The organism is Myxococcus qinghaiensis (assembly GCF_024198215.1).
GTDB classification, from domain to species: domain Bacteria; phylum Myxococcota; class Myxococcia; order Myxococcales; family Myxococcaceae; genus Myxococcus; species Myxococcus qinghaiensis.
This window is the reverse complement of sequence record NZ_JAKCFA010000012.1, coordinates 227,524-283,546: the sequence shown is the minus strand read 5'-3', so window position 1 is coordinate 283,546 and position 56,023 is coordinate 227,524. Positions and strand designations below refer to the sequence as shown.

Genomic DNA, 56,023 nt, shown 5'->3' with positions numbered 1-56,023 from the left:
GTCACGCGCGAAGTCGTCAACGTGGCGCACCGCTTCGGCGTGTCGGTGGAAGGTGAGCTGGGCGTGCTGGGCTCGCTGGAGCACGGCATGGGCGAGAAGGAAGACGGCCACGGCGCCGAGGGCAAGCTCACCCTGGACCAGCTCCTCACGGACCCGGACCAGGCGGTGGACTTCGTCAACCGCACGGGCATCGACGCGCTCGCCGTCGCCATGGGCACCAGCCACGGCGCCTACAAGTTCTCCCGCAAGCCCAGCGGCGACGTGCTCGCCATGAGCCGCATCGAGGAGATCCACAAGAAGATTCCCAACTGCCACCTGGTGATGCACGGCTCCAGCTCCGTGCCCAAGGAGCTGTGCGACATCATCAACGCCAACGGCGGTCGCATCAAGGAGACCTACGGCGTGCCGGTGGAGGAGATTCAGCGCGGCATCCGCGCGGGTGTGCGCAAAATCAACGTCGACACCGACAACCGGCTCGCCATCACCGGCGCCATCCGCAAGGCCTTCTTCGCCAAGCCGGAGGAGTTCGACCCGCGCTACTACCTGACGCCCGCGCGCGCGGCCATGCAGGCCATCTGCGAGGAGCGCATGAAGCAGTTCGGTCAGGCGGGCCACGCGAAGAAGGTGCCGCACGTCACGCTGGAGCAGATGGCGCGCGACTACACCGCGGGCAAGTTCGGCGACAACGCGCGCCCCGACACCGTCGTCGGCGCCAAGAAGAAGTAGCGCGTCGGGTCGGAGGTTTCGGGGGAGGCCCGCCGGGTGGCGGCTCCCCCGAGTCGTTTCAGGAGGCGGCGCCAGCTCACTTCTCTCCCGCCAGCGCGGTCGCCATGTTCTGCGTCTCGTTCTCCACCTGGAAGTCGGCCACCACGCGGCGGCCCTCCTTGGGCGTCTGCTTCAGCCTGAGCGCCTCCAGGCTCAGGGGCACCACCGCTCCCTCGTCGGGCTGGACGTAGAGCACGCTGCCCTCCAGCGCCACCACGTCGCCCTCTATCACCTGGGTGCGCTTGGGGTCCGGCGTCAGCTCCACGTCGGGCCCCTGGACGATGCGGACCATGCCCTGGGTGGGCGTGACGTCGGCGCCAATCATGCCGCCCAGGTTCAGCGGAGGCACGAAGCCGGCGAGGTTGCCGGTCGTGTCCAGGTCGCGCTCCAGGCGCTGCTGCTCCAGGGTGTTCCCGTTGGGGGGCTCCGCCAGGCCGACGGTGGGGGCCAGCAGCGCGGCCAGCGCCGGGGCCACCCAGGCGATTCGCTTCCATCCGCGGGACATCATTCTTCGTGTCATGACTCGTACTCCGGCTGGGGGTCCTTGGACCCGTCTCCTTCGAAGGTAGGCCACGACGTGACGCTCACGCCTGGACCGCGCCCCGGCCACCTCCCGGAAGGACAGGCCACCGCTGGCACCGAGTGTTCAGCCGACGAACGCCACCGCCCCAGGGCGTCTGGAACAGGCTAGGGTGCACCCGCAGGGCCCGGCGGGCGCCCTCCGGACGGAGGAAAAGCGCCAGGGCTCCATCCGCGCCGCACACCGGCGCCTTATCGCGCCGGACACCGGCGCCTATCGCAGAGGCCGCACGTGAACGGTCGCACCAACGAACACCGCATCGCCCTTTTTCTCGACTTCGAGAACCTCGTCACCAACACCGGCATCAGCGCCTCCAACTTCGACCTCCAGCCCTCGCTCGACCGGCTGCTGGAGAAGGGGAAGGTCGTCTTCCGCCGCGCCTACTGTGACTGGTCCCGCTTCAACGAAGCGAAGATGGGCCTCCACCGCTTCGGCGTGGAGCTCATCGACGTGCCCCCCTCCACGCGCGCGGGGAAGAACGGCGCGGACATGCGCCTGGTCATCGACTCCCTGGAGCTGTGCTACGCGCGGGAGAGCATCGACACCTTCGTCATCGCCTCCGGCGACAGCGACTTCTGTCCGCTCGCCTACAAGCTGCGTGAGAACGGCCGCACCGTCATCGGGCTGGCGGTGAAGGAGTCCACCTCTCCCCTCTTCGTCAACGCGTGCGACGAGTTCATCTACCTGCGCACCACGCGTCAGCGCTCGGAGAAGGGCGACAAGGACAAGGGTCGCCACGTCACCGAGGAAGTGGGGCACGGCAAGCGGGGCCGCCATGGCCGCGACGCGCCGGGCAAGGCCGGCAAGGCCGAGGCGAAGGAGGCCGCACCGTCGGGTGGCAAGCGCGACTCCAAGACGGAGGTTCCGGAGATTGCCCGCGAGGTGGTGCAGAACCTGATTGCCCGCGCCACCGGCCCGGTCAATCCCTCGCTCATCAAGGAGACCATCGTCCGCAAGGAGCCGGACTTCGACGAGCGCGAGCACGGCTTCCCCACGTTCGCCAAGCTGCTCGCCGCGCTGGAGACGGAAGGCGTACTGCGCCGCATCCAGCAGGGCCGCCAGTGGTACGTCGTGGGCCCGGATGCGGACCTCGCGGGTGGCAGCGAGGCCAAGTCCGAGGGCAAGGGCAAGAAGCAGGGCCGGGGCCGCAACACCGAAGAGTCTGAAGACGAGCTCGAGTCCTACCCGGACCCCGAAGAGGACGACGGGCTGTAGTCGTCAGTCGTCGCGGCTTGGCTCCCGCTTTCGCCTCCCCTGAGTCAGACCTCGGGGAGGCGAGAGCCCGTGGTGAGCGCTCAGAGCGCATCCCGGTAGAACACACGGGCGGACGATGTCTGGGGTTGTCCAGGCGTCGTCGTCTACCGCGTGTTGAAACACGGCGTGTCGCTGCTCCGGAAGCGCCTGGAGCAAATGCAGACCCAGACTGGGTCTTCCCCACCCTCACGCGGGATTGATTGATTTCAGTCGAGCAGGAGTTCTTCACGGGCATGAAGAATTCTGAGACATCGCGCTGAATGTCACAGAAGTGAGTTGTGACATGTATCGCCACGGGCGCCCTTCGAATGTAACGGGGGGCGCTACACTGTTTTCAAGTCTTGCCTGAAAGACATCGAGGACGCAGTTGGCACGTCCACTGCTCTGTGCGGGGCAGCCGGTTCTTCATCCCCCACCGGCCTCACCGCAGAGCAGGAGTCCAAATGTCACAGGGTCATTTCCGCCGCCGCCTCACCCAGGCGCTGGTGCTGATGGGAGCCTTGAGCGCTCCCACCGCCCTCGCCGCCACGCAGAACACGAGCGACGCGCGCAACCACGATGCCCGCATCTCCCACAACCTCGGCCTGAAGAAGGGCGTGAGCGCGCTGCAGCAGGACAAGGTGGCGGCGCTGCGCCGCAGCGTGCCGGAGCTCCGCGTTGAGCACGACGCCACCACGGGCCTGGTCCGTTCCATCGTCAACCCGGTGGGCGCGCTGTCCGGCCGCAGCAGCGGTGACGCCCTCGCCGTGGGCCTCTCCTTCGTCCAGGCGCAGCGGGAGCTGCTCGGCCTGGAGCTGACGGACCTGGCGAACCTGGAGGTCACCGACCGCGTCTACTCGCGGCAGAGCGGTGTCACCCACCTGTACCTGCGCCAGACGCACCAGGGCCTGCCGCTCTACAACGGCCAGCTCCAAATCAACGTGGACAGCGAAGGCCGCGTGCTCAGCGTGCACAGCGACTTCCTGCCCTCGCTGGCCCGCGCCGTCACCAGCACCCAGCCCCGCCTGGGCGCCGCCGCCGCCGTCTCCGGGGCCGCGCGCCACCTGGGCCTGAAGTCGCTCACCGCCCCCCGCGAGTTGGAGAAGGAGGCCGGCCCCCGCCAGCGCACCCGCGTGGAGCAGTCCGGCATCTCCTCCGCGCCCATCGACGCGCAGCTCGCGCTGCTCCCCGTCAACCAGGGCGACGCCCGGCTGGTGTGGAACTTCCAGGTCCACACGCCGGACCAGGAGCACGTCTATGACATGACGGTGGACGCGACGACGGGCGAGGTGTGGACGCGCTTCGACTGGGTCGCCTCGGATGCCTACTCCGTCTACATGCGCCCGGTGGAGAGCCCCAACCACGGCCTGCGGGTGAGCGTGCTCAACCCCGCCAACGCGACGGCCTCCCCCTTCGGCTGGCATGACACGGACGGCATCACCGGCCCCGAGTTCACCATCCACCGCGGCAACAACGTCCACGCCTACGATGACGCGGACGCCAACAACCTGCCGCCCCTCACGGAGCCTGACTGCGGCCCGTCCATCATCTGCAGCTTCCCGCTGAACCTGGCCAACGCCCCCGGCACGTACATCCCGGCGGCCGTCACCAACCTGTTCTACTGGAACAACATCATCCACGACATCCAGTACCAGTACGGCTTCGACGAGGCCGGCGGCAACTTCCAGGTCAACAACTACGGCAACGGCGGCCTGGGCAACGACGACGTGCGCGCCGAGGCGCAGGACGGCACCAGCACCAACAACGCCAACTTCCTCACGCCGCCGGACGGCCAGCGTCCGCGCATGCAGATGTACCGGTGGACCACCACCGTGCCCAACCGCGACGGTGACTTGGACAGCGGCATCATCGTCCACGAGGCCGGCCACGGCATCTCCAACCGCCTGGTCGGCGGCCCCAGCAACGTCTCCTGCCTCAACAACAACCAGGCGCCGGGCGAGGGCATCAGCGACTTCCTGTCGCTCGTCTACACCGCGCGCGCCACGGACACCGGCCCCCAGGGCCGGGGCATGGGCACGTACGCGCTGGGCCAGCCGACGACGGGCCTGGGCATCCGCGCGCAGCGCTACAGCACCAGCCAGTTGGTGAACAACTGGACGTACGCCAGCATCAACGGCATGGCCGTTCCCCACGGCGTGGGCTCCGTGTTCGCCCAGGCGGCGTGGGAGGCGTACTGGGCGCTGGTGGACCGCTGGGGGTTCAGCACCAACCTCTACAACGCCACGGGCACCGCCGGTAACCAGCGCATGATGCTGTACTTCACGGAGGGCCTGAAGAACACGCCCTGCAGCCCGACGTTCACCCAGGTGCGTGACGGCATCATCGCCGCGGCGACGACGCTGCACAGCGGTGAGGACGTCTGCCGGCTGTGGACGGCGTTCGCCGCCTTCGGCCTGGGCACCGACGCGGTGTCCGGCACCTCCAACAGCACCTCGCCCACCAACGGCTTCGCGGTGCCCACCGCCTGCCGCACGGACGTGTGGGGCAAGGACAAGCCGTGGGACACCGGCAACGAGCCGGACGCGGCCACCGCGGGCAACGGCATGTGGGAGAGCGAGGACATCTGGGTCCGCAACTCGCCCACCCCCGGCCCGCACGAGAACCCGGAGTTCGGCCAGACGAACTACGTGCACGTGAAGGTTCGCAACCGCAGCGCGGTGGACGCGCACAACGTCGTCGTGAAGCTGTACGGCACCAACGCGGCCACCAGCACCTCGTGGCCGGCGGGCTGGACGGAGATTGGCCAGACGACGCTGGTGTACCTGGCCGGCGGCGCGGATGACGAAATCGTCGTGCAGTGGAACCCGCCCTTCCAGGGCCACTACTGCCTGCTGGCGCGGCTCGTCACCCCGGCGGACCCGATGACGACGGTGGAGATTGGCAACCCGGACTACAACACCCGCCAGAACAACAACATCATCTGGCGCAACACCAACGTGGTGAACATGGTGCCGTTCGGCTTCTCCAACGCCACCTTCATCCTGCGCAACACGCTGCGCGAGGGACGCATGTTCAACGTGCGCTTCCGCGAGCTGACGTCGGACGCGCAGCGCCCGTTCACCTCGCGCGGCACCATCCTCGTGGACCTGGGCCAGGAGCTGACGGCGCTGTGGCAGGCCGCCGGCGGCAAGGCCGAGGGCATCGAGCGCGTGGGCGAGACGCAGTTCCGCGTCGCCGACCCGACCCGCGCGATGTTCCAGATTCCCCTGCAGCCGCTGCAGGAGTTCAACGTCGGCCTGGAGTTCAAGGACGACCAGTTCACCGGCAAGCAGACGGAGGCCTTCCAGCAGTACAACTTCGCGGCCGTGCTGGAGGACCCGTCCGCCGATGGGAAGACCCGCGATATCGGCGGCGTGACGTACTACCTGCGCGTGGCGAAGCAGTAAGCCGCTCGCCAGTCGCCTGAAATGAATGAGGCCGGGTGGAGCCGCTGGGGCCACCCGGCCTCTTCATGTCCGCTGGCCGCAGTCACGGCCAGCGGGTTCGTCGGCCCCCCAGCTCGGAGGGCTCGGAGGCGGCTCGCTCAGGACGCCGCGCGGGGCGTGGTCGCCTCGCACAGGTGCTCCAGGAACTCCGGCAGCAGCGCGGAGGAGATGACCCACAGCTTGCCCTCGCCCAGGTCGGCCAGGGCGGCGCGCTCGACGTACTCCACGCAGGTGGACTCCACGTAGTGGACGAAGACGCGGCGACCGCGCGGCCGGTACCACTCCGCCGCGTGCGCCAGCAGCGCCAGCATGGCCCGCTGCGCCTCCGGCAGCGCGTCATCCACCAGCGGGAACAGGCGCACGCCGTCCAGCACGTTGAAGAGGTTGAGGCCCGGCTGCGCCGACTCCAGCACCGCCAGCGCCACCGCGCGGCCGTCGACGCGGGCCACGCGCAGTTCGCGCTCACGGCCCAGGCCCGCCTCGCCCCACTTCGTCCTCGCGCGCGACAGGTCGAAGCGCTCCTCCACCAAATCGAGCGCCTCGCGGTAGGCGACAGGGCGGGTGCGCTCCACTTCCTGGAAGAAGCGCGCGCGCTCGGCCTCGGTGGGCACCCCGACTTCGACGTCCTCGGGCACCTCCCACTGGCGGTCCACCTCCGCCTCCATCAGCCGGAAGGGCGTGAGGGACGCCTGGCCGGTGTGCTCGTACCAGCTGGCGAAGTCGAACTTGGTGAAGCGCACCCAGCGCACGTTCGCCTCGCAGAAGGCGATGAACCACTTCACGTCCGGGTCCACCTGCGTGGGCTCGTAGCCGCGCAGGTAGATGTCGCGCAGCGCCTCGCGCGCCGAGGAGCGCTGACCGGGCACGGCCTGACGCGCCAGCTGGTGCGCCATCCACGTGCCCTCGTACGGCTTCACCACGGACAGCGTGGCCTCCAGCGAGTCACCCGACGGGCGCACCACCCGGTAGCCCAGCCGCGTGCGGCCCTCCAGTCGCTCCTGCGTGGCGTCGAACCAGGGGCGCTCGTCCGTGAAGTCATCCGCCGACTTGCCCGGCAGACCGAAGTAGCCGGAGCCCTGGAAGAGCTTCCACGTCGCGTCGCCCCAGTCGCCCTCCACGCGGGTGGACGGGTGCATCTGCGCCTCCACCAGCGCGCGCCACGCCCGGGCACCCTCCGCGTCCAGCGGACGCACGGACATGCCGCACCGACGCCCCGCCGCCGTGCCGGAGATGTTGCGCACCTCCGCGCGCAGCCGCACCGGCGCCAGTCCCTCCATGGCGACCTCGAGCACCGGCTGACGCAGGCCCGGGTACAGGAGGTCCTCGCCCGGCTCGGTCATGAAGGCCAGGCCCTCGTAGGACAAGTCCAGCACGGGCCGCTTCACGTGCACCTGCGGCCACATGGGGTGGTTGAAGGACAGCGTGCACGCGCTGCTCGGCGGCGCGCGACGCAGCCAGCGGTGGCGGTAGCGCACCAGCTCGGAGGGCACCGGTATCACCACCCAGCCGTCCTCCTCGCGCGCCTCCGTCACCTCCAGGTGCACCACGCTGCTGTAGCCGAAGGCCTCCACCACGAAGGGGCCGCGAGGCATGGGCCCGTCGAAGCGCCAGCCCATGCGGTCCTGGAGCGCGTCGAAGGAGACCGCCGTCACGGCGACCTTCTGGCCATCCAGCGTGCGCGCCATGCCGCGCGCCTGACGACCCGCGAGCGCCTCACAGATGCGCGCGACGCGCTCCTTGCGGTCGATGCGCTCCTTCCAGACGGGCCGCGTCTCCGGCGGCAGCAACAGGCCGTTGTCGCGCAGCGCCTCCAGCACCGTGACGATGCGACGGCCCGCGTCCAGCGGCGGCGACACGAAGCGGAGGCTGACCTCCGGCTTTCCGCCGCGCACCTCCATGACCTCCGCGTCCAGCGACGTCGCCCAGCGCTCGCCCTGGCCCAGCACCACCGAGGCGGCCTGTCCCGGACGCGGCATCGCGTTCGAATCCAGGCTCAGCGTCAGGTGCTCCAGCGAGAGCTGAATCAGCCGGCCCGCCGTGTCGCTGTTCCCGTGGCCGAACGAAGCCACCGCGGTCAGCTCCGTCCCCACCCGGTAGCCGAGCACCGACTCCCGGCCGCGCGTCCCGTCCCGTGTGTCCGCCTGCATGCCAGCTCCGTTGTGTGAATGGAGACGATTGTACGACGTCGGGCGAAAGGAAGCAGTCCCCCGGTATGCGTACCACCAGGGTGAACCGGGGTTCATATAGCCTGGGCACTCTCAAGAGTCTGGAAACTTGTTCTCAAGTACAGGCGTGGCGGAACCACATCCAACGCGCGACACCCCTGGGACTCAAGGGCACCGCGGCTCGATGAACCATGACAGACCGTCTGAACCGGCGTCGGGTCTGCTTCCACCCACGACATAAATCCGTCCGTCGACACCTCCCACCAGGGCATGTCCGCGTCGGGGTGTCGACAGAGAGGCGGCGGGAGTGAAGCGCTCCGAGGCCGGGTCGAACCATGCGGCAGCCGCCCCTTCCCTGTCCTCGACGTACACCCAACCGTTGACTGCTCGAACCGCGCGCGGCGCGCCGCGAGGTACGTCCATGGAAGTGAGCTCCCGCACCCGGACCACCCCGGCATTCCGCTCCAGGAGGAATGCGCGCGAGGACGGGACGATGCCGGCTTCTCGTCCGCCGAGAATCAGCGCCCGTCCCGACTTCAGCTCCACCACCGCGGGCGAGGTCAGTGAGGTGGGCAGGAGCGGCCCCGCGCCGAGCAGCCCCGGTGGCGCCACGACGTCCGTCCGCTCGGAGGAAGGGACGCTCGCGCAGCTCCCCGCGAGCACGAAGGCGTCTCCCAGCACCGCGCCTCCAGCGGGACATCTCAAGGACAGCCGGCCCAGCAGCTCCCAGGAGCCCGCGTCCTCACCGCGAAGCGTCATGCGGAGCGCGGTGTCCGTCGCGGGTCGGGTGACGCCCATGGAGATGGTTCCTCCGGCGATCACCCCCTCCGCTTCAAGCCGACCCGCGAGCGAGCCACGCAGGCCCAGCGGTGGAGTGAAGGGAATGCGAGTGGTACCGCCGTCGGCGTCGAGCCACTCGCCGCTCGACTCGAATGCGTCTTCCTCGCGCACGCCGCCGAGCACCACCACCTGACCATCTTCCAGCACCAGCGCGGAGGCCTCGGCGCGGGGGACGGTGAGGTCGCTCTCCAGGAAGCGGCCGTTGGCGGGGAAGAAGATCTCCACGGTGGAGACGGGTTTGCCCGAGTCATCGCGGCCGCCCACCATCACCAGCGCTCCGGCAAGGGGGCCGGTGGAGGGCGCGACGACCAGAGGGTCCGAGCGACGCGCGAAGCCTGGGCGCTCGGAGATGACGCCGGTGATTCCACCGGGACAGGCGCAGACGCTGTTCGCACAGACTAGCCCACCGGGCTGACAACTGGCGCCGACGCAGTCGGGGTCCGCGCAGTCGCCGAGCCCGTCACCGTCGTCGTCCACGCCGTTGTCGCAGGACTCCACGGGAGGGCCCGCGTCCGGCTGCTCGGGGATGGCGCGCAGGGTGAGGGAAAGCCTGGCGCCGGAGCCCGCGCTGAGAGCGGCTTCACCGGAGGCGGTGGATTGGATGACGCCGGCGCGCTCGGCGGTGGCACGCACGGAGACGCGGGTGCCCTCTGGTGTGGCGGGGCCGGACTCGAAGTTGAAGGTGGCGGGGAGGCGGAGCTCCGCGCCCTCCAGCGTGGACGCGGCGAGCGGGGTGCCGTCGGGGAGGGAGGCGATGACGGACAGGCGGTCGAAGTCCACGCCGGGCGTCAGCGGCCCATCTACCACTACGTGGACACCACCAGGCGTCTTCTCGCACGCGAGCAGCGTCGACAGCAGAGCGAGCGTCAGGACTCGAAACGCGGCACGCATGGGACGCACTGTAGTGCAGCCCGGCGCGCGAGCGAGGGCCCCCTCGCGAGAAGCGTGTCGCCCATGCAGGGAACGAGGGAGCGTGCGCGCCTTCCCCGGCTCGCCGTGATGGAACACCGGCGCGCGGCGGGTTAGTGGAGGGATTCCTTCCCGTTCCGAGGCCCCATGCCCCTGTCCACCCTCTGCCTGCGCTGCGGCATGTGCTGCGACGGAACCCTCTTCACCCACGTCTCGCTCCAGCCCGAGGAAGCCCAGGCCCTGGAGCGGCGCGGCGTGCCCGTCGACCGGCGCGAGGACGGCGTGCCCGCGCTCGCGCAGCACTGCTCCGCGCTGGATGGGCGCACGTGCACCGTCTACTCGGACCGCCCCGCGAGCTGCCGCCGTTACCACTGTCAGCTCTTCGCCGCGCTGTCGGAGAAGGAAGTCACGCTCGACGAGGCGCTCGGCATCGTGGACCAGGCCCACGCATGGGTGGACGCCATCGCCCGCGAGCTGCCTCCCCCGACTCCGGGCGAGCCTCGCGCGGTGATGCAGCGCGCCCGCCGCGCCGCGAAGGCCCATCCCGAACAACCCCTGTCCTCCAAGGCCCAGGACGCCTACGCGAGCGCCGAGTACTACCTCGACAAACACTTCCGGGGACGCTTCGGCCGACGCGGCTGACGTCCGTGGGAATCCAGGTACCTCACGGGTCCGCGTGGATACGATGCGACCTCCGTCCGCTTCCGCGCCCCCACGAGGTCTCCTTCCATGAAGACGCAGCTCCCCGCTCTCGCCGTGACGACCTTCGCGCTGCTGGGCGCTCCGCTGGCCCTGGCCGGTGACGAGCTCCCCACGCAGTCCGCCTCCGCCGACCTGAACGGCGACGGCAAGCCGGAGGCCATCGCGGTGAAGTGGAAGGACGGTGACGCGGAGTTCGTCCTCACCGCCGGCCCCGCCACGCTGCGAGGCAAGACGGACTCGGAGGTCCACGGCCTCTCCATCATCGACATCGACAGCGCGGACAAGCGCAAGGAGGTCGCCGTGCACATGGGCATGACGGACAGCGACCGGCTCACCCTCGTCTATGCCTTCGATGGAAAGAGCCTGAAGGAGCTGGGCCGCGTCCACGCCCTCACCGAGGTGAAGGGCAACGGCATCATCCTCTCCGACACCTGGGAGACATTCTGGAACCGGCGCGACAAGTTCGCCCTGGATGCCAAGGCCGGCAAGCTCGGCCCGGTGCCACAAGAACTGTTCTACGTGGGCCAGGAAGCCACCGTGCGCGAGAGCTTCCCAGTCACATACTCCCGCACCGACAAGAAGCCCGTCGCCACCCTCGCCGCGGCCTCGAAGATTCTCGTGCTCGCCGCCGCGCCCGTCCCCGTGCAGGGCGGACGCTTCATGTCCTACGTCTACCTGGTGAAGTCCTCCACCGGGCTGCTCGGCTGGGTGAGCCAGGACACGCTGCTGGCCAAGACAGAGGGCCTCACCGTCGCCGGGTAGTCGCGCCTATTCGACGAGGGCCAGCTCCACCCGGCCCAGCTGCTCGTCCGTGGAGGCCACCTTCACCTTCACCGGCATGCCCACGGTGAAGGTCCGCTCCTTGCCCACGAGCGACAGCTCGCGCGCATCCGGACGGAAGGGGCCTCCTCCCGGCAGTCCCTCCGCCGGCAACATCCCCTCCACCAGCATGCCGTCCAGCTGCGCCACCAGGCCGAAGGGCCGCACCCGGACGATGCGCGCGGAGAACTGCTTGCCCACGTGGCCCGCCAGCCACCGCGCCTCCAGCACGTGGTGCCGGTCCGCCTCGGCGCGACTCGCGGCGCGGGCTCGCGCGTTGATATGCACCGCCAGCGTCTCCATCGCCGGGTCCTCGTCCAGGTAGTCGCGGCGTCCCTGCAGGTAGCCCTTCAACGTGCGGTGCACCGCCAGGTCCGCGTACCGGCGGATGGGCGACGTGAAGTGCAGGTACAGCGGCGCCGCGAGTCCGAAGTGCGGCCCCGGCTTCACCGTGTAGCGCGACGGGCCCAGCGAGCGCCGCAACACCGAGCGCAGCGCGGGCTCCGCCGCCGCGCCCACGATTTGCCGGTCGAACGCCGACAGCGCCAGCGGCGTCAATTCGCGCCCGAAGCCCGCCGCGAAGCCCGAGTGCTCCGCGAAGGCATTCAGGTCCGCCACGCGCAGCGGGTCCGGCTGCTCGTGCACGCGGAACACGCCCGGCAGGCCGCGCACCAACATCCACGTGGCGATGGCCTCGTTCGCCGCCACCATGAAGCGCTCAATCATCCCGTGCGCGGACGTGGGCTGCTCGCTCACCAGGCCGGAGACTTCGCCCGTCGCCGCGTCGAAGGTGAACCGCGCTTCATCTCGCGCGAACTCCATGCCGCCGCGAGCGCCACGCGCCACCGCCAGTCGGGCCGCCGCCAGCCGGAACCACGGCATGACGTCCCGCACCGGCTCCATCGGCGCGGACACCTCGCCCTTGTCCAGGAAGGCCGCGACTTCGTCGTAGTTCAGCCGCGCCCAGGAGCGGATGACGCTCTCGTACACGTCCGCCGCCGTCACCCGTCCCTGCGGGTCGATGCGCAGCTCCACCGTGAGGCAGCGGCGCTCCTTGCCCGGCACCAGGCTCAGCCAGTCCGAGGACAGCGCCTCCGGCAGCATGGGAAGCACGCGCCCCGCCATGTACACACTGGTGGCGCGCTCACGCGCCTGCGCATCCAGCGCGGTGCCTTCCTTCACGAACTCGCTCACGTCGGCGATGGATACCAAGAGCCGCAGCGCTCCATCCGGCCCCGCGAGCAGCACGGAAATCGCGTCGTCGATGTCTCGCGTGGACGGCGCATCCACCGTCACCGTCGGCACCTCGCGCAAGTCCCGCCGCGCGCCCACCTCGTGCGGCACCTCGCGGGCGACTCGCGCGTCCTCCAGCGCCTCAGGGGAGAAGTCCTTGTTCAGCGCATGCCGGGCGATGATGCGCTCCAGCGAGCGGTCCTCCCCGGGCTCCACCTTGTAGAGCAGCGTGAGCTTGCCCTCGTGGATGCTCGCCACCACGGCGTCACCGTGCTGGACACGCGTGGTGCCCGGGTCGAGCGCCCAGTCCGCGTTGCCCACCTCGCGGTCGATGCGCAGGAAGAACGCTCCCTTGCGGGCGACGACTTCGCCGTAGACGCGGGTGCGGGGTCGCTCCACCAGCGTCAGCCCGCTGGCCGTCCAGCGCCCGTCCGAGCCCGCCGTCACGGTGCCGGTGACGATGTCGCCAGCCAGCAGCGGGTTGAGGTCCGGGGGAGGAATGAAGGCGGACAGCACCTCTTGGGTGCCGGGAGCCTGCACGGTGAGGAAGCCGAAGCCCCGGGGGTGGACGTCGATACGACCGGTGACAGCGCGGGGAGAAACAGAAGTGTCCATGGAATCTTGGGAACCTTGGGAGCGCGTCTTAGCCCAGGTCCACCGAGGGACGGGCAGGAGGGACGCGCGGAATGTGAAGTGAAAGGGGGCAGTCCCGGGGCCGACTCGAGTGAGTGGCCTGTGCTCGCCAGGGACCGCGTGAAGTCAGCGAACGCCCCGCTGGACGAAGCGCGCGAGGGGCTCCTGACGCCCCGGCCCGCATCCACGGCGTCACAGGTACACCTCCGTCACACATGCGTCACGCGAGACTCTCTTCACGGAGGGTGCGTCCCGAGACGAGCGCGGAGTAGGGTGGCCCTTTTTCCCGACGGGCACCGAATGAAGACCGAGCTTGGAGTCCACCTGGGCATGTCCGCGCGCACGGCCCGAAGGAGTCTGGGACTGACCCAGGCCGCCGTCGCCGAGCGGCTCGGCGTGGCCCGCGAGGTGTATGCCCGCCTGGAGCGCGGCCACATGCTCCCGAGCATCCACACCCTGCGGGGCCTGTGCACCGTGCTCCGCGTGCCCCCCCACGCGCTGCTCGCGCTGGACGCCACCATCGAGACGCCCCCCGGCCGCAAGCGCCCGCCCCAGCCCACCCGCGCCGAGCCCCCCGCCCTCGTCGACCTCCGCAAGAACCTCCGCGGCCTCTCCAGCGCGGACTTGCGCCTCCTCAATGCCCTCGCCGTCACCCTCCCCGCGGCTCCCGCACGGCGACGCACTTCTCCCGAGGACTGAGAATGTGAATTCACGGCAAAGTCAGAGATGTCGATATTCGTGGACTTTTCTTCGACCCTGACTTTCGCGTCCGTCCAGGTGAGGGTGTAGATTGAGCACCTTCCGATGAGTGGGACGACGCTGCCGCTCGCGCCGGATGCCTCCAAGGGCCGGTCGCTGGGCAAGTATGAGGTTCTCAGCCGCCTATCCACGGGCGGGATGGCGGAGATCTTCCTAGCGTCCCAGCGGGGCCTGGCTGGATTCCGCAAGTTGGTGGTTCTCAAGCAGATTCTGCCGGACATCCGCGGCGAGGAAGAGTTCATCCGGATGTTCCTGGACGAGGCCAAGGTGACGGCCGCGTTCAACCACCCGCACATCGCCCAGGTGTTCGACCTGGACATCGCGGAGGGGGAGCTGTTCCTGGCCATGGAGTTCGTGCCGGGGGCCACGCTGGTGGAGGTGGCGCGCGCGTGCCGGCAGGCCAGCCACCCCATCCCCATGGGCTTCAGCCTGATGGCGGTGCGGGACACGGCCGTGGCGCTGCACTACGCGCACACGTTCACGGACCCGCTCGGCCACCCTTCGCCCGTCATCCACCGTGACGTGGCGGAGAAGAACATCATGGTGACGTACGAGGGCGTCACCAAGCTGTTGGACTTCGGCATCGCCAAGAGCCTGGCGCGCGCCAGCCGCACCGCGGTGGGCATGGTGAAGGGCACCAGCGGCTACATGTCGCCCGAGCAGATCATGGGCGAGCCGCTGGACGCGCGAAGCGACCTGTTCAGCCTGGGCGTGGTGCTGCACGAGTTGCTCACCGGCATGCGGTTGTTCTACGCGAAGCAGGCCGAGGCGATGATGAACGCGGTGCTGAAGTGCGACGTCACGCCGCCTTCCCGCGCCAACAAGCAGATACCGCCGGAGCTGGACGCCATCGTCCTGCGCGCGCTGTCCAAGCGCCGAGAGGACCGCTACGCCTCCACGCTGGAGTTCGCCCGCGCCCTGGAGCGCGCGGTGGGCCCCCTCATCTGGCACCCCGAGCAGAGCAGCGAGGTGATGCGCCGCCTCTTCGCCGACCGCCGCGAGCAGACGCGCCAGCTGCTCATGGCGGGCCCCTCCGGCGACGTCACGGGCGAGACGAGCGTGGCGGCGATGCTCGCCATGGGCGGCTCGAACGCGGCCCCGGCCCCCGCCCCGGAGGCGCCCGAGCCGCCCACCGTCAACACGACGACCGGCCCTCCGGAGCCGCCGCCTCGCCGCGCCACGGTGACTTCGCCCGCCGCGAAGCCGCCCTCCCCGCCCTCGGCACGGCGCGCCACCAGCATGCAGCCGGCGTCGACGCCTCCCCCGCCGCCGCCTCCAGACTCGGAGCCGCGCAAGGCCGTGCTCCAGGCCCCGCCCCACAAGCGCCTGGCGGGACGAGGCGCCGCCTCGGAGTCCGCGCGTCCTCCCCCGCCGCCGTCGGAGTCCCCGCCGCCTCCTCCCCAGGATGCGCCGCACATGGCCCGCACCCAGCCGGGGCGGCCCGCGCTTCCTCCTTCCGAGAACACCGTCCGCGCGCAGATGCCCTCCGCGCGCCCCGCGCCGGTGTCCGAGGAGCCTCCTCCCCGCAGCGAGGTCCGTCCTACCCGCAGCCGCACCACGGACACCCCGCGCCCCGCGACAGCCGCGCCGCCGCCGCCCGCTCGCAACGAGGAGACGGCCATGGTCCGCGTGCCCGCGCTCTCCGCGGAGCCCGGCAGCCACGCGGGTGTCCCCTCCCGCCGCGGCGCACCAGCTCGACGCAGGCCGCAGCCCCAGCTCCCCGCCGCCTTCCCCGACGGCGAAGTCACCGCCAGGCCTTCCCGAGGCTTTCCCGACGGCGAAGCCACCACCAAGCCTTCCCGAGGCTTCCCCGACGGCGAAGTCACCACCAGGCCTTCCCGAGGCTTCCAGGAGAGCCGTCGTCCTCCCGAGCACCATGACGACGACGAGGACTCCCACGTCCACACCCTGCGCGGCGTCCCCGTCGTGCGCTCCAAGTCCCAGGTCTGGCGCAAGGTCCTCGCCGGGGTGCTCGTCCTCTTCGCGGTGGGCGCCGGAGTCGTCGGACTGGGACTCGATGGAGGCGTCGTGTCCGCCTGGGCCGCGCCCATGCTGGGGCTCGACAAGAAGGACCCGGAGGTGGCGCAGCCCACGCCGATTGTGCCTCCGAAGCCGCGCGCCACGCCTCCTCAGGAGCAGGCCAAGGCGCCTCCCACCGACGACACGGGGAGGGGCCCCGGCACTCCCCCCGTCGTCGTGGAGAAGAACGTCCCGCCCCAGGCGCCGGTGACGCCAGTGGTGGTCGACACGGTGGATGCCCTGCCGGAGCCGGAACCGGAGCCGGCCCCGTCCATCGACGAGGTGGAGGACAAGCCGGGGCGCACCACCGTCAAGCGCACCACCGTCAAGCGCACCACCAAGGAGTCGACCCGGAACAGCCGCCGCGTCACGCCCGACTCGAGCGAGAGCAGCCCGGTGGCCCCCACGGGAGAGCCGGGCTTCCTCACCCTCGTCACGGAGCCCTACGCCAAGGTGTACCTGGGGAGCCAGTCGCTGGGTGACACCCCGCTCTTCAAGGTGAGCCTTCCTTCGGGCAAGCACACGCTGAAGCTCGTGGACCACGACGGCAGGGCACTCAAGCTGTCGGTCGATATCAAGCCTGGCGACACCACCGCCGTGCGAGTTCCGCTGGAGATGCTGTCCCGGCAGTAGTTTGTCCCGAGGGGCGGCAATCGCTCGGAGCGCCGTGCGTAGCCCGCCATGACGGGGCCTCTTCCAGGCCCCCTGCCTTGGGAGCGCGCCATGAAGACCGCCCGGATGTCCCTGCTCGTCCCCCTGCTGATGTTCGCGGGGGTGTCTTACGCGGAGGACTCACACGCCCAGAAGGGCGAGACGCGCGAGGTCGATGACTTCGACAGCCTGGCGGTGGGCCACGGCATCAAGGCCAAGGTGAAGGTCGGCCCCAAGTCCGTCCGCGTCGAGGGCCCCGCGGAGCTGCTCTCCCGCCTGCGCCTGGTGGTGAAGGACGGGCAGCTCACCACCGAAGTCGAGCGCCAGGGCGTCTTCGGCAACAACTTCTCCGGCGGCAAGGTCCGCCTGTACGTCTCCAGCCCCCAGTTGGAGGGCGTGGAGGCCAGCGGCGGCAGTCACATCGAGGCGGAGGTCGCCGCCTCGGACGACTTCTCCGCGGAGGCCAGCGGCGGCGCGGCCCTCACCGTGCGCGGAATGGACACGGACAAGGTCGAAGTCGAGGCCAGCGGCGGCGCCGTCGTCAACCTGGAAGGCCGTGCCCGGGAGCTGAACGTCGAGGCCAGCGGCGGCGCCGTCGTCAAGGCCATGGAGCTCAAGGGCGTGAAGTCCCTGGACGTCGAGGCCAGCGGCGGAGTGCGCGTGGAGGCGGACCCCTCGGAGCGCCTGTCCGTGGACGCCACGGGCGGCACCACCGTCCAGTGCGTCTCCCGTCCGCCCCGCACCGAGGTGAAGGCGCGCGGCGGCACCCGCGTCGTCTACCTGAAGGACTGAGCACGCCGTGACGTGTCCGGGACATACCGGACGTGGAGGGAGCCCCCTGGGTAGGGACTGACACTACCCTTGTCGGTTCGGGCCACCTTGCTCCGGTGCGCGGGGGCGATTGGAATGCGGCTCCCCCCACCTCCGGAGACGCCGCACCATGACGGTCCCGATTCCTCCTCCTTCCTCGCAGGGCGCATCGGGACGCAACAGGGCAGCGCTGTGGAGTGGCGTGGGGCTGGCGGTGGCCCTCGCCGCCGGCGGCACCCTGTTCTTCCGGGCGGGCCGCGCGACGAGCCATGACGGGCACGAGGCCGGGGAACACGCCCACGCCGACGAGCCGTCGAAAGCGCCGCGCGCCGCGAAGCCCGCCGCCTCCATGGAGGTGCTGCGCCACACGGACCGCGCCGCGCGCGCCGCCGCCACGGGGGACTTGAAGAAGGCCCGCGAGTCGCTCGGTGAGGCGCTGATGCTGGCCCCCCAGCACGCGCCCGCCCTGCTGGTGCACGCGTGTCTGGCGCTCGAGGAAGGCAACGACGCCGAGGTCACCACGGTGCTGGGGCAGCTCAAGGCCGTGGAGCCGGGGAGCCTGGAGGTGAAGCTGTTGGAGACGCTGCGCGAGCTGCGACGCGCGCCGGGTGTCTCCTGGCAGCAGGGCTTCCGCGAGGCCTGGGTGAAGCTGGGCCGCCCCGACTTCCGCAAGAGCGAGCTGTTGCCGGGCGCCACGCCCCTGCCTCCGGACCCCACGCTGTCGGACTGGGAGAAGGCCGCGTGGGAGAAGGCCCCCTCGGACGACGTGAAGCTGCGGCTGGCGCTCTCCACGCGCAGGCTGGACACGGACAAGGCCCTCTTCCTGCTGGCGCAGGTGCCCCGGCTGGAGAACCCGGACCTCTACCTGGCCGTGCGGGACGCGCTGCGGGGCGAGTCCCTGCCGGAGTCCGAGCACGAGCGGGCGCGCAAGACGTTCCGTGAGAAGCTGGAGGCGCTGGCCAAGGCCCACCCAAACGCGATGCAGCTCCAGTTGCTCCTGTTGCTGGGTGACACGGAGGCCGGCACGGAGCTGACCGCCGCGGAAATCGACGCACTGGAGCGCGTGGCGGCGCTGCCCGTCTGGCGGGAGACGTCGTTCCGGGACGGCTACGTGGTTACCCGCCAGCTCCTGAAGGAAGCAGGCGTGCCGGATGTCAGCGCGCTGTCGATGGCGGTCGCCCTGCGGGGCATCAACGAGCGTGGGACGTGGATTCTGCGCACCCGCAACGTGGCGACGCGAGGCGCGCTCTCCGAGGAGGGCCGCAAACGCCTGGGCCGCATCACCCGGGACATCGGCGCGAGCATGGTGAAGCAGAACACCATGGTGGAGCGGATGACGGGCCTGCAGCTGGTGCGCGGCGGTGCGACAGACCTGGGAGATGACGCGGGCCGCACGCTGGCGCTGAATCAAATCCAGGCGCTGGAGCAGACCATCGCCCAATTCCAGCAGACGGCGATGGAGCGCTGGCCGCTGAACTCGCTGACAGAAGAACTGATGGAAGAGAGCACTCGGGACGAATTGCGCTACCTGCAGGCCTTCGCGGCGGCGGCGCCCACGGGCACGGCGGCCCGAGCGGCGCCGTAGTCAGCGGGAAGCGGACGAGGTGACTCGGGCCCCAGGGAACGCGCTTCCCCCCGGGGCCCGAGCGGGCCCCCCACGATGCAACGAAGCCGCCGCACGCCGGACCTCCAAGGTCGTCCGGGCAACCGCACTCCTTCCACACAAGCGCCGGGACCAAGGGGGTGCATCCCGAGCGGGCCTCGCGTGGGCAACGTGGAACACGTCTACGTCTTTCAACGCAACGATGGCCGAAGAATATCGGGTACGCGGTGCATGTCCACCCGCAGGGTAAGTGGCCCCGGGTGTGCCGTGTCAGGCTGGGTTTTCGAGGGTCGCATTCACCGCAGGCCCTGGAAATCTTTCCGGAAAAATTCGAGCAGGAACGATTGACAGCGCGCCCGGGCTGGCTTTGGCCCGCGCATGACGCACTCGTGGAGAAGTGGGGACCGTCAACGCGAGTTGTCAGGGCTGTCCACGCCGTTGACGGGGACTTGCGTCAAATCCGCTGAATCCCTGGCGCTTCAAAGGCTTGCATCCCCGGGAGGCGCTGGCCGTGGCGTTGCACTGAGGCGGTGCATCATGCACGTGCCCTTCTACCTGCTGCTCGCCATCGGCCTCTTGGGGACCTTCGATGTCCTCTACTTCCACCTCTGGCGCGGCCGGCTCCAGGAGCGTCCCGAGTGTCAGCGCGAGGTGCTCTGGCACACCGCGCGTCACCTCATCTACGCGCTCCAGTTCCTCTGGGTGCCGCACGTGCGCTTCCAGGGGTGGGCGCTCGGGTTGCTCGGGGTGCTGTACGCCGCGGACATCTTCGTCGCGCTCGCGGACGTCTGGGAGGAGCGCGACAGCCGGGCGTTCCAGGGCGGTGTCCCCCGGGGTGAGTACTTCATGCACGTGGTGTTGAGCGTGCTGGTGGGGCTGTACCTCATGGCCACCTTCCAGGCGGTGTGGAGCGACTGGCTCCTGCCCACGGGCCTGCGCGTGGACCCACCCGCGGTGCCCGTGGCGCTGCGCACGCTGATGACGGTGATGGGTGTGACGGCGCTGGTCGTCTTCGTGAAGGACCTGGCGCGGTGGCTCGCCTTCCGTCGGCGGCCCGTGGCCACTCCATTGGGACAACAGTCGCTCCAACGGATTGTCGTGGAGGTGCTCATCCCCGCGCCCGTCGAGGTGGTGTGGGAGCGCACGCAGGACCCGGAGCTGCACACGGCGTGGGACGTGCGCTTCACGTCCATCCGCTATCTGCCGGAGGCCGACGAGCGGGGGTTCCACCTGATGGACTACCGGACGCGCCTGGGCTTCGGGCTCGAAATCGTCGGGTGGGGTCGCTACCTGGCGAACACGCCGCACGTGCGCTCGACGTTCGAGTTCGGCTCGGAGGACTGGCGGAGCCTCATCCTCCGCGGCCGTGGGGTGTGGCTCTACGAGCGCAGGCCCCAGGGGACGTTCTTCAAGACGGTGTTCGACTACCGCGCGCGGTACGGCGTGGTGGGGGAGGTGCTCGACGCGCTGCTGTTCCGTCCGGTGATGAGGCTGGGCACGGAGTGGGGCTTCGAGACGCTGCGGCAGTGGTGCGCGGGGGATGAGCTCGCTCCGGCACGAGGCCGCTCGCGCTGGCGCTTCGGGCTGTTCGTCCTCGCGCGACTGCTGGGCAGGACTCCGGCACCGGACGCGGCGCGTTCGTCCCCCACCTCAAAACCCTGTGGAGAACTTGTTGAGGTGTCGTCATGAGCGACGGCGCCGTGGCGGTTCATCCCGGTCATCAGCGTCGGACTCGATTCGGAACGCACGTGGAGAGCACCGTGTCCCAGCCGGACTCGACGACAGCACTCCCGCGCGGGGATGCGCGACTGGAGGCCTTGCTCCGTTCGGAAGCTTCCCTGCTCGCGGATGCGCAGTTGGAGGCCCTGCTGCATTCGGGAGAGCTCCACCCCGGGGACTCTCAATTGGAGGCCCTGCTCCAGGTGCACGCGGAGGCGCGGCTCCACCCGGAGGAGCTCGACGAGGCGCGGACGGCCATGCCCCAGGCGCCTCCCGAAGAGCTGCGGGACTTCGCGCTTCGTCACCGGGCCTGCCGCCGCTCGCTGGCTCTGCTCTCGGACTTCTATCGCTCGCATCCGTGCCGCATGGCCAGGGTGCATGTGCTGGCCGCGAGCGCGGTGACGCTCGGCCGCTTCTGGGGTGTGTCGGAGCCCTTCGCGCGATTGGGCGCGGCCGTCATGCCCGTGGATGAGCGGGGCCTGCCCCGGACTCGGGAGTGGGCGTCCTACGCGCGCGCCTGCGAGGAACACCTCCCGCTCGAAGTCCGTGACGAGCGCTGGATTGAAGCCCACATGCGGGACGTGGCCCGGTCTCGCGAGGTGGGCCATGAGGCGGCCTTCCTCGAAGAAGCCCGCGCCCATGAACACGAGCCCCTGTGGCGCCTGCTGGTGCAGCACGTGGAGATGACGCTCGGCGCGCGCCTCTTCGACCAGCCCGCCCTCGCGGGGGCCGTCCCGGGTGAGACGGCCATGGCCCACGGCCTGGCGCTGTCCCTGTCGCGCATGGTGAGCGCGAGCTGGAGCCTGCTGCGCCACTACGCCTTCTCCACCCTGCGCGCGTTGTGTCTGCCACGCTGGCGCGATGACGCGGGCCTGGTCGACGAGCGGCGCACGGCGTGGTTGCTGCTCACGAGCTTCGTCACCGCGTGGACGGCGGCCAGTGTCTACCGTCGCGGCGTGAAGGCCGTGCACCGGGGCCAGCGCGCGCGGCCCTCGGATGTCTGGCCCCTGCTCGCGTCGGTGCTGGGCCCGGACCTGGGCCGCGTGGACCCACGCGTCATCCGCTTCTATGCCAACCCGGGCGCGTGGGGGGCGCGCGCCTGCGTCACCTTCTCCTCGTGCACGGCGCGGCTGTTCGCCTGGGTCGCCACCCGACTGTCCGGCCAGGGGCTCTCCGAGCACGGGGCACGTGCCTTCCCCGGGCGCTTCCTCACCTTCCGCCGGGTGGATGGCTCCATGCACTTCGTCCGGGAGCTGTACTGCGACGGCGTGCTGCGACGGTTCGACTCCGACTTCGTCCTGCGCGACGGCCGACTCCACGAGGTCTTCGTCGAGCACGGCCTGGACCTGGAGCTGGACGTGTCGGTCCTGGAGGATGGCGGCATCTGCCTGCGCGGCCGGACGCTGCGCTGGCACGGCCTGGTGCTGCCGCCCTTCGGGCGCGGCGTGGAGTTCCGCATCCACCCCGCATCGGATGCGACGGAGCGCGTGGACATCATCGGGACCTTCGGCGGCGGGGGGCCGGCGTCGCGTCGCGCCCCCCTGGCCCGCATCCACTACGAGGCCTGGCGCCAGGTCGACGCCGTGCCTCATGAGCACAGCGAGCCTCAGTTGCCCGCGTAGGCGCGCTCCAGCGCGGCGATGTCGATTTTCCGCATCCCGAGCATCGCCTGCACCACCCGCCCGGCCTTCGCCGGGTCCTTGTCCGCCATCAGCTTCATCAGCGTCCGGGGGATGATCTGCCAGGACACGCCGAAGCGGTCCTCCACCCAGCCGCACTGCTTGTGCTTTCCTCCACCGGCGGCGAGCTGCTCCCACAGCGCGTCCACCTCGGCCTGCGTCTCGCAATCGACGAAGAGCGAAATCCCCTCGGAGAACTTGAAGTGGGGGCCGCCGTTGAACGACAGGAACGTCTCGCCTTCCAGCTCGAAGGTGACGGACATGGCCGCGCCGTCCGGGCCCCGGGTCACCGAGACCATCTTCGAGTTCTTGAACACCGACGTGTAGAGCTTCGCCGCCTCTTCCGCCTGGTTGTTGAACATCAGGAACGGGGTGATCTTCTTCATGGGGGCATCCTCGGTAGGGGGCGGCACCAGGAGGGTGCCGGCCTTTTGCCCTACGTCGAAGCCACATCCGGTTCCTCGACATGCCTTCTTTATTTTCTTCAGATTCCTGGCCCGCCCACTCTGACTTCAGTGGTCGGCCCCCTCGTGGTGGTCATGGCCCGGGCCACCAAAAGTCCCCGGCCAGGGCTCCTTCGCGGGCAGCAGGCCCGGCATGGGGAAGCGCTGGAAGCGGGCCTGGCTGTAGGCAAAGGGCGGGTCACACTCGCCACAGGTGGTGGCCCCGTCCATCAGCACCAGCCCCCCGGGTGCCAGCTCCATCAACTGCGGAGTCGTGCGCGCCGAGTAGTCGAGCCGGCACTGGAAGGCCTCGGCGCCGTCCGACATGCCCACGCCCACCAGCAGTGGGTGGTTATCGCTGTTGGTGGCCGTCGTGAGCACCAGCGTCCGAGGTGGCAGGCCCGGCGCATCCGGCCAGGACGCGAGCCGCAGCTCCTTCGTCGTGAGCTGCTGTCCCGAGCGCAGCGAGTACGTCCACGCGGGATTGAGCGAGGGCAGCTCGAAGCCCTTCAGCTGCGTGGCCCTGGGCAGCGCGCCTCCCTCATCCGGATTCACGGTGGTGCCCGGTGCGCTGGGCACCAGTCGCTCCCGCGTGGCCACCAGACGGCCGAACTGCTGGGGAAGGCTCGCCGCCACCGAGCCATCCGCCGTGAGCAACGCCTGCGCCGCGCGCTCCTGGAACAGCAGCCCGTCCACCACCGCCAGCTCTCCGGCGCGCTGCGATTGTGACTTGCGCCAGCGCGGCACCCCGTCCGACGAGAAGGCCATCATCAGCGAGGGCGCGCCCGCCTGGAGTGGCGCCCCCACGTTCACCGTCTGCGAGAAGGAGATGTACAAGTCCCCCAGCGCATCGGAGACGACGCCGAAGGGGTGCGGGTGGTTGCACTCGGACAGCAGCGGGTCGCTCAGCTCCTGGGCGGACACCATCTGTCCGTACGCATCCAGCACCACCAGGAAGTACATGCGGCACAACGTCTCGCGGTTGAGCCCCGCGGGGTAGGCCTCGAACAGGGCCGCCAGCCGGTCCGGGGCCATCACCGCCAGCCGCGCCAGGAAGAGGCTGGTCGTGCGCTGCGCGATGTCCGGCCGCGCCCGCGCCAGGGTGAAGGTCCACCGGGGCGCGCCCGTGTAGCGCTCCACCAGCGACACCGTGCCGTCGTCCGGCAGGTCCATGCACAGGAGCCGGTCATTCCACAGCATGCAGCGCCGGGCCGCGTCGCCGCTCAGCATGGGCACCGGGGCCGCGGCGTCGAGCAGCGCGGACGTGTAGAAGCCCGCCAGCGTCACGTCTCCTTCGGGCCCCACCAGCAGGTCATGCAGGTTCATGCCCCGCGCCCTGGAGTCGAGAATCCAGTCCGGCTCCAGCGACACCGCGGCGGGGCGCTCGCACACCGGCCCCCGGCAGCGGCCCTCCGCCTGACACGGACTGGCCGCCGCGCAGATGAAGCCGTCCGGCAGGTCGCGCCGCGCGCACGCGCCCTCGATGCACACGTCGGCGGCATCACAGCCGCGCTCCGTGCCGCAGAAGGTGCCATCCGGTGCATCGGCCAGGCCGCAGCCGAGCTTCGAATCGCACGTGCCCACCTGACACGCCCCCGCCCCGGGACACGGCGGCGCGGGCACCGCGCGACACCCATCCAGCGCATGGCACACGTCCGTGGTGCAGGCGTTGGCGTCGTCACACGGCCGCTCCAGGCCCTTGCACCGGCCCTGCTGACAGGTGGCCATGGAGAGGCATGCATTGCCCGGGTCACACCCGGTGCCGTCCGGCAGCCGAGTCTCCACGCAGCGCTCGGACACGGGGTCGAACACCGCGCTGGCGCACACCACCGCCTGGCACTCCGGCGTCGGCCGAGCCTCGCCCGCGAGCACCAGCTCCGCGCGACCTCCATCCGACGCGGTGCCGATGAGCCGAGCCTCGTACGTGCCCTGGGCCTGGGGGCTGAAGCGCAGCCGCACCGGCACCTCGCTCGCGCCCACGCGCGCGGGCAGCGCATCCACCAGCGAGAAGGGCGCCTCCACCGAGGTCCAGGTGACGTCCAGCGGAGCACGCCCCGCGTTGAGCACCCGCACCTCCGCCTCTCGCACCCCGCCTGGGTACGCGGGAGGGAAGTCCAGCCGGGACAGCGACAGCCGGAGCCGGCCCTCGGCGCCAATGAGAGGAGGCTCCTCGCGACATGCCGTCAGACAGGTGCCGAGCACCATCGCCCACAGGATGGATGCCCACCCCACCCCGCCTGCTCTCGTCGCGCGTGCCATGGGTGCCTCCCGTGCTCCTGCCCCCGCGTATAGTCCCGAGGCCCGGAGGATGCGAGGGGTGCGCCTGGCCACGCTGTCGGCCACCTGCCCTCCAACGGGCCCCGGGGAACGCGCCCGTTTCGGCTGCTGAACGCTCGCGCCTGTAGACTCCTTCGCGTCCGTCCTCCATCGGGAGTCCTCCATGTCCTCGCGTCCCACCCTCGTGCTCGTCCTGGCCCTGCTCGCGCCGTGGGCCCTTCCCGCCTTGGCGCAGGACGTGCCGCGCACGATGACCTTCCAGGGGCGCCTGGTGCGCGCGGACGGCACCCCGGAGAGCTCGCCGCAGGACCTCACCTTCACCCTCTACGCCTCGCCCGTGGGCGGCTCCCCGCTGTGGCAGGAGAACCACCTGGCCGTGCCGGTGACGAATGGCTACTACGCGGTGGTGCTGGGCTCCTCGGTGGGGCTGGGGGATGACCTGGTGCGGCGCTCGGAGCTGCACCTGGGCGTCGCGCTCGCCAGCCAGTCGGAGCTGACGCCGCGCTTCCGCATGTCCTCGGTGCCCTTCGCGTTGCGCGCGAGTGACAGCATCCGACTGGAGGGCCGCGCCGCCAACAGCTTCGCGCCCGTGAGCCACACCCACGCCAATGCCACGGCGACGACGGCGGGCTTCATGTCCGCGGCCGACAAGACGAAGCTGGATGCGCCCGCGCCCACGTATGGAGAGGGCCTCATCGCCACCGGCACGCCCCTGGCCGTGCGCGTCAGCTTCCCCGCGACGGGCGGCACCAATGGCACGGCCCGCATCGCGGCGCGCTCCGACCACACGCACGCCAGGCCCACGCTGTCATGCGGTTACAAGAGTGCCACCGGTAACGATTCGTCCGACACGCGCGCCGCCATCGCCTGGTGCGCGACGGGCGAGACGCTGATGGGCGGCGGCTGCAGCGGGCTCGAGGAGGGGCCCACCGGCGTCGCCTTCAACCCCACCGGCGTCACCTTGGAGAGCGGCGCCACGCAGACCCCAGGCGTGCCCGGCTACCGCTGCCGCAGCCACGCGGACAGCACCAGCGCTCCCACCGCCTACGCCATCTGCTGCCGCATTCCGTGAGCACCGGGACACCGCGCCGGATGCGTCACCACGCAGGTGATCCTGACTTCGTCCATCGCCGAGAAGTCGCAGCCTCACCGGAGAGCTGAACATCGAACGGAATGATCATCCCCTCGGGGAATGGAGGCGAGCGAGCCCACCCAAGCTCCGCCTGGCCGCAGACACTTCAGCCAGGGGAACTCGAAACCCTGTGATTTTTTCAGATGGTCGTCTCTGACCCACTGCAACCGCGCGGAATGGTTGGATCACAGAAGGGTACGGTTCTAGCAATCAGGAGACGGCATGACCTCCGTCTCGGACATGGGCTCTCAATCCTCCCAGGCCTTCACCGTGCTCATCCCACGTGGGCTGCAAGGCAGCGTGGACGGTCTGCCTCAGGATGTGCGGCAGGCCCTGCTCTCGGAGCTGTTCCGCATGGCCTCGCTGGCGCACCAGGAACGAAGCCTGCTGCTGCCCATGTCGGAGCCGTATGCGTTGAACCTGGACCTGGATGGCTGCCACGTCACCGTGGAGATGGACCCGTCCCGCTCGCGGCTGACCCTGGCAGGGCTCACGCGCGCTCGAGCGCTGGGCTGAGCCCGGCGATACGTGAACGACGATGTCTCGACGGGCCGGCTACGAAGAATCCTGGGACCTCACCTACCTGGTGGAGCAGCTGCGTGAGCTCATCAGTCGGGACCTGGAGCTGGATGACGCGCTCGGGGAGGAACTCGAGGACACCCTGGCCCGGCTCGTCCTGCGCAACCAGCGCCTGCGCGGACTGCAGCGGATGGTGAACGCGGACCGTGACGCGGAGGACCTGGAGGTGCTGCGCAACGCGCTGGAGCACACGGACCGCGAGCTGCTCGCCCACCTGCCCCGGCTCCTCGACCGCCTGCGCGAAGCGCTCTCCTGAGCCGCCCCGCTCCCTACGGCGTGGCCCCTGGATGCAGCGTGTGAGTGGGTCCGCTCGCCGGAGGACCTCCCAGGCCCAGGCCCACTGAACCGGGGCCGCTGGGAAGCACCCCCGCCGCTGGCGCCAGGCTTCCAGACTCGGCGCGCACCGGGCCCTCGCACGCGCCCGCGCGGCAGCCCTCCAAGCCCTGACACGGCCTGCCCACGCCACACGCCACCACCTGGCATGCGCCCGCGCGGCACACCTGCCCGGAGGCACACGCGCCCGCGGCCGCGCACGCCTCCGTGGCGGACAGGCATGCGCCGGCGCGGCACACCTCGCCCGGGCCACACTGCGCCACGGTGTTGCAGGACAGCGCCAGACACGCGCCCTCGCGACACACCTGCTGCGCGGGGCAGCTCACCGCCGAGCACCCCGCGTTCGACACACAGCGGCCGTCCGCGCCACAGCGCTCGTCGGATGCACAGGCGAAGTCCGCCGTGCACAGGACTCCCCGGCACTGCCCGCCGGACCGACACACCGTGCCCTGGGGACAGGCGACGCCGAGGCAGCCATCCCTCACGCACTCCGAGCCGAGGCAGCGCTCGGTGGGAAAACACGCCGTGTTCGCATCACAGCCCACGCGCCGGCACGTGCCTCCGCGGCACACCTCGCCGTCGGCGCAGGCCGTCCCCAGGCACGAGGGCTCCACGCACGCACCCAGTTCGCACACGCGTCCAGCGCCACAGGCCACGCCCTGGCACATGGTGGCGAGACACCTGCCCTCCACGCAGGCCTGCGCGTCCGGGCACACCACGCCCTGGCACAGGTCGGGTGGCACCAGCGCGGTGGTCTTGTCACAGCCCGCCAGTGCCATGAGCGCCACCAGCAGCAATCCCTTGAGTGGCATCCGGGCCTTCATGGCAACAGCCCTCGCAGCGGCATCCGGGCACTCGTGTAGACAGCTCGCAGCGGCATTCGAGCCCTCATGGCAGCCGCTCCGTGCGGTCCGCCGCCGGCAGTGCCAGCGCCTCCGGCCGCGTCAGCACCACGCCCAGCACCACCCCCGCCGCCGCCAGGCCCACCCCGCCCACGACATAGGGCCAGAGCGCGCCACGAGGTGCCTCTTCCACCACCGTCTCCGCGGTGGGGAACGTCGCCGCGTCACGCGCCGAGGCCACCGCCGCCGGCAGGTGCTCGGTGGCCTCCAGCCGCAGCGGCGCGCGCGGGCTGCCCTGCTCGAAGAGGACGAGCCCCCCGGCATCCCGCGCCACCGCGTAGGCCTCCACGGCGCGCGCGGGAGGTGCCTTCACGGACACGGGTCCCGATGGCGAGCCCACCGCCGCGGAGAAGCCCGCCGCGCCCGGCAGGCGCACCGCCACCATCACCTCCGTGGCCACCTTCCGGGGCTGCTCCAGCACCGCCGACACCCGGCCATCCGGCAGCCGCGTCACCGTGAGTGTGGGCCGCTGGCCCTCCATGGCCGCCCGCGCCGCGCGGAACGGCACCTGGACCTTGGGCCCCAGCGAGTCCTTCACCTGCGCCGAGGGCTCCAGGAGGAGAAGAACCTCGAATGCCTCCTGGGCCTCCTGGCGCTGCCCCATGAAGGCGCGAGCCAGTGCCAGCCCCCGCCATGCCTGAAGGCGCTCCACGCGCGTCCCGGGGCCTTCCAGGGCCTCCAGGAAGGACGCGGCGGCGGCATCGAACTCCAGGGCGTCGAACTGTTGCTCGGCGCGCACCAGCGGCGGCTCCGCGCCCAAGGCCTGGGTGGCGAACAGCCAGAACAAGAAGGTCAACGCGCGCACGGCTCATCAGTCTACAACCGTGTTGCACCCGTCCACAGGCGTTGTCCCCAGCGGCCTGCTGCTTCTTCAAAAGCTTAATGTAGGTATTGATCAAATGGTGGAAGCAGTAGAGGGCTCGGATTTGGGGATAAGTCAGCAAGCTCGCGGGATGACTGACGAATTCGGCCGATGCTACATGTGGGTAAACTGACGGTTTCCCCCGGCCTTCCACAGGCGCTGATCCACGCCACCGTTTCTCCACAGCCCCACCCCCGCTATCCACAGGCCATCCACAGGTCTCCCGTGGATGAGGGGGCGACCGGGCGTGACGGTGGAGACTCACCGCACGTCCGCGCCCTACAAGCCTGTTATCCTCCGTCGCGGTGCTGCTCCGGTGTCGGGGCGCTGTCGTGGAGGTTGCACCCATCGATTTCTATCGGGGCGAGCGCATCGGGAAGTACGAGGTCGTCACGCAGCTGTCCGTGGGTGGCATGGCCGAGCTGTTCCTCGGCTTCACCTCGGGTCCGGGTGGCTTCCGTAAATACGTGGTCGTCAAGCGCATCCTGCCGGACGCTCGGGACAACGAGCAGTTCGAGCGGATGTTCCTGGACGAGGCGCGCATCACCGCGGCCTTCAACCACCCCAACATCGCGCAGGTCTTTGACCTGGGGCAGGAGGAGGACGGCCTCTATCTGGCGATGGAGTTCATCGCCGGGCAGAACCTGAACCAGATAACGAGCGCGTGCCTGCGCGCCCGGCAGCCGGTGCCGCTGGGCTTCACGCTGTCGGTGGCGCGCGACGTCTGCATGGCGCTGCACTACGCGCACACCTTCACCGCGCCCTCGGGCGAGCCCAGCCCCGTCATCCACCGCGACGTCGCCCAGAAGAACATCATGGTGACGTACGACGGCATGGTGAAGCTGCTCGACTTCGGCATCGCCAAGGCGAAGGGCAGTCTGGAGCGCACCCACGCCGGCACGGTGAAGGGCACCACCGGATACATGTCTCCGGAGCAGGTGCGCGGCGACAAGCTGGATGGCCGCAGCGACTTGTTCTCCGTGGGCGTGATGATGCACGAGATGCTCACCGGCGCGCGCCTGTTCGCGGGGCGCACCGAGCGCGACGAGATGATGAAGATTCTCGAGGCGCCCATCCCCTGGCCCTCGCACGTCACGCCGCACGTGTCCGAGCAGGTCGCCAAGGTGGTGATGCAGTCCTTGGAGCGCAACCGCGAGAAGCGCTTCGCCAACGGCCGGGACATGGCGCGGGCGATTGAAGCGGCGGCGGGCAAGCTGATTCAGGACGCGGACCACCGCGGCTCGCTGATGAAGGAGCTGTTCACGGAGCGGATGGCGGCCACGCGCGCGCTGCTGGAGAGCGCGGACGGCACCTCCAACGGCCTGATGCTGGAGGCCGCCAAGCGCGCCCTGCGCGGGGACGACGGGCCCTACCTGCCGGTGCGCGAGGACCCGGCCACGCCGAGGACGGGCAACCCGTCGGTGCCGGACCTCAAGGACGTCAAGAAGGCCTCTCGCAAGGTGCCCGCGGTGAAGCCCGCCACGGGTCAGCCCCCGGCGGACACGGACCTCACGTCGGGACAGCGCCGGAGCTCGAACGTCCTGTGGGGTCTGGTGCTGCTCGCCATCCTCGGGGGAGGCGCCTATGGCGCCGTGCGCTTGAGCAGCGCGCTGGACGAGACGATGACGCCCGTGGTGGAGCCGACGCCGCCCGTGACGGAGCTGAAGCGGTTCGACCCGGGCCTGCCCATCTACCAGGAGCCGGATGCGGGCTCGCTCGCGGATGCGACGTCGACGAAGAAGCCGGAGAAGGTCAAGCCTCACGAGGACGAAGACGCGGGCGCGAAGCCGGAGCAGGCCACCGCCACGAAGCCCTCGCGTGCGACAGGCAAGCTGAGCCTCATCGTGGGCAGCCAGCGCGCGGACGTGTTCCTGGGCAAGCGGAGGCTGGGGACGACGCCCATGCTGGGCGTGGTGGTGCCGGCGGGCACCCACACCTTGAGCATCATCGGCCCCAGGAAGAAGAAATACCCCCTCCAGGTGGAAATCAAACCCGGCGAGACCACCGCCTTCCGGCTGGATGGATATCCCGAGGGTTGACCACGGCGCGGTGACACTGGGGATGTGACACGCGGTCCTGGTATCGTCGCGCCCCCTTCAACCCACCTGCGACGAGACTATGGCCGCGCTCACCATTGGCTTCCTGATGGACCCGCTCGAGACAGTGCGAGTGGACCATGACTCCACCTTCGCGCTGATGCTGGAGGCGCAGAAGCGCGGCCATCGGGTGCTCTACTTCGAGCAGGGGTGGCTGCGGTTCAACGGCCGCTGCGCGGAGGCGCGCATGCGCCACGTCACGGTGCGCCGGGAGCCGGGGCGGCACTTCGACGTGCTCGACGAGGCGGCGCGGCCGTTGTCGGAGCTGGACGTACTCTTCCTGCGCAAGGACCCGCCCGTCGACGCGGAGTTCCTCCACGCCACGCAGTTGGTGGAGCTGTGTCAGGGCCGCAAGCCCGTCTACATCAACGACCCGGCGGGCATCCGCGACGCGAACGAGAAGCTCTTCGCCCTGCGCTACCCGGACCTGATGCCGGACACCCGCATCACCCGCGAGCTGCCGGTGCTGCTGGACTTCATCGCCCGCAACGAGCAGGGCACCATCCTCAAGCCCATCGACGGGTTTGGCGGCAAGGGCATCCTCTTCCTGTCCAGGGGAGACCGGAACGCGCGCTCCGCCGTGGAGCTGCTCACCCAGGGAGGCCGCGAGGCCGTCGTCGCGCAGGCGTACATCCCGGAGAGCCGCCTGGGCGACAAGCGCATCCTCCTGGTGGATGGAGAGCCGGTGGGCGGCGTGCTGCGCGTGCCGTCCGGCGATGACCACCGGGGGAACATGGCCGCCGGAGGCACGCCCCACAAGGCGGTGCTCACCGCGCGGGATTTGGAGATCTGCGAGCGGCTCAAGCCCGAGCTGCGCAAGCGGGGCCTCTTGCTCGTGGGCATCGACGTGCTCGGCGACTACCTCACCGAGGTGAATGTGACGAGCCCCACGGGCCTGGTGGAGGCCAACCACCTGGATGGCGTGTGCGTGGAGGCCCGCGTGCTCGACGTGGCCGAGCGACTCGCCGCCGAGCGTCCCTCGGCCTGACGGACGCAGGGCAGCGCCGGGTCTCCCTCCGGAAGGTCGGTTGTTTCGCGCCGGACGGAGGACGTTGGCTCGGCGTTTCGGTCAGGGCCGCGTCCGGTGCCGGATTCCCGAGCGAAGCGTGAACTGAAGAATGGTTCATGTTTCATGGAACCTCGACGCGGTGCATAAAATGAATCCTGGTTCATCTTTCACCGTCGAGGCGACGCGGCGCGCCTTGAACCCGGGGAGTGCGGGGGAGTCACGTTGCGGCCCGTGGCCGTCCTTTCCCCCCATGGCGGCCCGGGAGGCACCATGTCCTCGCAGCGTCCTCGCTTCACTTCGACGTGTTCTCGATTCACCCTGGCCGCGTGGTTGTTCGCGGGAGTGTCGGGCTGTGGTGGCGGGCTCGACGCGGAGCCCTCCGTGCAGTCCGAGCCCGAGCTACGACAGTCCGAGCAGGGGCTGACGCAGGTGACGGGCTTTGGCAGCAACCCGGGCAACCTGGCGATGTATCGCCACGTGCCGACGGGCGTACCGGCGAACGCGCCGCTGGTGGTGGTGCTCCACGGCTGCACGCAGAACGCGACGGGCATGGAGCTGAGTGGTTGGACGGCGGCGGCCAACGTCTACAAGTTCTACGTGGTGTATCCGCAGCAATCGAGTGGCAACAACGCCACCAGCTGCTTCAACTGGTTCGAGCCGGGTGACATCGCGCGCGGCTCGGGTGAGGCGCTGTCCATCAAGCAGATGGTGGACGCGATGAAGGCGGCGTACTCCATCGACGCGTCGCGGGTGTACGTCGTCGGCTTCTCGGCCGGCGGGTACATGGCTCCGGCGCTGCTCGCCACGTATCCGGACGTCTTCTCCGCGGGGGCCATCAACGCGGGCGGGCCGTACAAGTGCGCCACGACGATGAACGCGGCGTTCTCGTGCATGAGCCCGGGCGCGGACAAGACGCCCGCGGCCTGGGGTGATTTGGCGCGCAGTGGCTACTCCGGCTACACGGGGCCGCGTCCGCCGGTGTCCATCTGGTACGGGACGAGCGACTTCACCGTCCGGCCGATGAACGGCACGGAGGCGATGGAGCAGTGGACCAACGTGCACGGCATCGACCAGACGCCTGACACGACGGAGACGGTGTCGGGCTTCCCGCACAAGGTCTACCGCGATGGCGCGGGCCGGGCCCTCGTCGAGACGTGGGAAATCACCGGCATGGGTCACGCGGTGGCGTTCGACGCGCAGTACAACTTCCCCGGCAGCAGCACGGCGTGTGGCTCCGTCGGCGGGTTCGTGACGGACATGAACATCTGCGCCGTGTACCACCAGGCGAAGTTCTTCGGCATCGTCGGAGGCGGTGGCGAGCCGAGCGGTGACACCACGCCGCCCACGGTGAACGTGACGTCTCCGGCGAGCGGGACGACGGTGACTGGCACGGTGAAGGTGGTGGTGAGCGCGTCGGACGCGGTGGGTGTCGCGCGGGTGGAGCTGCTGGTGGATGGCAGCGCGGTGGCCTCGGTCTCGGCGGCGCCGTACGAGTTCACCTGGAACAGCCAGGGCGTGGGCAACGGCGCGCACACGCTGGGGGCTCGGGCATATGACGCCGCGGGCAACCAGGCGACGGACAGCGATACCAGCGTCACGGTGAACAACACGGGGACGCCGACGTCCACGACGGCCACCTTCGCCAGCATCGCGGCGGAGGATGGATATCTGAAGGCGAACGCGGACGGCAGCGGCGTGGCGCTGGGGACGCTGACGAACCTGGCGTTGGGGCGCGGGACGGATGGGAAGTACAACCGCTCCTTCCTCTCGTTCGACACGTCGAGCCTGCCGGACGGCGCGACGGTGACGCGGGCATACCTCACGGTGAGCTACTCGTCGGGCTCGGGAGACCCCTGGTCGACGCCGACGGGGAACACGGTGGTCATCGATGTGAAGGCGGGCACGTTCAACGCCGCGTCCACGGAGGTGGCGGACTGGGCGGCGGCGGCCGGTGCGAGCGCGGTGGCGAGCATCGACAGGTTCGCGAGCGGGGCGAAGGCCTCGGCGGACTTCAACGGCGCGGGCCTGTCCTCCATCAACAAGACGGGCAGGACGCAGCTCCGGCTGCGCTTCAGCCTGGAGCAGACGGGGACGCAGTACCTGTTCCTGAAGGACTCGACGAACGCGGTGCTCACCGTCGGGTACACGCAGTAGCGTGAGACGGAGGGGACGGTGGCGTTTCCACTGTCCCCTCTTCCGCCGTGGCGTGGAGGGCTCAGTGGCTCTGCAGGCGATTCCAGCCTCGGGTGAGCTGTGCCACCAGGGTCCGCGCCTGCTGTCGCTGTGAGTGGCTCCACAGTCGGGGCTCGATGAACAGCGTGCCGCCGCTGCGCAGGGCGACCTCCCAGGCGAGCGCGGGCCGGCGTCGCATCGGCTCTGTCTCCAGCGCCATGGCCAGGCTCTCGGCCGTGAGGCGAACGCCCCGAAGGTAGCGCTCCGTCTGCGTCAGGCTCGCGCGTCGCCCCACCCACCAGTGCTTCACGGCGTGGGCATCCACGCGACCGGGCAGCACCCGAGGCCCGGGCAGCGTCTCGCGAAAGTCCTCCGGCGCGGGAGCGTCCTCTTCCTCCTCGGCGGAGTCCTCCTCCGAGAGTTCCTCCAGGATGAAGGGAGGCGCGAGCGGCAGGCCGGTGATGGCGGCGAAGGACGACGCGGCGAGCAGCCCACAGTCTTCGTCATGAAGCAGGGTAAGCAGTGCCTCCGCCGCGGCGAGCTTGCCGCTGAAGCCCAGCGCCCAGATGACCTCCTCGCGGACGTCTTCATCCGCGAGCCGACCCACCAGATCCGCGAAGTCCTTCGAGTCTCCCGCCACGGCCAGCGAGAGCAGCACCGTGCGCGGAGAAGGTTCCTGAGACAGGGCCCGCTCACGCGCCAGGTTCCACGCGTCACGTGAGCCGAACATCATGCCCACCTCCAGCGCGGCATCACGCACGACGGTGCTGTCGTGGCCCAGCGCGCGCTTCACCTGGGTGTCGCCCAGGGCTGTCCGAGGCGCGAACGGCAGGGCACGGAGGACCTCGGCCTGAAGGGCGTCATCGCCGGTCAACGTGTCGGGCAAGGCGAGCCGCTGGAGTCGTCTCGCTCGGATGACTCCCGCCTGGAGCTCGGGTGGAAGTCCGGGCAGTCGCTTCAGGAAGGCCGCGTGGAGGTCATTGCGCGCGAGCAGCTCCAGCGCGCGAAGGATGCCGGGACCCGCCTCCTCGGGAGTGGCCTCGAGGCACTTGAAGACGGCCTCGTGCCCGCTCGAATCATCGGAGGAGAGCAGCACCCAGGTGGCCACGGCGATGCGAGCGGGTTCCTCGGAGGCGAGCGCAGGCAGCAGGAAGCGCCGGGCCGCGGGAGGACCTCCCAGGACGAGCGCATCCAGATGGGCGAGCAGCCGTCCCTCGTCTCCCTGGGAGACCTCCGGGAGGGTGAGCTCCGGACTCCAGAGGGCCTGTTCCCATTGCGTCCAGAGGAACTCGGCTTCTTCGAGGTGATGCTCCAGCAGCTCCCAGCGAACGGTGGGCCGACGAATGTTCACAGCTCCTTTTCGCAGACCAGGCACCTGGCCTTCATCTCGTCCTGGCCGAGCGCGATGACGGGCCCCTGGAGCAGCGGCGCGGGCGGGGTGTTCTTGTCGTTGTGGAGCATGAGGTCGAAGGTCCGCGCCACGCTCTTTCCTTCGAATTTCACGTCGAAGGAGTAGTTGACGAACTCGGCCTTGCCCTTGGTCTTGCTGGAGGCGACGCCGCCGCCTGCGGTGCCCGCCTCGTCACCGCTGCTGGTGCTGAAGTTGGAGTCCTCGACGCAGACGGGCTTGCCGTCCACGGAGACCTTCTTCGTGCCCTTCGCGGTGTCCGAGGACATGGCGATGTTGGGGTACGGGATGGGGATGGGGCCGGCGGGGCTGGGCGTCTTGCACACGTCGGGGAAGGCGATGGTGTTCCCGCCGGTATCCTTGTGGACGACGGACAGCTTGTTGACACCGACGGTCGCGCTCATGGTGGGTGACTCCTGACGAGGCCGGGCCTCGAGTGTCGTGCGACAAGTGTATCGCTCCCGGGGCGCTGGCACGAGCGGGGGTGGTGGTTCGGGGTGACGCCTCGTGGAAGACTCTGTTTTCAGGCGATGGAGGCCGAGGCGCGCATGGTGGGATGGGTCCAGGTGATGGGGATGTCGTCGTCATTGGGGGGGCTTTGGCCCGCCTCGGCGGCGTTTCGAGCAGGGACGGCCTGGCCGTCGGCTGCGCCCGACTTCGAGGTGTTCCTGAAGGGCGATGAGGAGCCGAGCCCCGTCACGGTGCACGCGGCGGGAGACGCCACCCTGGGTTTCTCCGGCGTGGGGCGACTGGTGGCGCTGCTGGCGGAGGCGCTGGTGGACCTGGGGACGAGGGAGGACCTGCGAGCGCTGGGGCCGCACGTGGGGCTCTACCTGGTGTTGCCGGACCCGGAGGCGCGGGGCTTCACGACCCAGAAGGACCCGTTCGAGGAGGACCCGGACGAGGTGTCGGAGCGCATCGCGTTGCTGGTGGACCGGCTGGTGAAGGGGACGTGGCAGGCGTTGGGCCTGCCGGCGTGGAGGGGACAGGTGAAGGCGTTCCACGCGGGGAACGTGGCCTTCGCGCAGGCGTTGGCGGTGGCGGGAGAGGACCTGCGAGGTTCGAAGGTGGAGCGTGCGTTGGTGTGCGCGGTGGACAGCTTCATCTCGCCGGAGACGCTGACATTGCTGCACCAGCGGGAGCGGCTCAAGACGCCGGGGATGGCCACGGGGTTGATGGCGGGAGAGGCCGCAGTGGCGCTGTTGCTGGTGCGTGAGGCGCCGGTGGAGCCGAGCCTGGCGGTTGTGCGGGTGGCGCAGGGGCGTGATGCGGCGCCGATGGATGGGGAGCAGCCGCCGGATGGGCAGGAGCTGACGCGACAGGTGCTCGCGGCGCTGGGGCCGATGGGGGCGGAGGCGTCCGCGCCGTTGCTCGTGTCGGACCATGATGGCCAGTACGCGAGGGCGTTCGAGTGGGGAATGCTCCAGGTGCGCCTGAGGGACACGGATGCCCGCTTCGAGCGAGGCGCGGTGTGGATGCCGGCGAAGAGCTTCGGGCACACGGGAGTGGCGTCTGGGGCCATGGCGACGGCGCTGACGTTTCGGGCACTGGAGCGGGGTTACGCGCCCGCGCCCGTGGTGCTGGTGCTCTCCTCGGCGGAGGCGGGAGAGCGGGCGGTCATCCACCTGACGGCGGGGCGCAAGCGCGGCACGTAGGCGGGGTTCAGAGCTCCATGCCGTTCCAGCCTTCGGCCTCGTAGACCTTGAAGCCGGTGAGTCCTGCCTGCTCGAAGGCGGCGAGGACGTCTTCGCGAATGAGGATGAGGCGGCGCTCCAGCGTGCAGCGAAACATCTTGGCCTGGGGACGGATGGAGTCTGTCTTGAGGGCCAGCTCTTCAATGAGGCCGATCTGGTCCTTCTCGATGGAGTCCATCTCGTAGGTCGAGCGCTCCATGTCGATGGCGTCCTCTGCACCGAGCAGATTGAGAAAGGCATAGTCGGGACCTACGACGTTGCCTTTGTGGTCCTTGACCACGACGGTCAGCCACTCTGCATTGGTGATTTCCAGCGACTCGATGACCTTGCGAGCCCGTCCCGAGACGAGCAGGTTGCTCATGAGGTTGGGCTGGAAGTCATACAGGTTCCGGTCATCGGGGTAGTTCTTGGAGAAGGAGACTTCGCCACCCATGGGAAAATCCTTGGCGAGGCTGATGCCTTCATCGAACTTCCAGTCCGTAGGACTCCCCCTGGCATGCTCTTCGATGTAGCCCGCTTCTTCACCCCGGACCTTGAAGACGAAGTATTTCACAGACAGTCCCGCCCTCTTCGGTGGTGAACGCGCTTCATGCTTCCTCTTCGGACTCTTCCATCCATCGCAGGAAGCGCATGGCGCCCACCAGTGCGAGGACGGGTCCCCCCTCTTCATCACTGAAGCGGATGGCGTCGTGTTCGTCCGAAAGGCTGACCTGGATGCAATACATGGCCATGTCCTTGCCCGGTCGGACCAGGTCCTTCATCCGTGCGTCGATGACGCGAGAATGCAGTTCCAGGACCTCGGTGTAGACCTCGTCCAGGGGAAGCAGGACCCCACGGACTCCCTCGCGCGCCGTGACGAAGCAGGGCACTTGTTCCTCAAGGACCCGAGCGACGATGTCAGCGGGCTGTTCTTCAATGCAATTGGCTTCGAACATGGTGATTTCAGAGTTCCAGGCCGTTCCAGCCTTCAGCGTTGTAGACCTTGAAACCAGTCAGTCCCGCCTCGACGAAGGCAGCATGGACGTCTTCACGGATGAGGATGAGGCGGCGCTCCATGGTGCAGCGGAACATCTTGGCCTGAGGGCTGATGGCGTCGTACTTGAGCACTAGATTTTTGACGCGGCCGATTTGGTCTTTCTCCAGGGAATCCATCCTGTAGACCGAGCGCTCCATGTCGATAGCAGGCTCAGCGCCCTGTAGATTGAGGAAGGCGTAGTCGGGGCCAACGACATTGCCCTTGTGATCCTTGACGACGACGGGCAGCCACTCGGCGTTGGTGAGTTCCAACGACTCGATGAGCTTGCGAGCCCTCCCTGAAACCAGGAGGTCGCTCATCAGATTGGGCTGGAAGTCGTAGAGGTTCCGATCATCGGGGTAGTTCTTGGAGAAGGACACCTCGCCGCCCATGGGGAACTCCCTGGCAAGGCTGATGCCTTCATCGAACTTCCAGTCAGTAGGGCTCCCCTTGGGATACTCGTCGATGAACCCTGCTTCTACCGCCATGACCTTGAAGACGAAGTATTTCATAGGGGTGATGGCCGTAGGGCTTGAGTGGCTCAGAGTTCGAAACCGTCCCAACCCTCGGCGTCATAGACCTTGAAGCCAGTCAATCCAGCTTGCTCGAAAGCAGCGTGGACATCCTCACGAATGAGGATGAGGCGGAGATATCCTTTGCAGCGGAACATCTTGGCCTGAGGGCTGATGGTTCCAGGCTTGAGAACAAGATTGTTGACTCGATCAATTTGGTCTTTGGCAATAGCGTCCATTCTGTAATCGGAGCGCTCCATGTCGATGGCATCTTCGGCGCCCTGCAAATTGAGGAAGGCATAGTCGGGACCCACGATGTTGCCTTTGTGGTCCTTGACGACGACGGGGAGCCATTCAGCGTTTGAGACCGCCAGCGAGTCGATGAGTTTGCGGGCTCGTCCTGAAACCAGGAGGTCGCTCATCAGGTTGGGCTGGAAGTCGTAGAGGTTCCGGTCATCGGGATAGTTGTCCGAGAAAGAAACGTCTCCACCTGTGGGAAAATCCTTGGAAAGGCTGATGCCTTTCTCAAATTTCCAATCGGCTGGGCTGCCACGAGGATACTCGTCAATGAACCCTGCTTCTTCAGCTGAGATTTTGAATACGAAATATTTCATGATGAGTAGTTCCTTTTGTTAATAGAGCGAACCCCACTCGTAGCGACTCTTTGCCTTCAAATCCTTGGGGGCATAGCGCACGAGGTGGTGCTTGTACTCTTTACCTTGGGTGACGGCTGCCACTACGGCCCGGCTCAACTTCACGAGCATTCTCCAATAGTCGTCCTCCAAATTCTTCAATTTGGTGAAGATGTCGACCACAAGCAGTTTGTGGTCGCTATTGGAGTCAATCTTCTCCTGAATTCTCTGTGCGATGGTTTTCATATCCCGCATCACCTGCTGCGTGTAATTGGGATGGTCACCCGGGTGTTGCAGGAGCGCATGGACCGGCACTGCCCATGCCTGGTCCGGAAGCATGATGATGTTGTGACCGTGATTCAGGTTGTACTCGGACTGGAGAATCAGCCGGAGCTGCTGGTACGTGAAGGCAGGCCCGCTCTTCAGCTCGTAATAGAACGCCGAGCCCGGGAGGATGTGGTGGGCCTCCCATGCGTACGGGTACTTCTGGAGCGCGGGTTTCTTCTCCTTGTCCTTCGCCCCCGGATTGAAGTTCTCCGGCGGTCCTCCCGGGAACTCCGCTGTCTCGCGCACCATGTCCCGGATTTCATCCAGGTGGGGATGGTCGAACACCCGGTACACGCCGCGCCCGTCCAACGACGCGATGTAGTCCGAGCCGTTCTGCGCATAGTAGTTGTCCTTGCCGAGCACCCCGCGCGGCTGCGCGTTGCTGTCGACATGGTCGGCGTCGTCCGCGGATTCCTCCGCCGGCTTCGGCTTCTTCTTCTTCGCCTCCTTGGCCGCCGCGTACTTCCGGTCCCGGCTTCGCTCGAAGATGGCCAAGAGGCGCTGCGACAGCGCCGTGTTCATCTCGTTCGCACTGAGGTTGCTCATGCGCACACCCACCCTGGAGCGAGGCTGGCGCAAGGTCGCCACCCCGTGACGTCAATGCTGCCCGAAGGCTCGTTTCCAGGCTACGCTCACCCGCACTTCTCCCATGGCTCGCCTGATTTCCCTTCGCGCTGACGCGGCTGACTCACTGGGTGAAAGACTGAGCCGTTTCGACCCCGGTGCCGACCGCCCCAGTCTCCTGACCCGGCTCGACGGCATCACCCTCGACCTGCACGTCATCGCCGTCGCCACCCTGCTCGTCGATGGCAACCCCCAGGGGTTCTTCCTCAACCTCTGCCGGATGGCCGAGAACGCTCGCCGCCTCCACCTCCTCCTTGAGGCTCGCGGCCTCCCTCCTCCCCCCGCCCGGCGCAATACCCCCCTCCTGGGTGCCCTCGGCGCGGGCCACTTCCCCCTGGCCGAGGCCGTCGCCGCCGCCTCCAGCACCCAGTGGCAACAGGGCGCCGAGTACGAGGACGAGTTCCTCTGGGCCTCCGCCCTCCAGCTCCTCGCGCGCACCCCACCCGCCTCGCCCGTCGCCCTGGAGCGCGTGCTCGTTCCCCTGGAGAAGGTGGGCAAGGAGCCCTACGCCAGTCGCGTCGCCGTCGCTCGGGCCCTGGCCTCCTCGGACCGGACCGCCTTCGCCGAGGCCTTCTCCACCGCGTGTCTCGAACATGGCCTCGACATCGAGAAGCGCGCTCGCTCGCAGTCGACGCCCGTGACGTCCTTCGCGCCACATCGGTTCATCTGGCTGGAAGGACTCGCCCTGTTGAGGCTGGCCGAGCGCGCCGGCATCGCTCCCGAGGACACCAGCTTCCGCTACTGCCCTCCCCTCGCCCGCGTGCCCATGACGGTGACGTACACGGGCGACTGGGCCCTCCAGACGACTCCGGCGGAGTAGCCAGCGTCACCTTTGGCGATGGGTTGCATGGGGACGAACCGTGCCGCGTCGTCGCACGTCACCCAGCCCAAGAGACTGTCTGCGAGTGAGTCTCTCCTCGCCCTCGGACGTCACCCAGTCCCGACGGGTTGCCCGGGAACGAGCCCCTCCGCGCCATCACACGTCACCTGGATGGAGCGCAGCTCCGTCGGCTCGCGCTGCAAGGCGAACGTGCCTCGCCACACGAGGAACAGCTTCATCGCATCCGTGTCGATGACGACCGTGTCCAGCTTCAGCTCCAGGTCCGCGTCGTCCAGGTTTCGTGCTCGCGGGGCCAGCACTCGTGGCGGTGTCAGCGCGGGCAGCTTGAAGCCCATCACCCCTCCGGGCGTCACGTTCCCTAGCAACACGGACTCACCACCTCGCAGGTACTCCGTGACGAGCTGGTCCTTGGGCGCGCCATTCAGGAAGCGCCGGTCGAAGTCCTTCGGCAACAACGGGCTGCGCGACTTGCGCCACGCGTCGTCGTACGTCCCCGCGTAGGACGCTCGCGGTTGCCAGTGCGGCTCGATGAAGCCGAACCCCATGGGCGTCGGGCACTGGCCCCATGTCTTCAACAACTCACCGGGCGACTCCAGATTGGGCAGCCGCAGCCCTTCCTCGAATCGACTCCCCCTGGCGCGGAAGCCCGTGCCCAGCGGGTTGCGAGGCTCGAACGTGTGCTTCGCGGCGTCCTGCCCGCTCTTGTCCCAACCCCCGAAGGACCGCTCGTACCGCAGGGGGATGCGCTCGAAGGCGAGCGGCTGGGTGATGCCGATACCCCCCAGGCTCTTGAACCACGTCCTGTCTCCCACCACGCGCACCTGCTTGTGGATGGGCCCGACATGCAGCTCCGCGAGCAGCTCGCGCGTCCCCATCTTGGGCGCATGCGCGTGTCCCAGCAGCACCACGTCCGTGCCGACCTTGGTGAACGCGCCTTCGGGCTCCAGGCGCGGGCTGGACGTCTCTTCTCCGTCCCAGCGCTCACCCGCAACCATCAGGGGCGCCTGCTCCTCCGCGAGCACCGGCGCGCCGCGAGGCTTCAAGTCGAACGTGGCCTTCACCACGGGCACGAAGAGGGGACGCAGCACCTCATCGGTGAGGAACAGGGGCTCGAAGATGAAGGGGGTGCGGTTCTCGGTGGACGGGTGCCCCATGTTTCATCTCTATCAGTCCCCGTGAGCGCGTGACAGGACGGCAGGGCCACCCGAGTGGACGCGTGTGCGACGCGGATGCAAGCATGCTGGAATCCCCCGTGACACCCTCCCACCTCCAGCCCGGTCCGGACGAGACGCTCGACTCCATCGGCACGGCGGGCGTGCGCGTGTTTCAGCGACGCAATGGCTACCGGTTCACGCTGGATGCCGTGCTGCTCGCGCACTTCGCGGCCACCGAGTCCACCACGGGCCCGGCGAGTCCTGTCCTGGAGCTGGGCGCGGGCAGCGGTGTGGTGTCATTGCTCCTGGTGAAACAATTCGGCCTGGGGCCCGTGGATGCGCTGGAACTCCAGCCCGCGGTGTTCGCTCGGCTCACTCGCGCCGTGGCGCTCAACGCCTGTGAGGCCCGGGTTCGGCCGGTGCTCGGAGACCTGTGTCGCATCCGGGAGTTCGTCTCCGGTGGAGCCTACGGCCATGTCGTGTCGAACCCTCCATTTCGAGTCGCCGACGCGGGAGTGCGCAGCCCGGATGACGAGCGCGCCATCTCCAAGTCGGAGGTGGCCTGTGATGCCCAGGCCGTCATCACGGCTGCGCGCTACGCGCTCGCTCCCGGGGGACTGGTGAGCCTGGTGTATCCCGCGGCGCGCGCGGCCGAGGTGCTCGGGTGGCTGGCCCAGGCGAAGCTGCATCCTCGCGTCCTGCGCTTCGTGCACTCGCGCGTGGATGCTCCCGCGACACGGTTTCTCGTGCAGGCCCTGCGTGACAGGGACAGGGGCCTCACCGTGCGCCCGCCGCTCGTCGTCCATGGCGACGGGCCTGGAGGCTACTCGCCCGAGGTCGCCGCGCTGATGGACCCGCCCCTCGCGGAGCAGGCCCTGCCTCCGAGCGAGAGCGACTGAGCGGCTACCCGACCGGAGGCGCGGTGCGGCGCATCACCACGGCGCTGGCGGGACACGCGCCTCGAAGCTCTTCGGAAGCCTGGAACTCGGGAGGGAGGTTGGCTCGCTCGATGCGAGTGAACCCGAAGCGCGGGAAGTAGTCCTCCGCCGTCGTGGTGAGCAGGAACACCGCGCCCAGTCCCTCTGCCTCCGCCTTCTGGACCAGCCGGTGAATCAACTCCGCGCCCAGCCCTTGTCCCTTCCGCGCGGGGGCGACGACGAAGCGGAGCAAGGCGCCGGTGGCGTACACCTCGAGACCGGCGGCCCCGACGATGGCGCCCTCGTGTTCAGCGACAAGGAACCCAAGCAGGTGCCGTGCGACTCCCTGGAGTGGAAGTCCCGCCGAGCTCAACAGGGCTTCGACAGGGCCCAGGTCCTCGGGTCGGGCAGGCCGCAGCGTGACAGTCATCGTGACCACTCCTCTCGGGACAGGAAGTCGACCACACGGGCACGGACTTCGTCCCGAATCTCGCGCACCCGCTCGACGGGCTTGCCCTTGGGGTCCTCCAGGGGCCAGTCGCCTCGCTTCAACCCGGGGACGACAGGACACGCATCGCCACACCCCATGGTGATGAGCCATTGGGCGTCTTGCGCCAGCGCGTCCGTGAGAAGCTGGGGCCGAGCCGTCGACAGGTCGATGCCCACCTCCGCCATGGCGGCGCGCACCTCGGGATGGACCTGCGTTCCTGGGTTCGTTCCCGCCGACAGGGCCCGTGCCTTGGTGGGGTCCGCCATCGCATTGAAGAAGGCCGCCGCCATCTGCGAGCGCCCCGCGTTGTGGATACAGGCGAAGATGACGAGGTTCATGTCGAGGCCTCCGGAAAGAGTCTGCGCCGCAGCCACAGCGACAGATAGACGAGGGCGATGAGCGCGGGCACTTCAATCAAGGGCCCCACCACGCCCGCGAGCGCTTCGCCCGAGGCCATGCCGAAGACACCCACCGCGACGGCGATGGCCAGCTCGAAGTTGTTGCCCGCGGCGGTGAAGGAGAGCGAGGCCGTCTCCTCGTAGTTGAAGCCCAGCTTTCGCGAGAGGAAGAAGGCGCTCGTGAACATGATGGCGAAGTAGACGAGCAGCGGCAGGGAGATGCGAACGACGTCCAGGGGAAGGCGCGTCATCTTCTCGCCCTGCATCGCGAACATGAGGACGATGGTGTACAGCAGCCCCAGCAGCGCGGTGGGTCCCAGGCGCGGGAGGAAGCGCTGCTCGTACCACGCCTCGCCCTTCCACTTCGTGAGGACGCCGCGAGTCAGCGCACCCGCGATGAGAGGTACCCCGAGGAAGATGAGCACGCTCCGGGCGATGCTCCACATCGACACGTCGAACACCGCTCCCGTCTGGCCGAACCACCCCGGGATGACGGTGAGGAAGAGCCATCCGAGCACCGAGTAGAAGAGAATCTGGAACACCGAGTTGAGCGCCACCAGGACGGCGGCCACCTCGTTGCTTCCACAGGCGAGCATGTTCCAGATGAGGACCATGGCGATGCAGCGAGCCAGTCCGATGAGGATGAGGCCGTTGCGATAGTGGGGCAGGTCCGGAAGGAACAACCACGCCAGGGCGAACATCAGCACGGGGCCCACGACCCAGTTGAGCACCAGCGAGGTGGCGAAGAGCTTGCCTCGCGTCTTCAGTTGCCCGAGCTCGCCGTAGCGCACCTTCGCCAGCACCGGGTACATCATCCACAGCAGTCCCAGCGCGATGGGCAGTGAGACGGTGTCCAGCTTCACCGTGTCGAGCCGTGTGCCCAGGTCCGGGAACGCTCGGCCCAGGCCGATGCCCAGCGCCATGGCCACGACAATCCACACGGGCAGCAGCCGGTCGAGCAGGGAGAGCTTCCTGGCGATACCGACAGGGACCGTCAACGAGTTCATGGGGGCCTCAGGTGCATGCATCGGGGCCACACGCCTTGAGGAGTCGCGCCACTTCACGGCGAATCGCATCGCGTGAAGCGAAGGCCGCGACGAGGGCCTTCACCTGGGAGTCACACAGCGCATCCAACTGAGGGGAGAGCCGGTAGTACACCCAGCTTCCTTCCCGTCGTGACTCGACGAGGCCCGCGGCCTTGAGGACGGCGAGCTGCCGCGAGGTGTTGGACTGAGGGAGGTCGAGCGCGCGCTCGAGGTGACAGACGCACAGCTCCGAATGCGACAGGAGCGCGATGATGCGCAGGCGCGTCTCATCGCCCAGCGCCTTGAGGGTCCGACTCAGGGGACGGACTTCGAGAGTCGAGGCGGTGACAGACATGATGACATGACGATATTTGAATATCGTCATGTCGGCAATCGAGATTTCCGCGTCACGCGGCGAAGCGCGCCTGGTGGCTCGGACAGGTGACGCGGCTACTCGGCGCCCAGGCGCTTCGTGTTCGTCACCTGGAGGCCGCCACCCTCGGACGCGGTGATGAACACCTCGCTGCGCGAGGGCACGTCGAGTGTCATGCGGCGCTGCTGCTTGCCCAGGGTGAACGTCACCGCGAGCTCGCGCCGCCCTGGCTTCACGTCCTGGATGAGTCCACCCGAGCCTCCTTCTTCACCCTTGCGTGCACCGTCCAGCGTCACGTCGCAGGACTTGAGGCAGCGGACATGGAGCCGCGATGCATCCGCGAGTCCCGCTTGCGTGCGCGCCTCCTCGACGTCCGCGAGTGCTCTGTGCTTCGTGAGGATGACCCGGCCCTTCGAGTCACCCTGGTAGGTGGCCTCCGTGCCCGCGGGCACGTCGACGTAGCTGGCGAAGAGCTTCCGGTTGAGCAGGTCCGCGGTGCCCTCCACGCGGCGCTTGCCGGGCTCCACGTCCCGGAACTCCCAGGTCCGTTCGTCTCGCCGTGTTCCCCTGCGCTCGTCGAGCATCACCGTGCAGGCCTCCAGGCAGCGCACGAGGGCCACGCTCTTCGCGGTGGACGGTGGCGGTGGGGGAGGGCTCGGGGTCTTCTCGGTGCCTCCAGGCGCGACTCGCGCGGTTCCCTCCACCCACTCGGGAGTGCCGGGTGACGTGGTGCTCTCCTTGCGCACGACGATGCGCTGGTTGCTGACGAGGTAGACGGTCGCCAGGGCCGTGTCGGGGATGTCCGCGAAGCCGCTCGCCAGGGGGCGACCGAGCACTCCCGTGGCCTCCACCCGACGGGCTCCCGGGGTGATGCCCTGGAACTCCCAGAGGGCCTCGTTGACTCGACGCCCTCGCTTCCCGTCGAAGACCACCGTGCACGTCTCCGTACAGCGCACGCTGACGGTGACGCCTTCTTGCGCGAAGGCCGGGGCGGACAGCGACAACGCCAGGGACAGGAACACGTCGCGGAGGGCCATGGAGGGACCAGTCTGGCGCCGGCCGTGCTCCGGGTCGAGCCGCCTGGCTCTCCACCCGTGAGGCGTCGAGTGGAGCGGCCGTGAGCCCGCCTGGTCACCGAGGGAGGAGGATGTGGCCGCGCGTGCGACTCGGCCAGTCCGTTCCCAACGTACCCAGGTTTCCCGGATGGGCCCATGCATGGCCCCCCAGCAAGGAGAACAGGGCATGAACGCGGTGATGCTGACCGAGCAACCCGACATCCTCAAGGCAGCGGCCTTGCTGCCTCCACGCCTGTCACTGGGCTCGACGATGGTGGTCCATGGGCTGGCCAAGCTGCGCAAGGAAGGCACCGAGCAGCACGCGGGCTTCTTCGAGCAGCTCGGGCTCACTCCCGCCCGGCCCCTGGTGCTGGCCACGGGGGTGACGGAGGTGCTCGCCGGCGTGAGCGCCATCCTGGGCTTCGCCACCCGACCCGCCGCGCTGGCCGTGCTCGTCACCCAGGCCTTCGCCATCGCGAAGGTGCATGGCTCCAAGGGCTTCGACAACACCAAGGGCGGGTACGAGTTCAACGTCGCGCTGTGTGCCATCGCGCTCGGGTTGCTGCTGCGTGGACCGGGGCAACTGTCGGTGCACAGCGCCCTGGAGGGGCGCGTGAAGCGCAAGGAGCTGCGTCGGTTGAGGCTGCTGCCTCGCCAGCGGCGTCGTTCCTGGCTCCTGGACCTGCTCGGCTAGGGGGCCCGTAGGGGGAGTGGGGGTGCCCGGTGACGCACATGCCAGCGTCGGGGCCTGAGTGTGTGTGTCGCCTGCCCGCCTGCTGATGGGGCGGGCACATGTGGGCTGTCCCTGGAGGGCCTGGAGCCTCATAAGATGCGCGGGCCCATGCTTCCGTCCGCCTTCGTCCTGCTGGCGCTCGCCACCTCGCCGGGTTCCTCCCCGGCGCGCGAGCCCGCTCCCTCCCACAAGTTCTCCACAGCGTCCGTCACCGAGAGCGCCGAGCTGCTGACCTCGGCCGGCTCCCAGTCCGTGCGCTCCGCGCTGGGTACGGAGTCCTCGGTCGTGAGCGCCGCGAAGCGCGCGGGAGATGGATCCGCGCTGGCCGTGCTGGGCGCGGATCATCCGAGCGTGGCCTCCGTGATGTTGCGCGCGGGAGCTGGTTCCGTGAAGGCCGTGGTGGGCACCGCTCACTCGAACGTGGCCTCCGCGATGTTGAGCGTGGGCGCTGGTTCCGTGCGCTCCGCCGCGAGCGAGTCTTCCTCCGCCGTGGCCACCACCGCGCTTCGCACGGGGACGCAGGCCGCGGGCACCGCGCTGGCTCGAGGCACTCCCGTCGCCACGGTTCAGCCGGCCCTGGCTTCTTCGTCGGACACCCCTTCCACCGTGCAGCCCGCTCCCGCCCAGGGCACCGTCTCCGACCTGGGCAACGCGGCGGCCCGAGCCGGCGCGGGCGCCCTCCGTGCCGCGGCCTTCGCACTGGGCTCCGGCGCCACCTTCGTCCTCTCCCCCGAGGAAGCCGAGGCTCGCTATGTCCGAGGCCTCGCGGCCCTCAAAGCGAAGGACACCGCCACCGCCATCATCGAGCTCTCCGCCTGCGTGAAGGCCCTGCCCACTCGCGTGGACTGCCGCTGGGAGCTGGGCTGGGCCTACTCCGTCGAAGGCCAGTGGGCGGAGTCGCTCACGCAGTGGACCGAGGTCCAGAAGCTCGACCCCGAGCACGCGGATTTGGACACCGCGCTCGCCCAGGCCCGAGGTCAGGCCGCCCTCCAGGCGAAGCTCTCCCAGTCCCAGCAACCCAGCACCCGTCCTCCCCCGCCCGCCGACGCCAAGGTGCGCATCCGCGCCGTGGGCGACATGATGCTCGGCACCACCATCCCCGAAGGCAACCTGCCACCCGATGGCGGCGGTAGCGTGATTGCGGGAGTGCTCCCCTTGATGCAGGACGCGGACGTCACGTTCGCGAACGTCGAGGGCCCCCTCTGCGACAACGGGAAGACGACCAAGTGCCGCTCGTCCGGCAACTGCTACGCGTTCCGCTCGCCCACCGCCTACGGCCAGTTCTTCAAGGACGCGGGCGTGGACCTGGCCTCCACCGCGAACAACCACTCGGGTGACTTCGGCGAGCTGTGCCGCCGCGAGACGGAGGCCACCCTCGACGCGCTCGGCATCGCGTGGAGCGGACCCCCGGGCTCCGTGGCCACCGTGGACCGCAACGGCCTGCGCATCGGCATGGTGGCCTTCCACACGTCGCCCTCCTGCAACCACCTCAACAACACCGCCACGGCCACGGCGCTGGTGCGCGCGGCGGCGGCCGAACACGACATCGTCATCGTCTCCTTCCACGGCGGCGCCGAGGGCGGCAAGGCGCTCCACGTCCCCAACGGTCGGGAGATGTTCTTCGGCGAGGACCGCGGTGACTTGCGCGCCTTCACGCACTCCGTGGTGGACGCGGGCGCGCACGTCGTCATCGGCCACGGGCCCCACGTCGTGCGCGGCCTGGAGTTCTACAAGGGCCGCCTCATCGCGTACTCGCTCGGCAACTTCGCCACCTACGGCCGCTTCAACCTCAAGGGCCCGCAGGGGCTCGGCATGGTGCTGGAGGTGGAGCTGAACAGCGCGGGTGACTTCACCGCCGGCCGCGTCCTCGCCACGAAGCAGGTGGACAAGGGCATCGCCGTCCCCGACGAGAAGGGCGCCGTCATCAAGCTCCTGCAGGACCTCACCGCCGAGGACTTCCCCGACTCCGGCGCCCGCATCTCCGAGGACGGCACCCTCCGCCGCGCGGGCAAGGGCCCCGTCTCCGCGCGCTGAACCTCGCGCCCTCCTTCACACGAGAACACCGCTGTCCCGACAACCGCACACCCACGCCCACGCGTTTCATCGCCGGGCTTTCTTGGAATGCGCCGTATCAGGACATGCCCGGGCGACTGTGCCGCACGCCGCGCGTGTGAGCTGTGCGTCACCGGAACTCACGCTGAAGACCGACTGCTGGCCGCACTGATGATCTCGTGATTGCGGCACCAATCATGACGCGACTCGCGGAGGCGCGTTTCACTCGCGTGCGTTACAAGGACCTCGCCGTGCGCGCACTTCGACTGCCACAGCTCTCCTCGCTTCGCGCCTTCGAGCATCCCGGCTATCTCGCGGTCTGGCTGGGCGCGCTCATCTCCAACATCGGCACCTGGATGGAGACGGTGGCGATGGGCGTGTACGTCACGCAGGTGACGGGCCGCGCGGAGTGGACCGGCGGCATCGTCGCCCTCGCCTATCTTCCCTCGCTGTTGCTGTCGCCCCTGGGCGGCGCGCTCGCCGACCGCTTCGACCGTCGCGCCTACGTGGCGGTGGGCACCGCCGTGCAGCTCGCGCTGGCCGCCGTGCTCACGGTGCTCGCGTTCACCGGCCACCTCAGCGTGCCCATCGTCGGCGTCGTCACGCTGCTCAACGGCTGCGCGAACACGCTCACCTATCCGGCCTTCTCCGCCATGCTCGCGGAGCTCGTCCCACCCCGCGACCTGCACAGCGCCATGAGCCTCAACTCGGCGCAGTACAACCTGGGGCGCATCATGGGCCCGCTGCTCGCGGCGCTGGTGCTCCAGGCCGGCGGCCCGCCGTGGGCGCTGTTCGTCAACACGCTGTCCTTCGTCGGAGTGCTCGTGGCGCTGTCGCGCGTGAGCATGCCCGTGCGTGACACCCCGCGCACGGTGGAGAGCCTCTGGGCCGGCATCACCCGAGGCATCTCCGTGGCGCGCACGGACGAGGACATCTCCCTGGTGCTCTGGGGCACGCTCTTCGTCGCCGCGCTGGTGGCGCCGTTCATCGGCCTGGTGCCTGTCTTCGCCATCAACGTCTTCGGACAAGGCGCCGCCGCCACGTCGCTGCTCGTCGCCTGCCAGGGCGCGGGCGCCGTGGTGGCCGCCGTGCTCGTGGGCACGCTCGCGGACTCGCTCGGGCACCGCAAGCTGCTGGGCTTCGCCGCCCTGTCCATCGGCGCCGTGTCAGCGCTCTACTGGATGTCGCCCACGCTGACGGTGGCCGCCGCAGGCATCTTCGTGCTCGGCGCCAACTACCTCACGCTGATGAGCGGCCTGCACGCCTTCGCCACCGCGCGCGTCCCTCGCGAGCTCCAGGCGCGCGTGAGCAGCCTGTACAGCATGGTGCTCGGCGGCGCGTACGCGGCGGGGGTCTGGGCCCAGGGCGCGCTCGCGGACCGCGTGGGCCTGCGCTTCGTCACCATCTGCGCCAGCGTCCTGTTCCTCGCCCTGGTGCTCACGCTGCGCCTGCTCAGCCCGCGCAGCTTCGAGCGCTCCCCGAGCTGACCTCCCGCACCTGCCGTGCCCGCGCCCTCCACGATGAGGGTGTACCCGAGGTCCACCTCCAGACATGAAGGTCGGTTCAGGTCTCAAAGGCCCTGCGCCCTCGCGCCTCGCGCGCTACACACGGACTCCCCTTCCCAAGAGGAGCCCTCTTCATGTCCGTCCGTCCCTCCCTCCTGGCCTTGACTGCCCTGCTGCTGTCGGCCCCGCCCGTCCTCGCCCAGACGAAGACAGGCGCCGAGCCGCTCGGCACCGCGCTGGAGGGATTGCCCTCCGCCTTCCCCGTGCAGTTGCTCCCCCTGACGGTGGAGGGCCAGGACGTGCGCATGGCCTACCTCGACGTGAAGCCCACCGCGCGCGCCAACGGCCGCACCGTGGTGCTGCTGCACGGCAAGAACTTCTTCGGCGCGTATTGGGAGGCGACCCTCCGCGCCCTCACCGCGGCGGGCTACCGCGTCGTCGCGCCGGACCAGCTCGGCTTCGGCCGCTCCTCCAAGCCGGACATCCACTACAGCTTCCACACGCTCGCCTCGCTGACGAAGCAGCTGCTCGACACGTTGGGCGTGAAGCAGGCCGTCATCCTGGGCCACTCCATGGGCGGCATGGTGGCCACGCGCTTCGCCCTCATGTACCCGGAGACCACCGAGCGGCTCATCCTGGAGAACCCCATCGGCTTGGAGGACTACCGCGAGAAGGTGCCCTGGCAGCCCACGGAGGCGTACTACCGCGAGCAGCTCGCCGTGACGGAGGCGTCCACGCGCAAGTACCACGAGACGTACTACGTGAAGTGGAAGCCCGAGTACGACGTCTGGGTCCAGGTGCTCTACCGCCAGACGCTCAGCGCCGAGTACCCGCGCCTGGCCCGCGTGGCCGCCGCGACGTCTCAAATGATTTACGAGCAGCCCGTGTCCCACGAGTTCCCGCTCGTGAAGCCGCGCACCCTCGTCGTCATCGGCCTGGAGGACCGCACCTTCATCGGCCGAGGCAAGGTGCCCGCCTCCGTCGCCGCGACGCTCGGCCAGTACCCCCAGCTGGGGAAGAAGACCGCCCAGGCGATTCCCCAGGCCACCCTGGTGGAGCTGCCCGCCGTGGGCCACATCCCCCACTTCGAGGCCCCCGAGAAGTTCCACGCCGCCGTGCTCGACTTCCTCGCGAAGTAGGCCCGCCTCGCCCACCCTCCGGGGCTGTGGGTAACTTGGGGACGCCAGACACACTCCCCGCATGGGCTCCAGGCCTCCGGGTTCCGGATTAGAGTCCGCGAATCCGGGGCTTGCGGCCCTGGCGCAGACGGGGGGAGCACATGAAGAAGCTGCTCGGGCCGATGCTGTACGCGAGGAACCAGCCGTCCTGGGACACGTGGTCCTTCTTCGTGAACCTGTACCTCGGTGACTCGGACCCCGCGCGCCCCCCGCCCCTGAAGCTTCGCTTCCAGCGCCTGGACGGCACGGAGCTGACGGAGGCCGTCCAGGCTCCGCCCCGCTCGGTGGCGGACTTCTCCGCGCTGGCGGGCCAGGCCGCGGGGGTGCTGTGGCGGTGGGAGGTGACGCTCTCCCGCGAGGACTCGCCCACGCGGGTGACGTACCGCTTCGAGGCCGGAGAGGGCTGCCCCGCGCTGTCGCAGGTGGACTTCGCCGCGCCCGGCAACCCGGTGAAGCCGTGGAGCGGGGAGGACGTGAGGACGGTGGTGGTGCCCGCGAAGGGCGCCCTGCCTCGCGCGGCCTTCTTCTCCTGCAACGGCGCCAGCGACGCGAAGACGTGGGGCTCGGTGATGCGGATGAAGCGGCCCTTCGGCTGCTGGTCGGACATGCTGGCCCAGCACGAGGAGCCGAAGGAGGGCGGCTTCGAGCTGCTGCTCGGCGGTGGAGACCAGGTGTACGCGGACTCGCTCCTGGACCATGAGCCGCTGGTGGAGTTCCGCAAGCGGGAGCTGGAGCAGAAGTTGGACAGGGACTTCGGGCCGCCGCCGGGCTTCCACGAGCAGATGCTGGCGCGCTACGTGGAGCTGTACTGCGAGCGGTGGAGCGGCTCGGCGGGAATCGCGCCCATGCTGGCGCGGGTGCCGGGCCTGTTCACCTGGGATGACCACGACATCTTCGACGGCTGGGGCTCGCACGAGGCCCTGCAGTCCTGCGAGTGGTTCGAGTCCCTCTACAGCGCCGCCGCGCTGGCCTTCGAGGCCTTCCAGTTGGGCGGGCTGAAGACAGAGGAGAAGAAGCCCGCGAGGCGCAAGCCCTGTGACGCGCACTATCTCCAGACGCTGCGCTTCGCGGGGGAGCAGTGCGACGTGGACCTGGTGGCGTTGGACCTGCGCAGCGGGCGCACGTACCGGCGACAAGTGAACGGGAAGATGGCGCACCAGGTGATGAGCCCGGAGCAATGGGCCGCGCTGGATGCATGGCGACAGGAGCACGCGAAGGACGCGGGGGCGAAGCCGAGGCACGTCATCGTGCTGTCCTCCATTCCGCTGGTGCACCTGCGCTTCGGGCCGTCGGTGGAGACGGTGGGCGGCGACACGGAGCTGCACGACGACATGCTGGACCAGTGGGAGTCCGTCGTGCATCGCGGCGAGCGCATCCGGTTGATGGTGGACCTGCTGCAGCTCGCGAAGATGTCCTGCTGCGCGGTGACGGTGGTGTCCGGGGACGTGCACGTGGGAGCGCGAGGGCTCATCCGCTCGCGCAACCCCGAGCACATCCCCGCGGGCCTCGCGGAGGCGGCGATTGAGCAGGTGACGTCCTCGGGCATCGTCCACCCGCCGCCGAACATGCTCCAGTTCATGGGGATGCGGTTGTTGTCGGAGGAGTCGGTGGATGACCTGCCGTCATACATGCAGACGGAGATGCTCCCGGTGGGCAAGAGCCGCTACCTGCGCGAGCGCAACTGGCTGTCATTGAGGGTGGAGCCCGCGCGCTCGAAAGTCTCGCGTCCGAAGCTGTGGCTGCGCTGGGAGGCCGAGCACACGTCGCTGTCCATGCAGGTGGTGGTGGAGCCTCCGCCGAAGTCGTCACCGCTCGACGCGACGCTGTCTTAGTCCCGAGGCGCCACCTCGCCAGGCGGCCATGCGGGCGGGCCCCGCTGTCGTCGCATGGAGCTTGGTGCGCGCTGGCGTCGCTCCGACATTGAGCCCTGTGTGGAGTCGGCGTGGGGATGCACTCCGCGCCCTTCGACGAGGAGCGCGACATGGCCACGGGCAGCAAGAAGAACGACCCCTCGAAGGGTGGCGGCCACAAGCCGTCCTTCGCGAAGGACCGCGTGGAGCGAGGCCTGGAGGCGGATGACACCCTGCCCCTCTACGCCGCGGACTCCATCCACAGCACCCAGGAGCAGAAGTTCGCGCTCGACAGCGACGCCCCCGTCGGCGGCGACGTGCCCGACATCCGCAGCCCCATCGACGAAGCGGACGAACTGGAGCGCGAGCGCCAGGGACGCGAGCGGGCCCTGGAGCGCCAGGTCGAAGAGGAGGACTGACGCCCTGCGTACCCGAGGCCCGACGCGTCTGTGTGACGACGCGCCGGGTTTCTTCACGGACTACGGCTGCGCGCTGGCGCTGCCCGGCTGCGTGTCGGGCTCCACCGCCATCAGCTTGCCCAGGTTGAGCCCGGACACCTGCTCTTGGATGACCAACGGGTCTCCCACCAGGATGATTTGCAGGGTGGCCGGGTCCAGGTACTTCTCGGCCGCGCGCTGTACGTCGGCCGCGGTGGCGGCGCGCAGCCCCTCCACGGTGCGGTTGAACTCATCCAGCGGCCGGCGCTTGCGGTAGAGCTGTGAGGCGCTGGAGCCCAGTCCCTCCACCGACTCGAAGGCCCCCGGGAAGGCGCGGATGAGGCCCTCTCTCGCGGCGGCCAGCTCCTTTTCGGTGATGGGCCGCGACTTCAGGCCCGTCACCTCTCCCATCGCCTCGTTGAGCGCGGGTCCTGTCGCGTCCGCGCGCACCGACGCATAGGCCGTGAGCGGTCCCACGCCCAGGCGCGGGTCCGTGCTCGCTCCCGCGCCGTAGCTGTAGCCCTTGGCCTCGCGCAGGTTCATGTTGAGTCGGCTGCCGAAGAAACCGCCGAACACGGTGGTGGCCAGCTCCAGCGAGTACTCGTCCGGATTGCCCGCGGCGATGGCGGGACGGCCCAGCATCATCACCGTCTGGTCCAGGCCGGGCTTGGGCACCACGTGAACGAACTGTCGCGCGGGCGCGGGCGGTGCGGGCGGCGCGGGCGGCGGAGTCGCCGGAGCCTTCCAGGCGCCGAAGTGCTGCTTCGCGAAGGCCACGGCCTCGTCCAGGGTGATGTCACCCGTGAGCACGAGCGCCGCGGCGGCCGGGCCCGCGTGCTTCTTGTAGAAGCCCTGGACGTCCTCCAGCGTGAGCGCCTGCACGGAGTCGGGCATGCCCACCGACGAGTGCCCGTACGGGTGCGTGTTCCCGAAGACGGAGGACAGGAAGACAATCTGCCCCAGCGCGGTGGGCTGCCCCAGGCGGCGCACCAGGTCCGCGAGCTGCTGCTTCTTGCGCCGCTCGAAGGCCTTGGGCGCGAAGGTGGGCCGGAGGGTGACGTCCGCCAGCAACGCCAGCGCGGCGTCCACGTTGCGAGTCAGCACGCGCACGCCCACCTGCGCGCCGTCCGGTGACACCTCCTGGAAGGGCGATACGCCCAGGTCCGCGAAGGCGTTGTCCAGCGCCACCGTGTCGCGCGTGCCCGCGCCCTCCAGCAGCATCCGGTACGTCAGGTCGGCCAGGCCATTCTTGCCCACCGGGTCCTGCGCGCTGCCCGCCGCGAAGGTGAGGCCCGCGAAGACGAGCGGCAGCTCACGCCGGGTGCTCACCAGCACGGTGAGCCCGTTGTCGAGCGTGGCCTTCTGGAAGGTGGGCAGCACCAGCTCCGGCGGCTTGCCAGGCGGGGGCGGCGTCGCACGGAAGGCCTCCGCGT

Annotated in this window: 48 protein-coding genes (2 of these 48 running past the window's edge); 26 read left to right on the top strand and 22 right to left on the bottom strand. The window is 69.2% G+C overall.

Translation table 11 applies throughout. The features are described from left to right. Window positions 1–726, top strand: the 3' portion of a protein-coding gene (gene fba, locus LZ199_RS23930; RefSeq protein ID WP_253996053.1) for a class II fructose-bisphosphate aldolase. 369 nt of this gene lie to the left of the window's left edge; the window shows 726 of its 1,095 coding nt (coding positions 370–1,095); its start codon lies beyond the left edge, outside the window; the stop codon is at window positions 724–726. A 76-nt stretch (window positions 727–802) separates the two neighbouring features. Here the strand turns inward: fba and LZ199_RS23925 are convergent, their stop codons facing one another. Then, window positions 803–1,273 carry a hypothetical protein gene (locus LZ199_RS23925; RefSeq protein ID WP_253996052.1) on the bottom strand — a complete coding sequence of 157 codons (471 nt, stop codon included), beginning with the start codon at window positions 1,271–1,273 and terminating at the stop codon, window positions 803–805. A gap of 303 nt (window positions 1,274–1,576) precedes the next feature. Here LZ199_RS23925 and LZ199_RS23920 point away from each other — a divergent pair, with 303 nt between their 5' ends. Further along, the gene (locus LZ199_RS23920; RefSeq protein WP_253996051.1) at window positions 1,577–2,560 is read left to right on the top strand and encodes an NYN domain-containing protein; all 984 of its coding nucleotides are present in this window, start codon (window positions 1,577–1,579) and stop codon (window positions 2,558–2,560) included. 482 nt (window positions 2,561–3,042) lie between these two features. Continuing rightward, window positions 3,043–5,985, top strand: coding sequence for a M36 family metallopeptidase (locus tag LZ199_RS23915; protein ID WP_253996050.1), 2,943 nt, complete (start codon window positions 3,043–3,045; stop codon window positions 5,983–5,985). 137 nt (window positions 5,986–6,122) lie between these two features. Here LZ199_RS23915 and LZ199_RS23910 read toward each other — a convergent pair whose 3' ends face one another. Further along, window positions 6,123–8,171 (bottom strand): PilZ domain-containing protein, encoded by a 2,049-nt coding sequence (locus tag LZ199_RS23910; protein WP_253996049.1) that lies wholly within the window; start codon window positions 8,169–8,171, stop codon window positions 6,123–6,125. Between the two features lie 183 nt (window positions 8,172–8,354). Continuing rightward, window positions 8,355–9,920 (bottom strand): Kelch repeat-containing protein, encoded by a 1,566-nt coding sequence (locus LZ199_RS23905; protein ID WP_253996048.1) that lies wholly within the window; start codon window positions 9,918–9,920, stop codon window positions 8,355–8,357. Between the two features lie 165 nt (window positions 9,921–10,085). On the opposite strand from LZ199_RS23905, the gene LZ199_RS23900 reads away from it, so the two are divergent. Together LZ199_RS23900 and LZ199_RS23895 are read left to right on the top strand one after the other, a co-directional pair. Further along, window positions 10,086–10,580 carry a YkgJ family cysteine cluster protein gene (locus LZ199_RS23900; protein WP_253996047.1) on the top strand — a complete coding sequence of 165 codons (495 nt, stop codon included), beginning with the start codon at window positions 10,086–10,088 and terminating at the stop codon, window positions 10,578–10,580. A gap of 87 nt (window positions 10,581–10,667) precedes the next feature. Further along, window positions 10,668–11,402: a hypothetical protein gene (locus LZ199_RS23895; protein ID WP_253996046.1), complete on the top strand. Its 735-nt coding sequence runs from the start codon at window positions 10,668–10,670 to the stop codon at window positions 11,400–11,402. 6 nt (window positions 11,403–11,408) lie between these two features. On the opposite strand, the gene LZ199_RS23890 is transcribed toward LZ199_RS23895, so the two are convergent. Further along, window positions 11,409–13,307, bottom strand: a complete 1,899-nt coding sequence (locus LZ199_RS23890) for a ribonuclease R family protein (protein WP_253996045.1) — start codon at window positions 13,305–13,307, stop codon at window positions 11,409–11,411. Between the two features lie 318 nt (window positions 13,308–13,625). Between LZ199_RS23890 and LZ199_RS23885 the strand changes: the two genes are divergently transcribed. The 6 genes from LZ199_RS23885 to LZ199_RS23860 all read left to right on the top strand — a co-directional run bounded on the left by LZ199_RS23885 (window position 13,626) and on the right by LZ199_RS23860 (window position 22,508). Continuing rightward, on the top strand, window positions 13,626–14,024 hold the full coding sequence (locus LZ199_RS23885) for a helix-turn-helix transcriptional regulator (RefSeq protein ID WP_253996044.1): 399 nt from the start codon (window positions 13,626–13,628) through the stop codon (window positions 14,022–14,024). Window positions 14,025–14,129: 105 nt separating this feature from the next. Beyond that, the gene (locus tag LZ199_RS23880) at window positions 14,130–16,736 is read left to right on the top strand and encodes a serine/threonine-protein kinase (RefSeq protein WP_253996043.1); all 2,607 of its coding nucleotides are present in this window, start codon (window positions 14,130–14,132) and stop codon (window positions 16,734–16,736) included. A gap of 90 nt (window positions 16,737–16,826) precedes the next feature. Next, on the top strand, window positions 16,827–17,546 hold the full coding sequence (locus LZ199_RS23875) for a head GIN domain-containing protein (protein WP_253996042.1): 720 nt from the start codon (window positions 16,827–16,829) through the stop codon (window positions 17,544–17,546). Between the two features lie 148 nt (window positions 17,547–17,694). Beyond that, on the top strand, window positions 17,695–19,149 hold the full coding sequence (locus tag LZ199_RS23870; protein ID WP_253996041.1) for a tetratricopeptide repeat protein: 1,455 nt from the start codon (window positions 17,695–17,697) through the stop codon (window positions 19,147–19,149). A gap of 555 nt (window positions 19,150–19,704) precedes the next feature. Further along, window positions 19,705–20,856 carry an SRPBCC family protein gene (locus LZ199_RS23865; RefSeq protein ID WP_253996040.1) on the top strand — a complete coding sequence of 384 codons (1,152 nt, stop codon included), beginning with the start codon at window positions 19,705–19,707 and terminating at the stop codon, window positions 20,854–20,856. A gap of 71 nt (window positions 20,857–20,927) precedes the next feature. Then, the gene (locus LZ199_RS23860; RefSeq protein WP_253996039.1) at window positions 20,928–22,508 is read left to right on the top strand and encodes a hypothetical protein; all 1,581 of its coding nucleotides are present in this window, start codon (window positions 20,928–20,930) and stop codon (window positions 22,506–22,508) included. On the opposite strand, the gene LZ199_RS23855 is transcribed toward LZ199_RS23860, so the two are convergent. Both LZ199_RS23855 and LZ199_RS23850 read right to left on the bottom strand, forming a co-directional pair. Beyond that, complete coding sequence (locus LZ199_RS23855; protein WP_253996038.1) at window positions 22,493–22,951, bottom strand: VOC family protein; 459 nt, start codon at window positions 22,949–22,951, stop codon at window positions 22,493–22,495. The genes LZ199_RS23860 and LZ199_RS23855 overlap by 16 nt on opposite strands. A 126-nt stretch (window positions 22,952–23,077) precedes the next feature. Continuing rightward, window positions 23,078–25,267 (bottom strand): tenascin-X, encoded by a 2,190-nt coding sequence (locus LZ199_RS23850; protein WP_253996037.1) that lies wholly within the window; start codon window positions 25,265–25,267, stop codon window positions 23,078–23,080. Window positions 25,268–25,448: 181 nt separating this feature from the next. Between LZ199_RS23850 and LZ199_RS23845 the strand changes: the two genes are divergently transcribed. From LZ199_RS23845 to LZ199_RS23835, 3 genes are all read left to right on the top strand, one after another. Then, window positions 25,449–26,357 (top strand): hypothetical protein, encoded by a 909-nt coding sequence (locus LZ199_RS23845; protein WP_253996036.1) that lies wholly within the window; start codon window positions 25,449–25,451, stop codon window positions 26,355–26,357. A 282-nt stretch (window positions 26,358–26,639) separates the two neighbouring features. Next, window positions 26,640–26,933, top strand: coding sequence for a hypothetical protein (locus tag LZ199_RS23840; protein ID WP_253996035.1), 294 nt, complete (start codon window positions 26,640–26,642; stop codon window positions 26,931–26,933). 22 nt (window positions 26,934–26,955) lie between these two features. Next, complete coding sequence (locus tag LZ199_RS23835; protein WP_253996034.1) at window positions 26,956–27,252, top strand: hypothetical protein; 297 nt, start codon at window positions 26,956–26,958, stop codon at window positions 27,250–27,252. 13 nt (window positions 27,253–27,265) lie between these two features. On the opposite strand, the gene LZ199_RS23830 is transcribed toward LZ199_RS23835, so the two are convergent. Together LZ199_RS23830 and LZ199_RS23825 are read right to left on the bottom strand one after the other, a co-directional pair. Beyond that, entirely contained in the window at window positions 27,266–28,141 is an 876-nt protein-coding gene (locus LZ199_RS23830; RefSeq protein ID WP_253996033.1) for a hypothetical protein, read from the bottom strand. A 76-nt stretch (window positions 28,142–28,217) separates the two neighbouring features. Then, the gene (locus tag LZ199_RS23825) at window positions 28,218–29,036 is read right to left on the bottom strand and encodes a hypothetical protein (RefSeq protein ID WP_253996032.1); all 819 of its coding nucleotides are present in this window, start codon (window positions 29,034–29,036) and stop codon (window positions 28,218–28,220) included. A 470-nt stretch (window positions 29,037–29,506) separates the two neighbouring features. Between LZ199_RS23825 and LZ199_RS23820 the strand changes: the two genes are divergently transcribed. The 3 genes from LZ199_RS23820 (at window position 29,507) to LZ199_RS23810 (ending at window position 34,352) form a co-directional block, all read left to right on the top strand. Continuing rightward, window positions 29,507–31,132 carry a protein kinase domain-containing protein gene (locus LZ199_RS23820; RefSeq protein WP_253996091.1) on the top strand — a complete coding sequence of 542 codons (1,626 nt, stop codon included), beginning with the start codon at window positions 29,507–29,509 and terminating at the stop codon, window positions 31,130–31,132. Between the two features lie 79 nt (window positions 31,133–31,211). Then, entirely contained in the window at window positions 31,212–32,177 is a 966-nt protein-coding gene (gshB, locus tag LZ199_RS23815) for a glutathione synthase (protein WP_253996031.1), read from the top strand. Window positions 32,178–32,468: 291 nt separating this feature from the next. Further along, window positions 32,469–34,352: an extracellular catalytic domain type 1 short-chain-length polyhydroxyalkanoate depolymerase gene (locus LZ199_RS23810; RefSeq protein ID WP_253996030.1), complete on the top strand. Its 1,884-nt coding sequence runs from the start codon at window positions 32,469–32,471 to the stop codon at window positions 34,350–34,352. A gap of 61 nt (window positions 34,353–34,413) precedes the next feature. Here LZ199_RS23810 and LZ199_RS23805 read toward each other — a convergent pair whose 3' ends face one another. Beyond that, window positions 34,414–35,721: a hypothetical protein gene (locus LZ199_RS23805; protein ID WP_253996029.1), complete on the bottom strand. Its 1,308-nt coding sequence runs from the start codon at window positions 35,719–35,721 to the stop codon at window positions 34,414–34,416. Beyond that, on the bottom strand, window positions 35,718–36,182 hold the full coding sequence (locus LZ199_RS23800) for a DUF4150 domain-containing protein (RefSeq protein ID WP_163868660.1): 465 nt from the start codon (window positions 36,180–36,182) through the stop codon (window positions 35,718–35,720). Before LZ199_RS23800 ends, LZ199_RS23805 begins: the two co-directional genes overlap by 4 nt. 144 nt (window positions 36,183–36,326) lie before the next feature. Here LZ199_RS23800 and LZ199_RS23795 point away from each other — a divergent pair, with 144 nt between their 5' ends. Beyond that, complete coding sequence (locus LZ199_RS23795) at window positions 36,327–37,433, top strand: hypothetical protein (protein WP_253996028.1); 1,107 nt, start codon at window positions 36,327–36,329, stop codon at window positions 37,431–37,433. Window positions 37,434–37,440: 7 nt separating this feature from the next. On the opposite strand, the gene LZ199_RS23790 is transcribed toward LZ199_RS23795, so the two are convergent. Genes LZ199_RS23790 through LZ199_RS23770 form a run of 5 tightly spaced genes read right to left on the bottom strand, consistent with a single transcriptional unit; the run spans window position 37,441 to window position 40,504 of the window. Next, window positions 37,441–38,025 (bottom strand): MXAN_0049 family immunity protein, encoded by a 585-nt coding sequence (locus LZ199_RS23790; protein ID WP_253996027.1) that lies wholly within the window; start codon window positions 38,023–38,025, stop codon window positions 37,441–37,443. Window positions 38,026–38,059: 34 nt separating this feature from the next. Continuing rightward, on the bottom strand, window positions 38,060–38,407 hold the full coding sequence (locus LZ199_RS23785; RefSeq protein ID WP_253996026.1) for a hypothetical protein: 348 nt from the start codon (window positions 38,405–38,407) through the stop codon (window positions 38,060–38,062). Between the two features lie 7 nt (window positions 38,408–38,414). Further along, the gene (locus LZ199_RS23780) at window positions 38,415–38,999 is read right to left on the bottom strand and encodes an MXAN_0049 family immunity protein (protein WP_253996025.1); all 585 of its coding nucleotides are present in this window, start codon (window positions 38,997–38,999) and stop codon (window positions 38,415–38,417) included. A 29-nt stretch (window positions 39,000–39,028) separates the two neighbouring features. Continuing rightward, window positions 39,029–39,613 carry an imm11 family protein gene (locus LZ199_RS23775; protein WP_253996024.1) on the bottom strand — a complete coding sequence of 195 codons (585 nt, stop codon included), beginning with the start codon at window positions 39,611–39,613 and terminating at the stop codon, window positions 39,029–39,031. A gap of 18 nt (window positions 39,614–39,631) precedes the next feature. Beyond that, complete coding sequence (locus LZ199_RS23770) at window positions 39,632–40,504, bottom strand: MXAN_0050 family toxin nuclease (protein ID WP_253996023.1); 873 nt, start codon at window positions 40,502–40,504, stop codon at window positions 39,632–39,634. A 103-nt stretch (window positions 40,505–40,607) separates the two neighbouring features. Between LZ199_RS23770 and LZ199_RS23765 the strand changes: the two genes are divergently transcribed. Further along, the gene (locus tag LZ199_RS23765) at window positions 40,608–41,402 is read left to right on the top strand and encodes an Imm49 family immunity protein (protein ID WP_253996022.1); all 795 of its coding nucleotides are present in this window, start codon (window positions 40,608–40,610) and stop codon (window positions 41,400–41,402) included. Window positions 41,403–41,512: 110 nt separating this feature from the next. Here LZ199_RS23765 and LZ199_RS23760 read toward each other — a convergent pair whose 3' ends face one another. Then, window positions 41,513–42,577 carry a DUF2169 family type VI secretion system accessory protein gene (locus LZ199_RS23760; protein ID WP_253996021.1) on the bottom strand — a complete coding sequence of 355 codons (1,065 nt, stop codon included), beginning with the start codon at window positions 42,575–42,577 and terminating at the stop codon, window positions 41,513–41,515. Between the two features lie 83 nt (window positions 42,578–42,660). Here LZ199_RS23760 and LZ199_RS23755 point away from each other — a divergent pair, with 83 nt between their 5' ends. After that, entirely contained in the window at window positions 42,661–43,476 is an 816-nt protein-coding gene (locus LZ199_RS23755) for a tRNA1(Val) (adenine(37)-N6)-methyltransferase (protein WP_253996020.1), read from the top strand. Window positions 43,477–43,480: 4 nt separating this feature from the next. On the opposite strand, the gene arsN2 is transcribed toward LZ199_RS23755, so the two are convergent. The 5 genes from arsN2 to LZ199_RS23730 all read right to left on the bottom strand — a co-directional run bounded on the left by arsN2 (window position 43,481) and on the right by LZ199_RS23730 (window position 46,817). Beyond that, complete coding sequence (gene arsN2 / locus LZ199_RS23750) at window positions 43,481–43,924, bottom strand: arsenic resistance N-acetyltransferase ArsN2 (RefSeq protein WP_253996019.1); 444 nt, start codon at window positions 43,922–43,924, stop codon at window positions 43,481–43,483. Then, entirely contained in the window at window positions 43,921–44,322 is a 402-nt protein-coding gene (locus tag LZ199_RS23745) for an arsenate reductase/protein-tyrosine-phosphatase family protein (protein ID WP_253996018.1), read from the bottom strand. Before LZ199_RS23745 ends, arsN2 begins: the two co-directional genes overlap by 4 nt. Further along, the gene (gene arsB / locus LZ199_RS23740; RefSeq protein WP_253996017.1) at window positions 44,319–45,389 is read right to left on the bottom strand and encodes an ACR3 family arsenite efflux transporter; all 1,071 of its coding nucleotides are present in this window, start codon (window positions 45,387–45,389) and stop codon (window positions 44,319–44,321) included. Before arsB ends, LZ199_RS23745 begins: the two co-directional genes overlap by 4 nt. Window positions 45,390–45,396: 7 nt before the next feature. Then, window positions 45,397–45,792, bottom strand: a complete 396-nt coding sequence (locus LZ199_RS23735; protein WP_253996016.1) for an ArsR/SmtB family transcription factor — start codon at window positions 45,790–45,792, stop codon at window positions 45,397–45,399. 65 nt (window positions 45,793–45,857) lie between these two features. Then, entirely contained in the window at window positions 45,858–46,817 is a 960-nt protein-coding gene (locus LZ199_RS23730) for a hypothetical protein (RefSeq protein ID WP_253996015.1), read from the bottom strand. 205 nt (window positions 46,818–47,022) lie between these two features. Between LZ199_RS23730 and LZ199_RS23725 the strand changes: the two genes are divergently transcribed. The 6 genes from LZ199_RS23725 (at window position 47,023) to LZ199_RS23700 (ending at window position 54,572) form a co-directional block, all read left to right on the top strand. After that, the gene (locus LZ199_RS23725) at window positions 47,023–47,529 is read left to right on the top strand and encodes a DoxX family protein (RefSeq protein ID WP_253996014.1); all 507 of its coding nucleotides are present in this window, start codon (window positions 47,023–47,025) and stop codon (window positions 47,527–47,529) included. Between the two features lie 147 nt (window positions 47,530–47,676). Beyond that, on the top strand, window positions 47,677–49,602 hold the full coding sequence (locus LZ199_RS23720; protein WP_253996013.1) for a CapA family protein: 1,926 nt from the start codon (window positions 47,677–47,679) through the stop codon (window positions 49,600–49,602). 269 nt (window positions 49,603–49,871) lie between these two features. Next, window positions 49,872–51,107 (top strand): MFS transporter, encoded by a 1,236-nt coding sequence (locus LZ199_RS23715; protein ID WP_253996090.1) that lies wholly within the window; start codon window positions 49,872–49,874, stop codon window positions 51,105–51,107. 152 nt (window positions 51,108–51,259) lie between these two features. After that, window positions 51,260–52,264, top strand: a complete 1,005-nt coding sequence (locus tag LZ199_RS23710; protein WP_253996012.1) for an alpha/beta fold hydrolase — start codon at window positions 51,260–51,262, stop codon at window positions 52,262–52,264. Between the two features lie 140 nt (window positions 52,265–52,404). Then, window positions 52,405–54,135 carry an alkaline phosphatase D family protein gene (locus LZ199_RS23705; protein ID WP_253996011.1) on the top strand — a complete coding sequence of 577 codons (1,731 nt, stop codon included), beginning with the start codon at window positions 52,405–52,407 and terminating at the stop codon, window positions 54,133–54,135. A gap of 116 nt (window positions 54,136–54,251) precedes the next feature. Then, window positions 54,252–54,572 (top strand): hypothetical protein, encoded by a 321-nt coding sequence (locus tag LZ199_RS23700; protein WP_407667235.1) that lies wholly within the window; start codon window positions 54,252–54,254, stop codon window positions 54,570–54,572. 60 nt (window positions 54,573–54,632) lie between these two features. On the opposite strand, the gene LZ199_RS23695 is transcribed toward LZ199_RS23700, so the two are convergent. After that, window positions 54,633–56,023, bottom strand: the 3' portion of a protein-coding gene (locus LZ199_RS23695) for an insulinase family protein (protein WP_253996010.1). It continues 127 nt past the right edge of the window; only the last 1,391 of its 1,518 coding nucleotides appear in the window; the start codon falls outside the window, past its right edge; it ends in the stop codon at window positions 54,633–54,635.

What these genes read in the sequence shown, in the direction of transcription:
- LZ199_RS23925 (WP_253996052.1), bottom strand. Translation starts at nt 1,273, where the DNA reads ATGATGTCCCGCGGATGGAAGCGAATCGCCTGGGTGGCCCCGGCGCTG.
- LZ199_RS23915 (WP_253996050.1), top strand. Translation starts at nt 3,043, where the DNA reads ATGTCACAGGGTCATTTCCGCCGCCGCCTCACCCAGGCGCTGGTGCTG.
- LZ199_RS23910 (WP_253996049.1), bottom strand. Translation starts at nt 8,171, where the DNA reads ATGCAGGCGGACACACGGGACGGGACGCGCGGCCGGGAGTCGGTGCTC.
- LZ199_RS23905 (WP_253996048.1), bottom strand. Translation starts at nt 9,920, where the DNA reads ATGCGTGCCGCGTTTCGAGTCCTGACGCTCGCTCTGCTGTCGACGCTG.
- LZ199_RS23900 (WP_253996047.1), top strand. Translation starts at nt 10,086, where the DNA reads ATGCCCCTGTCCACCCTCTGCCTGCGCTGCGGCATGTGCTGCGACGGA.
- LZ199_RS23895 (WP_253996046.1), top strand. Translation starts at nt 10,668, where the DNA reads ATGAAGACGCAGCTCCCCGCTCTCGCCGTGACGACCTTCGCGCTGCTG.
- LZ199_RS23890 (WP_253996045.1), bottom strand. Translation starts at nt 13,307, where the DNA reads ATGGACACTTCTGTTTCTCCCCGCGCTGTCACCGGTCGTATCGACGTC.
- LZ199_RS23885 (WP_253996044.1), top strand. Translation starts at nt 13,626, where the DNA reads ATGAAGACCGAGCTTGGAGTCCACCTGGGCATGTCCGCGCGCACGGCC.
- LZ199_RS23880 (WP_253996043.1), top strand. Translation starts at nt 14,130, where the DNA reads ATGAGTGGGACGACGCTGCCGCTCGCGCCGGATGCCTCCAAGGGCCGG.
- LZ199_RS23875 (WP_253996042.1), top strand. Translation starts at nt 16,827, where the DNA reads ATGAAGACCGCCCGGATGTCCCTGCTCGTCCCCCTGCTGATGTTCGCG.
- LZ199_RS23870 (WP_253996041.1), top strand. Translation starts at nt 17,695, where the DNA reads ATGACGGTCCCGATTCCTCCTCCTTCCTCGCAGGGCGCATCGGGACGC.
- LZ199_RS23865 (WP_253996040.1), top strand. Translation starts at nt 19,705, where the DNA reads ATGCACGTGCCCTTCTACCTGCTGCTCGCCATCGGCCTCTTGGGGACC.
- LZ199_RS23855 (WP_253996038.1), bottom strand. Translation starts at nt 22,951, where the DNA reads ATGAAGAAGATCACCCCGTTCCTGATGTTCAACAACCAGGCGGAAGAG.
- LZ199_RS23850 (WP_253996037.1), bottom strand. Translation starts at nt 25,267, where the DNA reads ATGGCACGCGCGACGAGAGCAGGCGGGGTGGGGTGGGCATCCATCCTG.
- LZ199_RS23845 (WP_253996036.1), top strand. Translation starts at nt 25,449, where the DNA reads ATGTCCTCGCGTCCCACCCTCGTGCTCGTCCTGGCCCTGCTCGCGCCG.
- LZ199_RS23840 (WP_253996035.1), top strand. Translation starts at nt 26,640, where the DNA reads ATGACCTCCGTCTCGGACATGGGCTCTCAATCCTCCCAGGCCTTCACC.
- LZ199_RS23835 (WP_253996034.1), top strand. Translation starts at nt 26,956, where the DNA reads ATGTCTCGACGGGCCGGCTACGAAGAATCCTGGGACCTCACCTACCTG.
- LZ199_RS23830 (WP_253996033.1), bottom strand. Translation starts at nt 28,141, where the DNA reads ATGCCACTCAAGGGATTGCTGCTGGTGGCGCTCATGGCACTGGCGGGC.
- LZ199_RS23820 (WP_253996091.1), top strand. Translation starts at nt 29,507, where the DNA reads ATGGCCGAGCTGTTCCTCGGCTTCACCTCGGGTCCGGGTGGCTTCCGT.
- gshB (WP_253996031.1), top strand. Translation starts at nt 31,212, where the DNA reads ATGGCCGCGCTCACCATTGGCTTCCTGATGGACCCGCTCGAGACAGTG.
- LZ199_RS23810 (WP_253996030.1), top strand. Translation starts at nt 32,469, where the DNA reads ATGTCCTCGCAGCGTCCTCGCTTCACTTCGACGTGTTCTCGATTCACC.
- LZ199_RS23800 (WP_163868660.1), bottom strand. Translation starts at nt 36,182, where the DNA reads ATGAGCGCGACCGTCGGTGTCAACAAGCTGTCCGTCGTCCACAAGGAT.
- LZ199_RS23795 (WP_253996028.1), top strand. Translation starts at nt 36,327, where the DNA reads ATGGTGGGATGGGTCCAGGTGATGGGGATGTCGTCGTCATTGGGGGGG.
- LZ199_RS23785 (WP_253996026.1), bottom strand. Translation starts at nt 38,407, where the DNA reads ATGTTCGAAGCCAATTGCATTGAAGAACAGCCCGCTGACATCGTCGCT.
- LZ199_RS23780 (WP_253996025.1), bottom strand. Translation starts at nt 38,999, where the DNA reads ATGAAATACTTCGTCTTCAAGGTCATGGCGGTAGAAGCAGGGTTCATC.
- LZ199_RS23775 (WP_253996024.1), bottom strand. Translation starts at nt 39,613, where the DNA reads ATGAAATATTTCGTATTCAAAATCTCAGCTGAAGAAGCAGGGTTCATT.
- LZ199_RS23770 (WP_253996023.1), bottom strand. Translation starts at nt 40,504, where the DNA reads ATGAGCAACCTCAGTGCGAACGAGATGAACACGGCGCTGTCGCAGCGC.
- LZ199_RS23765 (WP_253996022.1), top strand. Translation starts at nt 40,608, where the DNA reads ATGGCTCGCCTGATTTCCCTTCGCGCTGACGCGGCTGACTCACTGGGT.
- LZ199_RS23760 (WP_253996021.1), bottom strand. Translation starts at nt 42,577, where the DNA reads ATGGGGCACCCGTCCACCGAGAACCGCACCCCCTTCATCTTCGAGCCC.
- LZ199_RS23755 (WP_253996020.1), top strand. Translation starts at nt 42,661, where the DNA reads ATGCTGGAATCCCCCGTGACACCCTCCCACCTCCAGCCCGGTCCGGAC.
- arsN2 (WP_253996019.1), bottom strand. Translation starts at nt 43,924, where the DNA reads ATGACTGTCACGCTGCGGCCTGCCCGACCCGAGGACCTGGGCCCTGTC.
- LZ199_RS23745 (WP_253996018.1), bottom strand. Translation starts at nt 44,322, where the DNA reads ATGAACCTCGTCATCTTCGCCTGTATCCACAACGCGGGGCGCTCGCAG.
- arsB (WP_253996017.1), bottom strand. Translation starts at nt 45,389, where the DNA reads ATGAACTCGTTGACGGTCCCTGTCGGTATCGCCAGGAAGCTCTCCCTG.
- LZ199_RS23735 (WP_253996016.1), bottom strand. Translation starts at nt 45,792, where the DNA reads ATGACGATATTCAAATATCGTCATGTCATCATGTCTGTCACCGCCTCG.
- LZ199_RS23730 (WP_253996015.1), bottom strand. Translation starts at nt 46,817, where the DNA reads ATGGCCCTCCGCGACGTGTTCCTGTCCCTGGCGTTGTCGCTGTCCGCC.
- LZ199_RS23725 (WP_253996014.1), top strand. Translation starts at nt 47,023, where the DNA reads ATGAACGCGGTGATGCTGACCGAGCAACCCGACATCCTCAAGGCAGCG.
- LZ199_RS23720 (WP_253996013.1), top strand. Translation starts at nt 47,677, where the DNA reads ATGCTTCCGTCCGCCTTCGTCCTGCTGGCGCTCGCCACCTCGCCGGGT.
- LZ199_RS23710 (WP_253996012.1), top strand. Translation starts at nt 51,260, where the DNA reads ATGTCCGTCCGTCCCTCCCTCCTGGCCTTGACTGCCCTGCTGCTGTCG.
- LZ199_RS23705 (WP_253996011.1), top strand. Translation starts at nt 52,405, where the DNA reads ATGAAGAAGCTGCTCGGGCCGATGCTGTACGCGAGGAACCAGCCGTCC.
- LZ199_RS23700 (WP_407667235.1), top strand. Translation starts at nt 54,252, where the DNA reads ATGCACTCCGCGCCCTTCGACGAGGAGCGCGACATGGCCACGGGCAGC.